This is a genomic window from Streptomyces sp. NPDC059567, from assembly GCF_042735655.1.
In the GTDB taxonomy this organism is placed as follows: domain Bacteria; phylum Actinomycetota; class Actinomycetes; order Streptomycetales; family Streptomycetaceae; genus Streptomyces.
In genome coordinates, this window is the sequence record NZ_JBHWBS010000008.1 from 58,229 (window position 1) to 115,581 (window position 57,353).

At 68.8% G+C, this 57,353-nt stretch carries 49 protein-coding genes and 4 pseudogenes (1 of these 53 cut by a window edge); 33 read left to right on the plus strand and 20 right to left on the minus strand.

Annotated features, from left to right (window positions below; all coding sequences use genetic code 11):
- Positions 1-422: 422 nt before the first annotated feature.
- Positions 423-992 (plus strand): HutD family protein, encoded by a 570-nt coding sequence (locus ACFVZW_RS06520; RefSeq protein ID WP_384517597.1) that lies wholly within the window; start codon positions 423-425, stop codon positions 990-992.
- A 64-nt stretch (positions 993-1,056) separates the two neighbouring features.
- Here the strand turns inward: ACFVZW_RS06520 and ACFVZW_RS06525 are convergent, their stop codons facing one another.
- Together ACFVZW_RS06525 and ACFVZW_RS06530 are read right to left on the minus strand one after the other, a co-directional pair.
- The gene (locus ACFVZW_RS06525) at positions 1,057-1,521 is read right to left on the minus strand and encodes a carboxymuconolactone decarboxylase family protein (protein ID WP_384517761.1); all 465 of its coding nucleotides are present in this window, start codon (positions 1,519-1,521) and stop codon (positions 1,057-1,059) included.
- A 385-nt stretch (positions 1,522-1,906) separates the two neighbouring features.
- A complete protein-coding gene (locus ACFVZW_RS06530) occupies positions 1,907-2,566 on the minus strand; it encodes a DUF4097 family beta strand repeat-containing protein (protein ID WP_384517600.1) in 660 nt (219 codons plus the stop codon).
- A gap of 190 nt (positions 2,567-2,756) precedes the next feature.
- Here ACFVZW_RS06530 and ACFVZW_RS06535 point away from each other — a divergent pair, with 190 nt between their 5' ends.
- The 6 genes from ACFVZW_RS06535 (at position 2,757) to ACFVZW_RS06560 (ending at position 10,473) form a co-directional block, all read left to right on the plus strand.
- The gene (locus ACFVZW_RS06535) at positions 2,757-3,842 is read left to right on the plus strand and encodes a helix-turn-helix domain-containing protein (RefSeq protein ID WP_384517602.1); all 1,086 of its coding nucleotides are present in this window, start codon (positions 2,757-2,759) and stop codon (positions 3,840-3,842) included.
- Positions 3,843-5,176: 1,334 nt separating this feature from the next.
- On the plus strand, positions 5,177-6,583 hold the full coding sequence (locus ACFVZW_RS06540) for a serine hydrolase domain-containing protein (protein ID WP_384517605.1): 1,407 nt from the start codon (positions 5,177-5,179) through the stop codon (positions 6,581-6,583).
- A gap of 338 nt (positions 6,584-6,921) precedes the next feature.
- Entirely contained in the window at positions 6,922-8,100 is a 1,179-nt protein-coding gene (locus tag ACFVZW_RS06545) for a hypothetical protein (RefSeq protein ID WP_384517608.1), read from the plus strand.
- A 430-nt stretch (positions 8,101-8,530) separates the two neighbouring features.
- Entirely contained in the window at positions 8,531-8,851 is a 321-nt protein-coding gene (locus ACFVZW_RS06550) for a hypothetical protein (RefSeq protein ID WP_384517611.1), read from the plus strand.
- A gap of 255 nt (positions 8,852-9,106) precedes the next feature.
- On the plus strand, positions 9,107-9,493 hold the full coding sequence (locus ACFVZW_RS06555; protein ID WP_384517614.1) for a hypothetical protein: 387 nt from the start codon (positions 9,107-9,109) through the stop codon (positions 9,491-9,493).
- A gap of 95 nt (positions 9,494-9,588) precedes the next feature.
- Entirely contained in the window at positions 9,589-10,473 is an 885-nt protein-coding gene (locus ACFVZW_RS06560; RefSeq protein ID WP_384517617.1) for a hypothetical protein, read from the plus strand.
- A gap of 97 nt (positions 10,474-10,570) precedes the next feature.
- Here ACFVZW_RS06560 and ACFVZW_RS06565 read toward each other — a convergent pair whose 3' ends face one another.
- Positions 10,571-10,933, minus strand: coding sequence for a hypothetical protein (locus ACFVZW_RS06565; protein WP_384517620.1), 363 nt, complete (start codon positions 10,931-10,933; stop codon positions 10,571-10,573).
- A gap of 246 nt (positions 10,934-11,179) precedes the next feature.
- On the opposite strand from ACFVZW_RS06565, the gene ACFVZW_RS06570 reads away from it, so the two are divergent.
- The 4 genes from ACFVZW_RS06570 to ACFVZW_RS06585 all read left to right on the plus strand — a co-directional run bounded on the left by ACFVZW_RS06570 (position 11,180) and on the right by ACFVZW_RS06585 (position 14,630).
- Positions 11,180-11,518, plus strand: a complete 339-nt coding sequence (locus tag ACFVZW_RS06570) for a thioredoxin family protein (protein ID WP_384517622.1) — start codon at positions 11,180-11,182, stop codon at positions 11,516-11,518.
- A gap of 366 nt (positions 11,519-11,884) precedes the next feature.
- Entirely contained in the window at positions 11,885-12,334 is a 450-nt protein-coding gene (locus tag ACFVZW_RS06575; RefSeq protein WP_384517624.1) for a hypothetical protein, read from the plus strand.
- Positions 12,335-12,686: 352 nt separating this feature from the next.
- On the plus strand, positions 12,687-13,007 hold the full coding sequence (locus ACFVZW_RS06580; protein WP_384517626.1) for a hypothetical protein: 321 nt from the start codon (positions 12,687-12,689) through the stop codon (positions 13,005-13,007).
- A 183-nt stretch (positions 13,008-13,190) separates the two neighbouring features.
- On the plus strand, positions 13,191-14,630 hold the full coding sequence (locus ACFVZW_RS06585) for an NF041680 family putative transposase (RefSeq protein ID WP_384517629.1): 1,440 nt from the start codon (positions 13,191-13,193) through the stop codon (positions 14,628-14,630).
- Here the strand turns inward: ACFVZW_RS06585 and ACFVZW_RS06590 are convergent.
- Positions 14,622-14,885, minus strand: a complete 264-nt coding sequence (locus ACFVZW_RS06590; protein WP_384517632.1) for a hypothetical protein — start codon at positions 14,883-14,885, stop codon at positions 14,622-14,624. The genes ACFVZW_RS06585 and ACFVZW_RS06590 overlap by 9 nt on opposite strands.
- A 316-nt stretch (positions 14,886-15,201) precedes the next feature.
- On the opposite strand from ACFVZW_RS06590, the gene ACFVZW_RS06595 reads away from it, so the two are divergent.
- Positions 15,202-15,672, plus strand: a complete 471-nt coding sequence (locus tag ACFVZW_RS06595; RefSeq protein WP_384517635.1) for a hemerythrin domain-containing protein — start codon at positions 15,202-15,204, stop codon at positions 15,670-15,672.
- On the opposite strand, the gene merB is transcribed toward ACFVZW_RS06595, so the two are convergent.
- Complete coding sequence (gene merB, locus ACFVZW_RS06600) at positions 15,591-16,391, minus strand: organomercurial lyase (protein ID WP_384517638.1); 801 nt, start codon at positions 16,389-16,391, stop codon at positions 15,591-15,593. The two genes, ACFVZW_RS06595 and merB, sit on opposite strands and share 82 nt — an antisense overlap.
- A 163-nt stretch (positions 16,392-16,554) precedes the next feature.
- Here merB and ACFVZW_RS06605 point away from each other — a divergent pair, with 163 nt between their 5' ends.
- Positions 16,555-17,424, plus strand: coding sequence for an alpha/beta fold hydrolase (locus tag ACFVZW_RS06605; RefSeq protein ID WP_384517641.1), 870 nt, complete (start codon positions 16,555-16,557; stop codon positions 17,422-17,424).
- Positions 17,425-17,579: 155 nt separating this feature from the next.
- Here ACFVZW_RS06605 and ACFVZW_RS06610 read toward each other — a convergent pair whose 3' ends face one another.
- A complete protein-coding gene (locus tag ACFVZW_RS06610; protein WP_384517643.1) occupies positions 17,580-18,575 on the minus strand; it encodes a DUF5937 family protein in 996 nt (331 codons plus the stop codon).
- A gap of 67 nt (positions 18,576-18,642) precedes the next feature.
- Between ACFVZW_RS06610 and ACFVZW_RS06615 the strand changes: the two are divergent.
- The 3 genes and pseudogenes from ACFVZW_RS06615 to ACFVZW_RS06625 form a co-directional block, all read left to right on the plus strand.
- Positions 18,643-18,816: pseudogene (locus tag ACFVZW_RS06615) on the plus strand (aldo/keto reductase); the annotation flags it as partial.
- A gap of 297 nt (positions 18,817-19,113) precedes the next feature.
- Positions 19,114-19,308: pseudogene (locus ACFVZW_RS06620) on the plus strand (helix-turn-helix domain-containing protein); the annotation flags it as partial.
- Positions 19,309-19,379: 71 nt separating this feature from the next.
- The gene (locus ACFVZW_RS06625; RefSeq protein ID WP_384517646.1) at positions 19,380-20,141 is read left to right on the plus strand and encodes a transposase; all 762 of its coding nucleotides are present in this window, start codon (positions 19,380-19,382) and stop codon (positions 20,139-20,141) included.
- Positions 20,142-20,369: 228 nt separating this feature from the next.
- On the opposite strand, the gene ACFVZW_RS06630 is transcribed toward ACFVZW_RS06625, so the two are convergent.
- Positions 20,370-20,654: a hypothetical protein gene (locus ACFVZW_RS06630; protein WP_384517648.1), complete on the minus strand. Its 285-nt coding sequence runs from the start codon at positions 20,652-20,654 to the stop codon at positions 20,370-20,372.
- A gap of 334 nt (positions 20,655-20,988) precedes the next feature.
- Here ACFVZW_RS06630 and ACFVZW_RS06635 point away from each other — a divergent pair, with 334 nt between their 5' ends.
- Positions 20,989-21,561 carry a barstar family protein gene (locus ACFVZW_RS06635; protein WP_384517651.1) on the plus strand — a complete coding sequence of 191 codons (573 nt, stop codon included), beginning with the start codon at positions 20,989-20,991 and terminating at the stop codon, positions 21,559-21,561.
- 253 nt (positions 21,562-21,814) lie between these two features.
- Here the strand turns inward: ACFVZW_RS06635 and ACFVZW_RS06640 are convergent, their stop codons facing one another.
- On the minus strand, positions 21,815-22,813 hold the full coding sequence (locus tag ACFVZW_RS06640; protein WP_384517654.1) for a helix-turn-helix domain-containing protein: 999 nt from the start codon (positions 22,811-22,813) through the stop codon (positions 21,815-21,817).
- Between the two features lie 137 nt (positions 22,814-22,950).
- Positions 22,951-26,685, minus strand: a complete 3,735-nt coding sequence (locus ACFVZW_RS06645) for a S8 family serine peptidase (RefSeq protein ID WP_384517657.1) — start codon at positions 26,683-26,685, stop codon at positions 22,951-22,953.
- Positions 26,686-27,004: 319 nt separating this feature from the next.
- Between ACFVZW_RS06645 and ACFVZW_RS06650 the strand changes: the two genes are divergently transcribed.
- The 8 genes from ACFVZW_RS06650 (at position 27,005) to ACFVZW_RS06685 (ending at position 37,083) form a co-directional block, all read left to right on the plus strand.
- Positions 27,005-27,418 (plus strand): hypothetical protein, encoded by a 414-nt coding sequence (locus ACFVZW_RS06650; protein ID WP_384517660.1) that lies wholly within the window; start codon positions 27,005-27,007, stop codon positions 27,416-27,418.
- An 18-nt stretch (positions 27,419-27,436) separates the two neighbouring features.
- Positions 27,437-28,966, plus strand: coding sequence for a gluconokinase, GntK/IdnK-type (locus tag ACFVZW_RS06655; protein WP_384517663.1), 1,530 nt, complete (start codon positions 27,437-27,439; stop codon positions 28,964-28,966).
- A 38-nt stretch (positions 28,967-29,004) separates the two neighbouring features.
- A complete protein-coding gene (locus tag ACFVZW_RS06660) occupies positions 29,005-29,922 on the plus strand; it encodes a cyclase family protein (protein ID WP_384517764.1) in 918 nt (305 codons plus the stop codon).
- 144 nt (positions 29,923-30,066) lie between these two features.
- Positions 30,067-31,647 carry a GMC oxidoreductase gene (locus ACFVZW_RS06665; protein ID WP_384517666.1) on the plus strand — a complete coding sequence of 527 codons (1,581 nt, stop codon included), beginning with the start codon at positions 30,067-30,069 and terminating at the stop codon, positions 31,645-31,647.
- 210 nt (positions 31,648-31,857) lie between these two features.
- Positions 31,858-32,652, plus strand: a complete 795-nt coding sequence (locus ACFVZW_RS06670) for an SDR family oxidoreductase (protein ID WP_384517766.1) — start codon at positions 31,858-31,860, stop codon at positions 32,650-32,652.
- Positions 32,653-32,688: 36 nt separating this feature from the next.
- Complete coding sequence (locus ACFVZW_RS06675) at positions 32,689-34,167, plus strand: cytochrome ubiquinol oxidase subunit I (protein WP_384517668.1); 1,479 nt, start codon at positions 32,689-32,691, stop codon at positions 34,165-34,167.
- Complete coding sequence (locus ACFVZW_RS06680; protein ID WP_384517671.1) at positions 34,164-35,222, plus strand: cytochrome d ubiquinol oxidase subunit II; 1,059 nt, start codon at positions 34,164-34,166, stop codon at positions 35,220-35,222. The genes ACFVZW_RS06675 and ACFVZW_RS06680 overlap by 4 nt, the downstream gene beginning before the upstream one ends.
- A gap of 85 nt (positions 35,223-35,307) precedes the next feature.
- Entirely contained in the window at positions 35,308-37,083 is a 1,776-nt protein-coding gene (locus ACFVZW_RS06685; RefSeq protein WP_384517674.1) for a cation:proton antiporter, read from the plus strand.
- Between the two features lie 26 nt (positions 37,084-37,109).
- On the opposite strand, the gene ACFVZW_RS06690 is transcribed toward ACFVZW_RS06685, so the two are convergent.
- Positions 37,110-38,957 carry a glycoside hydrolase family 15 protein gene (locus tag ACFVZW_RS06690; protein ID WP_384517677.1) on the minus strand — a complete coding sequence of 616 codons (1,848 nt, stop codon included), beginning with the start codon at positions 38,955-38,957 and terminating at the stop codon, positions 37,110-37,112.
- 262 nt (positions 38,958-39,219) lie between these two features.
- Here ACFVZW_RS06690 and ACFVZW_RS06695 point away from each other — a divergent pair, with 262 nt between their 5' ends.
- On the plus strand, positions 39,220-40,506 hold the full coding sequence (locus ACFVZW_RS06695) for a DUF2254 domain-containing protein (RefSeq protein ID WP_384517680.1): 1,287 nt from the start codon (positions 39,220-39,222) through the stop codon (positions 40,504-40,506).
- 184 nt (positions 40,507-40,690) lie between these two features.
- Here ACFVZW_RS06695 and ACFVZW_RS06700 read toward each other — a convergent pair whose 3' ends face one another.
- Complete coding sequence (locus tag ACFVZW_RS06700) at positions 40,691-41,434, minus strand: DUF1963 domain-containing protein (protein ID WP_384517683.1); 744 nt, start codon at positions 41,432-41,434, stop codon at positions 40,691-40,693.
- A 454-nt stretch (positions 41,435-41,888) separates the two neighbouring features.
- Entirely contained in the window at positions 41,889-42,272 is a 384-nt protein-coding gene (locus tag ACFVZW_RS06705; RefSeq protein ID WP_384517686.1) for a hypothetical protein, read from the minus strand.
- A gap of 537 nt (positions 42,273-42,809) precedes the next feature.
- Between ACFVZW_RS06705 and ACFVZW_RS06710 the strand changes: the two genes are divergently transcribed.
- Both ACFVZW_RS06710 and ACFVZW_RS06715 read left to right on the plus strand, forming a co-directional pair.
- The gene (locus ACFVZW_RS06710) at positions 42,810-43,427 is read left to right on the plus strand and encodes a hypothetical protein (RefSeq protein ID WP_384517689.1); all 618 of its coding nucleotides are present in this window, start codon (positions 42,810-42,812) and stop codon (positions 43,425-43,427) included.
- A gap of 113 nt (positions 43,428-43,540) precedes the next feature.
- Complete coding sequence (locus tag ACFVZW_RS06715; protein WP_384517692.1) at positions 43,541-44,209, plus strand: hypothetical protein; 669 nt, start codon at positions 43,541-43,543, stop codon at positions 44,207-44,209.
- A gap of 495 nt (positions 44,210-44,704) precedes the next feature.
- Here ACFVZW_RS06715 and ACFVZW_RS06720 read toward each other — a convergent pair whose 3' ends face one another.
- The 4 genes and pseudogenes from ACFVZW_RS06720 to ACFVZW_RS06735 all read right to left on the minus strand — a co-directional run bounded on the left by ACFVZW_RS06720 (position 44,705) and on the right by ACFVZW_RS06735 (position 48,288).
- Entirely contained in the window at positions 44,705-45,058 is a 354-nt protein-coding gene (locus ACFVZW_RS06720; RefSeq protein WP_384517694.1) for a hypothetical protein, read from the minus strand.
- 866 nt (positions 45,059-45,924) lie between these two features.
- A pseudogene (locus ACFVZW_RS06725) lies at positions 45,925-46,011 on the minus strand (IS5/IS1182 family transposase); the annotation flags it as partial.
- Between the two features lie 642 nt (positions 46,012-46,653).
- Entirely contained in the window at positions 46,654-47,559 is a 906-nt protein-coding gene (locus ACFVZW_RS06730; protein WP_384517697.1) for a hypothetical protein, read from the minus strand.
- A 312-nt stretch (positions 47,560-47,871) separates the two neighbouring features.
- Positions 47,872-48,288, minus strand: a complete 417-nt coding sequence (locus ACFVZW_RS06735; RefSeq protein WP_384517700.1) for a hypothetical protein — start codon at positions 48,286-48,288, stop codon at positions 47,872-47,874.
- A gap of 580 nt (positions 48,289-48,868) precedes the next feature.
- On the opposite strand from ACFVZW_RS06735, the pseudogene ACFVZW_RS06740 reads away from it, so the two are divergent.
- Positions 48,869-49,216 (plus strand): annotated as a pseudogene (locus tag ACFVZW_RS06740) (IS5 family transposase); the annotation flags it as partial.
- A gap of 116 nt (positions 49,217-49,332) precedes the next feature.
- Here ACFVZW_RS06740 and ACFVZW_RS06745 read toward each other — a convergent pair.
- Positions 49,333-49,767, minus strand: coding sequence for a hypothetical protein (locus ACFVZW_RS06745; RefSeq protein WP_384517703.1), 435 nt, complete (start codon positions 49,765-49,767; stop codon positions 49,333-49,335).
- 715 nt (positions 49,768-50,482) lie between these two features.
- Between ACFVZW_RS06745 and ACFVZW_RS06750 the strand changes: the two genes are divergently transcribed.
- From ACFVZW_RS06750 to ACFVZW_RS06760, 3 genes are all read left to right on the plus strand, one after another.
- Entirely contained in the window at positions 50,483-50,890 is a 408-nt protein-coding gene (locus ACFVZW_RS06750; protein ID WP_384517706.1) for a hypothetical protein, read from the plus strand.
- Between the two features lie 417 nt (positions 50,891-51,307).
- Positions 51,308-51,712: a hypothetical protein gene (locus ACFVZW_RS06755; protein WP_384517708.1), complete on the plus strand. Its 405-nt coding sequence runs from the start codon at positions 51,308-51,310 to the stop codon at positions 51,710-51,712.
- 323 nt (positions 51,713-52,035) lie between these two features.
- Positions 52,036-53,838, plus strand: coding sequence for a glycoside hydrolase family 15 protein (locus tag ACFVZW_RS06760; protein ID WP_384517711.1), 1,803 nt, complete (start codon positions 52,036-52,038; stop codon positions 53,836-53,838).
- A 429-nt stretch (positions 53,839-54,267) separates the two neighbouring features.
- On the opposite strand, the gene ACFVZW_RS06765 is transcribed toward ACFVZW_RS06760, so the two are convergent.
- Together ACFVZW_RS06765 and ACFVZW_RS06770 are read right to left on the minus strand one after the other, a co-directional pair.
- Positions 54,268-54,840, minus strand: a complete 573-nt coding sequence (locus ACFVZW_RS06765; RefSeq protein WP_384517714.1) for a dihydrofolate reductase family protein — start codon at positions 54,838-54,840, stop codon at positions 54,268-54,270.
- A 462-nt stretch (positions 54,841-55,302) separates the two neighbouring features.
- Entirely contained in the window at positions 55,303-55,965 is a 663-nt protein-coding gene (locus ACFVZW_RS06770) for a DUF4097 family beta strand repeat-containing protein (protein WP_384517769.1), read from the minus strand.
- Positions 55,966-56,403: 438 nt separating this feature from the next.
- Between ACFVZW_RS06770 and ACFVZW_RS06775 the strand changes: the two genes are divergently transcribed.
- Entirely contained in the window at positions 56,404-56,700 is a 297-nt protein-coding gene (locus ACFVZW_RS06775; RefSeq protein ID WP_384517716.1) for a DUF2188 domain-containing protein, read from the plus strand.
- Between the two features lie 56 nt (positions 56,701-56,756).
- Here the strand turns inward: ACFVZW_RS06775 and ACFVZW_RS06780 are convergent, their stop codons facing one another.
- Positions 56,757-57,353, minus strand: partial view of a transposase gene (locus ACFVZW_RS06780; RefSeq protein ID WP_384517719.1) — the 3' portion only. The gene runs 174 nt beyond the window's last position; 597 of the gene's 771 nt are visible here — the last part of the coding sequence; the start codon falls outside the window, past its right edge; its stop codon occupies positions 56,757-56,759.

Consider the following 57,353-nt stretch of genomic DNA (forward strand, 5'->3'; position numbering starts at 1 on the left):
GGGCGTTGGGGGGGGGGGGTTCCTTGGGTTGGGTGTGTTTTTTGATTTGGGGGTGGCCGGGCGCTTTTTGTGGGGGGGGGCCCCCCCCCCCCACGCCGGACTCGCCTTCGACGAGCACGACGCCCGACACGAACACGCACCATGGCGGCCACCCGTGACGGCCGACCCGACGGTGGCCCGGTGACGACTCCCGCAGCTTGCGCGGAGGGCGGGGCCCTGTTGATGTGGCGGTCGGGCGAAGCACAGCAAGGGACGTACCCCACCCCTGGCGTGCAGAGCGCGTACACTCCGTCGCCCGAGCACACCGAGGTCGGCGACTCGGCCCCTTTACGCGGTCGTCACCGATGGCAGAGGCGCCGCAGCCGGGGTCGCCGTGCAGGTGTGATCCGTACCCGTACCGCATGCAAGTCAGGAGCCCGCCCATGCACCGCTTCGATGTCGAGACGCTGACGGCGGGCCAGTGGCGCAACGGCGGAGGCGCGACCAGGGAGATCGCTTCATGGCCGGCGGGCAGCGAGGAGTTCGGATGGCGCGCGAGCGTCGCCGATATCGACCGGGACGGGCCGTTCTCTGCGTTCCCGGGCGTCGACCGGACGCTCACCCTGCTGGCCGGCGACGGCGTGCGGCTGACCTGCCCCGGGGTGTTCAACCGGCTGCTGACCCGCGCGGGCGAACCGTTCGCCTTCTCCGGCGACCACCCGCTGGCCGCCGAACTGCCCGGCGGCGCCTGCCGGGTGCTCAACATCATGGTGCGGCGCGACCGCTGGTCCGCCCAGGTGGACCAGGTCACCGGCCCGCTGGTGCTGCCCCTCGGCCACGCCGGCGTGCTCTACGTGCTGCGCGGCCGGTGGCAGGCGAGCACGGACAGTCGTGTCCTGGCATCCGGCCAGGGCGTGTGGTGGGAAGAGGACGGCAACGCGTCGGGCCAGGCGGTCACACCGCTCTCACCCGACGCCACCGCCCTTTGGGCAGACATCGCCCCGACAAGCTGAAGCTGCAACCCACGTCACCTGGCCCGTCGTCGACGGGCCCCGGCCGGCGGGTGGGTGGGTCAGGTCAGTCCCACTGCTGGTCCGCGAGGGAGGCGACGGGCTGGGGCTTGCCGATGACGGCCAGGGCGATGAAGAAGTTGATCTGACCGATCGCGATCGTCAGCGTGGCCAGCGCCTTCTCGTCGTAATGCTTAGCCACCTCGGCATACAACTCATCCGACACACGCTCCCGGCCGTGCTGGGCCGGCTGAAGCGTGGCCTCCACCAGGGCGAGCGCGGCACGCTCGGCGCCCGTGAAGTACGGGGCGTCCTGCCAGGAGGAGACGGCGGTGATGCGCTCCTCGGACTCCCCGGCCTTGCGCAGGAAGCCGGTGTTCAGGATCGTCAGGTAGGTGTTGTGGACGATCTGCCCGGCACGCAGATGGACCAGGCTCATCGTGGTACGCGGCACCGACTGATTGCCCGTGGCCCGGAACAGGGCGGCACTGATGTCGCGCAGTTCGGGAACGAACTCGCCAGGGTTGGGCATCCGGGAGATCGAGGTCTTGTCCGTCACGGCATTTCTCCTTCATATCGGCTTGGTTGGCGTCTTCACAGCACTGACGGAAGCACGCACGAAGATGTGACAGCTTCCCGGGAGATTTCTTCCGGCCTCCTCCGGGCCTTGCGGCAACCGTGTCCTCGCTCGGGCGGCGCGGGAGGACGGAGTGCCGCTGGCTTTGTGTGCGACTCCAGCAGCTGGCCAGTGCTCGTAGCCATCGGATGGCTCCCTCGGACGAGCGGCCTCATCCTGCGGAATCCGGTCGGTAAGGATCTCGGCAGACGGCGATCGCCGACTTCGTCGGACTTGTGTAGCAGGCCCTGCTCTCGTTGAGCTACGGCGAACGGCCATGGAGCGCTGTCGGGCTCGGGGTTCACAGGCTGCTGGCGGTGATGTCGCCGTGGGAGGTGGTGGCGCGGATGTGGAGTTCGGCGCTGCCGTCGTTCTTGAGGGCGTTGCTGACACGGCCGTGGTCGGTACGGGCATCCAGGGTAGCCGAGACGCCGGCGGCGACGGTGACCGAGATGTCGCCCTGCTGGGTGCTCAGGGTGACCGTGCCGCGCACGGCCTCGGCGATCCGGATGTCGCCCCTCTGGGTGCTGATCTCCGCGGCACCGCCGAGGCGGCCGACCGAGACGTCACCGTCGAGGACGCTGAGGCGTGCACTCGCGGCCTCGTCGAGCTTGACCGGGCCCTGCGCGGCCTCGAAGGCGACGTCGCCGAGGCGTCCCACGCCCTGGAGTTCGACCGCGGCCGCCTTCCCCTCGATGCGGGAGCCGGCGGGCAGCTGGACCGTCACCTCGATGGAGCCGGAGGGCTTGAGGTTGTTCCCCTCCGGGGCCTCGATCCGCAGGATGCCGTCGGCGTAGGTGACCGTGGTCTGCTCCGCCGCCTTCACGTCGCGGCTCTTCGAGGCGTCCTCCGGCAGGACCTCGACCGTGGTGTCGGTCCGGTCGGCGGCGACGAACCGGATGCGTCCGGCGGGGATGTCGAGGACGGCAGTGACCCTGGCGGGGGTGTCGAACTTCTTCATCATGATCTCCCATATCTCATTGTTGTGTGGCGCTCCACTCGCCCGGAAAATGGCTCTGGGCAAGACAGAGACCCGGTGACACAGCCTTCAGGGCGCCCAACTGTCCACACGAACCGACCCGCCCAGCGCTGACGAAGCGTCGCACTCCGGCGGTGACCTGGTGTTTCGTGCTGCCCTATGCTCAGCCCCTGTGGTTTCGTATACGCACCAGGGGACAACTTCCTCCGCTCTTACCCGTCTTAGCGTCAACGCCGCACGCCTCGTCGGCATACCCCCCGAGGGATACGCGCACTTGCTGGGCCTGGCGCCCGAGCATCTCCACGACGACCTGTGCCGGCCCCCCTCGGCCACGAGCCTCCGCATCGCGGAACTGACGACTTCTCACATCTCCTGGGCCGAGCTGTCCATGGTCCTGGCACAGCAGTCGGACATCGGGGCCCTCGGTGTCTGGGACTACCTGATCACCTCCGCACCCACTCCGCTCGAAGGCATCCGGGACGCCGCCGCCCACCTCGCCACCTTCGCCGACACCGCCACGGACACCCTCCGGATCACCGAGGACGGAGGCCAGATCACCATCAGCCACATCAATCAGGCCGATCTGGCCCACGAGGCGGCCTGCGCCGTCCGCGCCTACGTCCTCAGCCTCTGCCTGCGGCGTCTCAGCGAAGCCGCGCAACGCCCCCTCGTCCCCGTCCGCGTCACCCTGGCCTCCAAAGCCCCACGCCGGCGCCATCCCCTGACCGAGCAGTACGGCACCCGCACCATCGACTTCGAAGCCCCCGGCAGCTCGATCACCTTCCTCACCGCCGACCTGAACGCGCCGAACCCACACGCCCAGCCCGGCCTGTCGGCCGTGCTCCGAAGACACGCCGACCAGAGCCTCGCCACAGCCATGCCGCTGCACAACTGGCTCGACCTGTTCCGCACCGCTCTGGCCTCCGTCCACGACGACACCACACCGAGCCTGACCGCCGTGGCCCGACGCATGGCCGTCAGCACCCGAACCCTCCAACGCCGCCTCGACGACCACGGCACCAACTGGAAGAACGAAGTCGAGACCCTGCGCCGCACTCACATCACACAGCTGCTCCGCACCACCGACCTCAGCATCAACGCGGTAGCCACCCGCAGCGGCTACGCCGACGCCCGCACCCTGCGCCGAGCCATCCAACGCTGGTACGGCACCACACCCGCCGCCCTCCGCCGCACCAACCACCCGCACAGCGAAACGACAACCCCCGGGACCACCAACCAAGCCATCACCACTGAGTAGGCGTCCCGGAACCGCTTCGCATGCCCAAGGGAGGCCGCTGAGCGGCCGTCAGGCCAGAACACTGAATCTCACCCTCAACGCGCTCCCCCTTTGTGTTCCTTCAAGACCAGTCGCACCGACATCGTCTTGTCCGCACGGCAGCTCGGTACGACCGGCCGTGGGCCGTCCGCATTCACGAGAACGATCACCACGCTACGGCCACACCGATCACTCGCCCCAGGGGCAGGACACGCCAACGAAGGGACCGAGCACGCCATAGACGAATCCCCACCCGCAATGGCGACACCAGACGCCGGTCCACGAGGTCCAGGACCACATTGACGGCCGCGGCACCAAGCCCCGCCTGCAGGGAGCCAACCCAACCGAGCTGGGCAGGTACTGACTTCCTACTGCTCACGACTCACCTGCTGTCGGCGCTCTCCGGCTCCCGATGTCCCACACGGGCCGCAGAACGGCGTGACCGGAGGGCCGGTGCGCACGGCACGACTGCGGTCGCATCGGTCGCCCGGGGCCCGGAGCCAGTCGGTCGAAGGGCAGCATGGCGCGGAAGGTCCCCTTGCTGTCGTGAGCTGCCCTGGCCAGGTCATCTTCCCGGCCATAGCGTGGTGATCGTTCCCGCATGGTGCGGCCGCGAGGCGTTCACCGGGGCCAGACCATGCTGGTTCATGCCACAACCGATCGTGCTGTACTGAGAAGGACCCGTCGTGAGAATCAATGCTGTTCGCTGGGCTGCTGGCGTAGCGATAGCGGGTGTGCTCGTGTCCCCGTGCCTTCCGGCACCGTCTGCGTCTGCGATGTCCTGGGGGCTCGTTACCGACGCCCACAGCGGCAAGTGCCTGGAGATCGCGGACTGGCGTAAGGCCTACGGTGCGCCCGCCCGCCAGTGGGACTGCACGTACGGAAGCAATCAGCTGTGGCTCTAGCCCCCGGGAACTTCCGGCGCTCAGCCGGCCAAAGGCCGGCATCCGACGCACCGTAGCGGCTTCCCGCGAAGCGGGCTTGCGGTCCTGGAGGAAAGCCAAAGGACCAGGGTGCGGGAGCCGCCCAACGGGCCGTAGGCCTGGACCCCATGAGGCGGTCTCACCTCCCGTGCGAAATGCCGGGGCTTGGCTTCATTCATGAGGCACTGAAAGACGCTCTTGAGCTTCAGCCGCCGTGCCCCTGCGCTGAAGGAACTACTCCGCGGCCTGCCTGTGGTCTCACGTCGAACGCTCGCCCGGCCCCAGACCAACACCTGTGCAAGGGATACGTCGGCGACCGCCGGCTCACCCGCACTCTGGGGACCCCCCGTCTTGGTCATCAAGAACGACAACACCCAATCAGGAGAAACACCCATGAGCGCCAACAGCACCCAGAAGTCCCAGACCAAGCTCACCGAGTTCGTCGCGCAAGCCGCCACCAAGTTCGATGTCCCCGGCGCAACAGTCGGCGTGTGGGCGGACGGCCGCGAGACGTATGCGGGCCACGGCGTGACCAGCCTCGACAACCCGCTCCCCGTCGACAAGGACACGCTGTTCCAGCTGGGCTCCATCACGAAGACCTTCACGGCGACCGCGCTGATGCGGCTGGTCGCCGACGGCCGGATCGAGCTGGACGCGCCGGTGCGCCGCTACGTCCCCGAGCTCGTGCTGGCCGACGAGAAGGCGGCGGCCGAGATCACCGTCCTGAACCTGCTCAACCACACCTCGGGTCTGTCCTGGAACGTGATCGTCGACACCGGGGACGGCGACGACGCCCTGGCCGGATTCGTGGCGAAGATGGCCGAGCTGCAGTTCGTCGGTGAGCCCGGTGCCCGCGCCTCGTACAGTCAGGCCGGGTACAACCTGCTCGGGCGCGTCCTCGAGAACGTCACGGGTCTGACGTACGAGCAAGCCATCGCCTCGCTCCTGTTCGAGCCGCTGGGACTTTCGCACAGCTTCTTCGGCACCGCCGAGGTCATGACCAGGCGGTTCGCCGTGGGCCACAACCCCGACGAGGGCGGCAACCTGGCAGTCGCGAAGGAGTGGCACCTCACCCGGGGCAACAACCCCGGCGGGGGCCTCGCGGCCTCGGCAGCGGACGTCCTCCGCTGGGCCCGTTTCCAGCTCGGCGACGGTCTTACCGAGAAGGGCGAGCGGCTTCTGCCGACCGAGGTACTGCACCGGATGCGGGAGCAGACGGTCGAGCTGCGCGGCAGCAATCTCGGTGACGGCTTCGGCATCTGCTGGTTCCTGCGCGAGGTGGACGGCGTGCGGACGATCGAGCACGGTGGCTCGACAAACGGCCAGTTCGTCGAGCTGCTGCTCGTGCCCGAGCGCGGCTTCGCCGTGGTCGCCATGTCGAACTCCGGTACGGACGGCATCCCCTTCAACCGGACCGCCGTCCGCTGGGCCCTGGAGCACTACCTCGGCGTCGTGGACAAGGACCCGGAGGCGCTCCCCTACGACGAGGCGCGGGCCCAGGAAGTCGTCGGGGCCTACGCCAACGACGCCATGACGCTCACCGTCGGCGCCAACGGGGTGGAGCTGACCATCGGGGCCGTGATCAAGCCGGAGATCCGAGAGTCGGCCGACTTCGAGATGCCCGCGGACCACGAGCCGGCCGCCATGGGCCTGCTGCCCGGCGACGGCGACGAGTTCATCGTCACCGCGGGTGGACTGGCGGGGCAGCGGGGCTTCTTCTCCCGCGACGCGAGCGGCGCCATCGCCGGCATCGACCTCGGCGGCCGCATGTTCAGCCGGGTGCCCACCGCCTCCGAGTGACGAACCCGCTCCCGATGTCCTCGTCGCCACGGGGGAGCGACGAGGACATCGTCACGCGCGGAACATTCCTAGGAATGGCGTGGGCTGGCCACCCATTACGTACGGCAGGACACCCGCGAGCTACCTCGCCGGGCTCCCTCTGCGTGGGGGTGATCTGGCCTCCGCAGCCTCCAACCCACCTTGCGAGCCAGAGGGATCGCACCACCTGTCCCGTATGCAGACCACCGAGCCGTTCCCCTCCCCCGCGCGGGGGAGAGGGACGGTCCGTGGGGCTGATGCGACCGGAAACGACCCCGGCAGAGCATGAGTTGTGAGGATCACGAAGGCTGGAGGTCACGGTGTCCATCCCCGCAACGACACAGACGCACGAGGGGGCACCGCGCCTCGCCCCGGCACCCCGCTGGACCGGGTGGCCGCGGCGGTGGCCTGAGTGGGCGCCTGCCGCCGCCGCGACCTGTGGCGCGGTGTACGCCATCGTCGAGGCCACCTGGGCCGTGACGCGAACCACGGTGCCCTTCACCCCGCACACCCCCTACTCGCCGGTTGTCCAGCTGATCCTGGCCGGCCTGGCCATCGCTGCCGGTATCGCCAGCCGGGCAACCAGGCGACAGCTGGACCGGCCTGGCCGAATGGCGGTGGCGGGTGCGCTCATTCTGACCATCCCCGTGTTCGCGATGGGCGCGACCAGCCTGCCCGCCTACTTCGTCACTCTGGCGGCCGGTTCCGGGCTGGAGAGCGCCACCGGCCTGGCCCATGTGCTGATGAGCACGGCCCTCACCGCTGTCCTCGTCCTCGTCGCTCTGTCGTACCGCCGACGGCTGGCCGGCACATGCCCCCGCTGCGGGCAGAAGCACACCGGCGGCCACGACGCCCCACTCGTCCATCCTGGCGCCACGACTGCCTCCCGGGGCACCCGGAGACTGGCCTACCTGCTGATGTGCGGGATGCTGCCGTGGGCCGGAGCAAAGACCATCTGGACGCTGGGCGGTGACGCGCTCGGCATCACGGCCGAGAAGTGGAAGGAGTCGAACTCCGGCGGATCGGAGGTGGCACAGGCGCTCGCCGAGGCAGGTATCGATGTCACTGTGCTGGCTGCGGGGCTCGGGTTCTTTCTCCTGACCGGGCTGATGTACCCGTGGGGGCAGGTGTTTCCCCGCTGGACGCTGATCCTCTCCGGGCGCCGTGTACCGCGTCTGCTGCCCTTGATCCCGGCCTGGCTGACCGCGCTCGGACTGTCGGTGTACGGGGTCTTCCTGGTGATCTACGCTCCTCTCGCCGCCCTCGGAGTGTTGCCGGCACCCAGACTCGACACGGATCTCGGCGCCACCCTCTCCGGGACTCTCTGGCTGGCCGCCTTCGGTGGACTGGCTTTCGGCGGCCTGGGCTTCGCCCTCCTCGCGGCCGCACGCTCCTACTCCGCCCGGACCCGCCCCGCCTGCGCCACCGCGACCCCGGAGGCCTCACCGACCAAGACGGCCCACGCAGAGGCAGGGGCCTCAACGCCCCCCGCCTACTAGCGAATGCCGGCCGAACACTCCCTCGGCGTAGCCCGAAACGGTCCCGGATACGTTGCCGTCCATCCGAGCCATCCCTACTTCTGCGCTGAACCACTCCAGCGACTGCGTTCTCGGCGACGCACGCGAGAGCCACATCGAACACTGCGACCAGTGGGACTCCCGATCCGATAGGCAGGCCCGCCCACCCATGACGTTCCCCGATCACCTCCAGCACCTCGCTGAGAGCGCCCTCGCAACCATCCCGGCCGCCGATGCCGGCGAAATCTAGGCTGTCTCCTTCCTCATCGACAACGAGGACGACGACCATCGCCGGCCGACCCTGACGATCGGCTACAACACCGAGACTCAGGCACGGCACAGCATTCAGGATGCCTCTGACCAGGCAGAAGCCCGCTGGAACCACGCCTTCTGGATCCAGAACCAGCTGACTGTGGTCGGCGACCTGACCAGCGACCGCGGCGGCGCCACAGCTCGCCGGGAGTGGATCACCGAACTCGGACTTTGGTACGAGGAGCCGACCGACCACGCGGCCTGGGTGCCGGTCATCGGGCCGCTCGCCGCACAGATCGAGTCCCATTTCAACCAGACCTGCTGCCGGCTCGCCCGAACCCTCCATACGACCGGCGTCATCGAAAGATCTGTCGGCCGAAGCGTGCCGGTGATCGTCCACGAGGTGGAGTACTACGAGGAGATCGCCCGGCGGACCGAGCCCGCCAACCCACCTGGCCTCGCGCACGACTTCACCTCATGAGTCCGCAATGGCTGAGGCATTCGGGGACTGTTCCCCCACCCGACTCCACCATCAGCGACCCTCCCCCGAAGCAGTCGAAGCACTCTGCTCCAAGTCCTGTGGTGTCCACGGAAGCACAGCGACCATCGTTGGGTGGTGCCTCACATCCAATGGCGCAAGGCCGACGCGGTCCGAGAAGTGCTGGCGACTCCGCCAAGTCCCGCTGAGAGGTGGGAAAACTACGTTCCGCGTCCATGCGTCGTACATCCCGAGCTGGTGACGGAGTACCCCTACTGGGACCTCCAAGAGCAGATGTGGGACGAGTTGGAGTTCCGCTTCTTGGCATTGGACGAGGAGACGGGCTGGGACTACCAGTCACACCTCTCCACTGCCCCCGGCACCAAACTGTGCGGGTACCCGGGCTGGTGTCAGGAGCCGCAGTGGCCGAACTGCATCCAGTGCGGGAATCGCATGGAACATCTGCTGACGGTCGAGAGCACCGAGGCCGATTCCCTGTCCCGGCGCGCTTGGACCCCGGTCGAGGACCTGGATCGGGAGTACGTCGGCCCTGGTTTGGTTCTCGGTGATCTGGGCGGCGTGTATCTCTTTGAGTGCCTCGACTGCCCCCACCGCCCGCACACGCACCGATACGACTGTTCGTAGCGAACGAGGTCCGTCGCTGCAGCGTACGGACATACAGTGACCGATATTGAACCTGTTCAACAATAGTGGCAGGATGCGGTGCGGGGGTGGTGGTCGTGGCAGAGGTGCGACACGATTGGCCCGACAGTCGGATGCTGTTGGTCTCGATGCTGGTGCTGTTCCAGGAGGCGGTGCTGGCCACCATCGTCGTGGTGCTGTACGGGCAGACCCAGGAGTCACCCAACGCTGTGGGCAACCAGGGCCTCGGGCTGGTGCTCGTTCTGCCAGTTCTGCTCGTGGTGGGTTCCGCCGTCCTAGGCGCGGTGGCGCTGTTCCTCGTACTCCCCGCGGTGTCACTGAGTCATCAGTTGGGGCGTCGGTTCGGCGGCCGCGAGACCTGGTGGTGGGCACTGCCGGTCGCGGCGGTGTTCGCCTTCTTCCTGCTCGCCGCCGCCGTCCAGGCCGACGTCATGGGACCGCTCACCGCGCTCAAGGCGTGGCTGCCGGTCGCCGTGGTGCTCGTCGTGCCCACGTTGCTCGCCCGGCTGCAACGGCAGGGACTCCTGAGGTCGGTGGCGCTGTGGGGTTCGGGGGTGGTGGTGGCGGTCGGCGTCTTCGGTGGTATCGCGGTTTCCACCGGCCTGATCGAGGAGTACCGGCCCCCGCAGCTCACCCGGGCGGTGCTGGACGGCACCTGGTCCGACGGGCGGGGCGGCACACTGACGTTCACGACAGTCGGCAAGGTGACGGCCTCCGGAATCGACCACCGGCTCGGAAGCGGCGACCTCGACGAAGCGGTCGAGTGCACAGGCCAGGGCACGTGGACGTTGCAGACCATCGAGGACACCGGGATCCAAGAAGTCGACCTCACCATCCCGGGCTGCTCATACGCACCCTGGAACGTCGGGGGCACGCCGGCGCGGATCACGCTCTACCAGTACATCGGAGACCCGGACTCCTGGAACCTGTACGAGGTGAACAAGACTCCCACCAGCCCCTGATCAGCAACCGCGCCCCGTCCAGGATGGCACGGAGGGTGTTCGCGCAGACGGCGCGGACGGAGTGACGATGATGCGGAAGACGCTGCTGCCGCCGTGATCACGGACTCAGCAGCCGGCCTGCGGCGACCGCCGAGGCCACCGTCCCTCCGGCCACCACCGCCGAGGCCGCGCACAGCGGAACCCTCGACGTCCACGTGCGCAGCGTACGGGAGCGGGAGACGCGGTCCAGCAGAGCGTCCCGTCCACGGAGCACTACCAGGCCGACGCCGGCGAGCGTCAACGCCATGCCGGATCCGAAAGCGGCGACCATCGCGAGTGCGATGCCGACCTTGCCGGTCAACAGTCTGGTGAGCAGGACGAGGAAGGCCGACGGCGAGGGCAGCAGGCCGCCCGACGCCCCGAGGAGGAGGAGTCCGCGCCAAGTGAGGTGTGGTGACCCGTCCGGAGAGTCGGACGGCACCGAGAAGGCAGGAGTGACCCGGGCGTTGCATTCGTGGCAGCCGGGTATCGGGGCGACGAACTCCAGCCCGCCGTCTGCGGCCGGGGTGCCGGTGCGGTCGAGGCCGGCTGGGCGGTGGTGGAGATGTGCAGTCCCAGTCCGTTCCCGTCCGTTCCAGTCGCCCGGTCCGCTGGCTGCGGGTCGGCCTGCCGCACCGGGCGGGGGATGATGGGGTTGGAATGACGGAACGCGAGGTCAGGAGCTTCCATGGCGAAGCGGGTTCACCAACCCCGTGAGGACGCGGAGTTCGATTTCATCCTCGGGATGAGCCGAGTCCCGGTCCTCGCATACTTCATCGGGACATGGCCCAAGGCAATCGAGCCCTGCCGGGCGATGGACCTCGTCGTGGGTGGCATCGCCGACGAGTACACGGGCCGCCTGACGGTCGTCCGCACCGACATTACGCGCTGTCCGGCCGCAACCGAGCGATACGGGATCACCGGAGCCCCGTCCTACGTCCTGCTGAAGGAGGGAGAGGCGGTGGCGCACGGCACGGGGCCTATGACCAGCGCCGAGGTACGGGAATTCCTGGACGGCCACCTCTGAGCGGCCGCGACCCCCGTCACACAGCGCCGCCCGTGTTGGAGCCGAGGCAGCACGTCCACGGCTTTCACGCGCTCGCAGACGGGACGTTTACACTGCCCCGACTGCAGACTGACGATCGACCGGTGCGCCTTGGGCTCGCTCACCAGAAGTCCGACGGGTTTGGGCTTCGGATCTCTCCCCACGGTTGCTCATCCAGAGGCCGCGGAAGGGACGGCGTTGGTCCTGGCCCGGGGGCTCGCGCCGTTGGTGTCGGGGATGCGGCCCGCTCCTTGTGCGAGCTGTTGCTGTCGGGGGGGGGCGGCCTCAGGATGCGCGCCATGATGGGGGCTTGGCGTCGCAGGCAGGCCATGAGAACTGGAGTGCGCGGTGGGGACGATACTCAAGGGCATGAGCCGCGTTAGGTGGCACGAACTGACGCATGCGTACGGATCAGCGGAAGAGGTCCCGGGCCGTCTGTCGCGGGTGGCGTGGGGCGATGCATTGACCAGCGCTTCAGCGTTGAGTGATCTTGGACTCTGGCTCGGTGAGCTGTCTGTCTTCGACGCGACTGCCGAGGCGGTTCCGTTTCTGTGGGATCTCGCAGTGTGTGACTCTGTCGCCAGCCGCTCCGGTGTGATCCAGCTGCTCCGGACGATCCTCGAACAGGCCAATCCCCCACGGCTCGACATTCAATGCGCAGCTCACCGAGCTGTGCTCGACGGCAGGAGCCTGGCAGACAGGCTGGCCGGTGACGGGGATGTCGCCGTGCAGACACTGGCTCAGGACTTGGTGGCCGCGATCGACAACCACGTCTGCGAGGCCTGCCGTCCCTCCTGAACACAGGCCCCTTGTGGCTGTCCTGGCGACAGCCCACCGCAACGAGGCAGTCGCCGGGTCGTGTCGTCAGCTGACTCCCTGCTGTTCGGCGCGCGCCCGGATGATGGCGAGGCGGTAGCAATCGGTGCCGGTGCGACGGCAGAGACGTCCGACCCTGAACTGTGGCGGACGGCGTCCAGGAACGCATTCCAGGAAGTGCGGCCGGTCTCCAGCGCAGCAGCGAACGAGGACGGCCACAACAGGCGAGGCATACAGCCGGCCCGCACATCACAGAGCAGGCGCCAAACGCGCCGGGGCAGTTGAGCCGCCACCCGACCTCATGGCCACGAAACCGACGATGTTGGATAGCGGCATGGTGAGACGCAAGAAGGAGAAGCGGCCCACCTTCGGCATTCCGAAGGGGATCATCCTGCTGGCGACGCCGGACGGCTGGCGCCACAGCGTCCTCACCGTGGAAGGCGGAATGCTCTGCGGGCGCCTGGACGTGCCCCTCCACACCGACCCACAAGACGCTCGGGCCGCGGCGGCGGCAATGGTGACGGGACTCGCCCGCGACTTCCACGGCACCGACGTCGAGGTGAACTGGGATCCGCCCCAGAAGCCTTGGTCGTGGACCGCGCAAGTAACCATCGCCGTCGGAAATGAACCCGCCTCACCGGACGCCGGGGGTTAGACGGCAAGTTCAGCTTGTCGTTTATCCACCGGCGTCGAACTGGACTCGAACTGGTTCGGAGTTTCCCCAGTTCACCGGATGTTCGAGGGGCCGGGCCCCGATCCTGTACTCAGGGTTGATTCAGCACGGAGGCCGGGATCGTGGGACTGGTCGAGCACAGCGTCCAACGAGACGCGTTGTCGGTTGTCGGAGTTCCGGTCGGAACCGTACGGGTGCCTGACGTCGCGGGCGGATGCCTTGTTCGACTTGTGTGACGCGCTGCTGTGCACCGACGGACCGGTCCGCACCCTCGTAGACCTGGCCCTCGCGCCGGAACACCGACGCGGGCACGGCGCCCTGTACTCAGGGATCAACCGGGGCCGGATCGATGTCGCCCGGCTTCGTCGCGCGCTTGCGGGTGTGCCGCTGCCCAGGGCGAGCGACGGCCGGCTGGTGCTGGCCGTGGACGTCTCCCCGTGGCTTCGGCCAGATGCCGATACCTGCTCGGACCGCTCCTTCTGCCACACCTTCGGCCGCGGCCTGGGCAAGCACCAGATGGTGCCCGGCTGGCCCTACTCGATCGTCGCCGCTCTGGAGACCGGCCGGACTTCATGGACGGCCCTGCTGGACGCGATCCGGCTGGAGCCCGGCGCCGACTTGGCCGCGGTCACCGCCGACCAGGTCCGTGCCGTCATCGAACGTCTCGTGGAAGCCAGCCAGTGGCAGGAGAGCGACCCGGATGTCCTGGTCGTACTCGACGCCGGATACGACGCACCCCGTATCGCTCATCTCCTCGACGACCTGCCTGTCGAGGTGCTGGGCCGGCTCCGCTCGGACCGGGTGATGCGCAGGCCCGTTCCGGTGCCGTGGATCTGTCCGCCGCAGGGTGGCCGCCCGCCCAAGCACGGCGGCGAGTTCGTCTTCGGCCGCCGCGAGACCTGGGGCGAGCCGGACGCGGTCACCGTCACGAACACCGACCGATACGGGACCGCGGCCGCGCTGGCCTGGGGCCGGCTGCATCCCCGGCTGACCCGCCGGGCGGCATGGGGTGACCACGAGGGCCCGCTGCCGATCATCGAGGGCACCGTGATCCGCCTGTCGGTCGAGAAGCTGCCCAGCGGCGGGGTGAACAAGCCCGTCTGGCTGTGGTGGTCGGGCACCGGCGCCGCCACGAATGACGTTGACCGGTGCTGGCGGTCCTTTCTCCGCCGCTTCGACGTGGAACACACCTTCCGGCTCCTCAAGCAGACCCTCGGCTGGACCCGGCCGAAGCTGCGGGACTCGGCAGCAGCTGACCGCTGGACCTGGCTCGTCCTGGCCGCACACGCTCAGCTCCGCCTGGCTCGCCCTCTCGCACGGGATCTCCGCCGGCCGTGGGAGCGGCCCGCAGAACCGAACAGACTCACCCCTGCCAGGGTCCGCCGCGGGTTCAGGAACCTGCGGGCTAAGACGGGCACACCAGCCAGTGCACCGAAACCCAGCCGGCCCGGCCCCGGTCGCCCGCCCGGCTCGAAGAACCGGCGACCGGCTCCCCGTTACGACGTCGGGCGGGTCCTCGCCACCGGCGAGTCCTACACCCGACCCGCACACCACAAGGTCGGCACGAAGCCTCGACGCATTGGAGGGTCGGCAAGCTCAGACTGATAGGAGGAATCCACCGATCTGGTATTCCAGTCCCTCACGGAACTCCAGGTGCGGGATGGCACTCCGCATCGCCGAGTACAGCGCGGGCGGCACCTCGTAGACCGCGGTCTCAAGGAAGTCGTCGTCCCGGCCGGGGAACAGGTCCCGGATCCTCAAGACCTCAACGCGGTTGAGGCCAGTGACATGTGCGGCTTGCTCGTCGCTGTCCCAGCCGATGAGGTCCCACCCAAGGGTTTCGGTGTTGATGTCGTTCACGCGCCTACGATAAGCGCGAACAGGCCATGAGGTTAAACGGCAAGTTCAGTGCCTGTTTCTGAACCGGGCGGATGGACATGGCTGAGCAGGTCGTGGCTGCCGGCAGCAGGAATGGTGCGGCTCCCGCGGCTCGCTGTGGCGCTTGTCCAAGTGCTATGCGGGTCATGCTCGGTGTGCGGGGCGGCGGTGGTGGCGACGGGACAACGGGCGCGGTAGTGTGCGGGAAGCGTCGCGTGCCGGTGGCAGACCGTGTCAGGCATGGAGGCGCCGAATCGAAGGAAGCCGACGATGCATCTGTCGCACCCTTCGCTCTCGCGTGACTGAGCGCGAGACGACCAGGCTCGTCGCCTGGAGCCAAGAACTCCGCCGAGTGCACGGCCGACTCAGGGAAGCGCTGTCCGTGACCCGCGCGTCCCTCGCCGACGGCACCCCCGGTGAGGCGGCCACCCGTGAACTGCTGCTGTACTGCCATGGCTTCTGCACGGCTCTCGACCGCCACCATCAGGGCGAAGACCGCACCCTGTTTCCGGCCATCGCAGCTGCGTATCCGGAGCTTCGACCGGTGCTTCGCTTGCTCGAACAGGATCACTCGATGATCGCCCACCTGCTCGGCAGCCTCCGCGCTGCGGTCGACCGGGCCGCGCCGCCTGAGGAGCTCGACCACCACCTCGAAGGCATCGCCGCGATCATGGAGAGCCACTTCCGCTACGAGGAGCGGCAACTGCTCACTGTGCTCGAAACCCTTGAGCTTGCAGCCGTACCACAAGAGGTGCTGGGACCCATTTGATCCCACGCTCCCTGCGAGGCTGACCTGTTGAGGCCGACCTCGGCGAAGTAGGCACTGGCTGCGGCGGGGTCGCGGCGTGCGTAGCCCAGGTCCAGGCGTCCGGTGTACCGGTCGCTGGCAAGGCGCCACAGGGTGCCGAGGTCCATGACGTAGCCACGCTCCTGGCCTGTCTGCTGCAGCCAGATGTCGACGCAGTCGGTGGAGCAGAAGAGGCGCTGGTTGGCACAGGTGTGGACGACGTCGTCCCAGGCCCGCTGCATGGGGGTGAGTAAATGGGCCACCTGGTCGCCCTTCGGGGGTGCGTCCCGGCCGACCACCCAGGCGTGCGGGGTGTCGCAGGCCGGGCAGCCGGTGGCGACCAGGACGTCGGGCTCGTCCTTGAGCAGGTGTGGCAGGGCGAACGAGTCCCAGGCGCATCCGCCCCACCACAGGGTGTGCGCGCCCATGACGGAGAAGCCGAGGGGCACGGACGCAAAGGGGTGGGCCATCACGACCTGGTCGTGGTTCTGCGCGTCCAGGACCAGATCATGGCTTTCGTGGAGAGTGCGCAGTTCCTGGCGGACTAGGTCGGGGGCGAGTCCGGTGAGTGCGGCGAGTTCCGGGACGCTCGGAGCCTGTCCGGTGCGCGCGAAGCCGTGATAGACGGCCAGGACAGCCGGGGCGTCTGTGCACGGGTAGTGCGGATGATCTTCTGCTGGGTAATGTTGATCTTCGGACATCAAACGTATGTCCCCACCATGCCCGAAGGGTACGAAGACGTCCCCGCAGCGGGGACGGTGTGCCGCAGACGTGGGCCCGTTCCTTGGCGGTGCGTCGGGCTCGCGGTGCCGGGCCGGCCATGGTCGCCGCTGAGACCGCGGCGGCCGGAAAGTGAGTAGACAGATGCAACCGACGTTCGTCCTCGTTCACGGAGCCTTCGCGAACTCCTTCTCCTTCGCGCCCCTTCAGGCCGAACTCGGCCTCCTCGGACACCGTTCGGTCGCCGTCGACCTGCCCGGCCACGGCTTCCAGGCGACCTTCACCCGCGCCTATCAGACGCCGCAGGACCCCGAAGGGCTCGCCACTGCGCCCGGCTCGATCAAGGGCGTGACGCTCGCCGACAACGCCGCGCACTTGATCGGGATCCTGGAACGGGCGAAGCGGAACGGCCCCGTGATCCTCGTCTCCCACAGCCGCGGCGGCATCACGGCCACGGCCGCGGCCAACGCGCGCCCGGACCTGATCGACCGCATCGTCTACGTCTCGGCTTGGTGCCCCGTCCGGCTCGACGTCGGTGGTTACTACGCCGAGCCGGAGATGGCCGGAGTCGACCCTGCCACGTTCGCTTCGGCGCTGGCCGGGAACCCTGCCGACCTCGGCCTGCTCCGCGTCAACTTCCGCACCGCGAACCCGGACTCGCTCGCGGCGTTCAAGGCCGCCTTCTTCGCCGACGGCACGGACGAGCAGTTCCTCACCTTCCTGAACACCTTCCAGCCCGACGAGAACCTGGACGCCGGCGACTCCGCCGACCGGGCGCAGGCCGCCACCTGGGGCCGCATCCCGAAGACCTACATCCGCCTGGCCGACGACGCGAGCCTGCCCCTGGCCATACAGGACCGGCTGATCCGCGAGGGCAACGAGCTGACGCCGGACAACCCGTACGACGTCCGCACCCTGGACGGCAGCCACCTGAAGTGGCTGGTCGACCCGGCGCCCGCGGCCCGCGCCCTGGGCGAACTCGCCACGCTCCCGGACCCGTCCGTTCAGGCGTGATCGAAATCGCGTGAGGGCGGTGGTGGTGGGAGGGCAGCCGCTCGTGTGCGGCTCCGGCTGCCTTCCCACACGCCGGCAACGTAACGCCGGAAGCAGGGCTCGTCCGGGACGGCTTGGTGGTCGGCTCCTGAAGTCCTTCGGGGGTTGACGTGAGGTCAGGCGGATGCGGCTTGGAGGAGGGTTACGGCTGCGGTGGTGCGGGCGTAGAGGACGGAGCGGCCGGCGCGGTGGGCGCTGACCAGGCCCGCTTTGCGGAGCGCGGTGAGGTATTGGGATACCCCTGCTGGGGAGAGCCCGGTGCGGTGGGCCAGCTGTGTGGTGGAGGCCGGGGTCTCCAGTTCGGTCAGCAGCAGGGCCCGTGAGCGGCCGAGTACGGCGGCGAGGGTGTCGGCCCGGGTGACGGGCCGCGCCGTCCAGAGTGAGCCGACACCGCGTGCCGGATAGACGAGTTGCGGTGGGTCCGGCAGTGTCGTTCGGGTGCGAAGTCTCGGTCCGGTGAAGGCCGAGGGGATCAGCAGCAGTCCTGTCCCTGCCGTCGTGCGGGTCAGCGGCTGCTTTCGGCTGGTCATCCGTAGCGCGTTGGCGTCCCAGCTCACTGACGTGTGCAGGTCGTTGAGGAGGTGGCCGGCACCGTGCTCGGCGGCCAGGCGGGCCCGGTAGAGGATGTCTGCGTCCAGGACTGCCCGGATTCGTGCCCAATAGGGGGCGAGTGCCAGCTCCCAGTACGTTTCGAGCTCTTCGGTGACCTTGGCCAAGCGGCCTGGCGGGTCGGCGTGCAAAGTGCGCAGCCGGGGGCCGAGGCTCCCCTGGTGGCGGGCCAGGTGGTCGAGGTCCTGGCGGACCCGGTCGGCGGGCGAGGCCCGGATCGCCTCCCACTCTTCCGCCGGGGTGGGAGCAGATCCGGCGGGGGCGGGGTTGAGGAAGTCGGGGACGTAGCCGGTGGGCGGGATCAACTCGGCCAGCCAGCCCCGGTCCAGCCCGGCGGTCGCCAGGCGCGGCCGTACCTGTTCGGCCCAGGGCCGGTGGATTGGATGTGCGGCGGCGGACCTCAGCAGCCGGAGGCTGGGCGCGACCTCCCACATTGGTGAGACGGCGAACCGCACCTGCGCCAGATCGCTCGCCGAGAACGCCAGCTCCGCCAGGACGACCACTCCTCAATGGATTCGTACATGTCTTAATCAACGGCAGGTCAGCCTATCGTGCGGACATCATCGCGCCATGACCTCACAGACGATCCCCGCGGCGGCAGCGGGCACCTGGACGCTCGGCGACCGCTCGGTCAATCGGATCGGTTTCGGCGCGATGCGCCTGCCTCAGCCCGGCGAGGCGTTCGCGGCCGATGCCGTCCCACGCGACCGCGACCAGGCGATCAGCGTGCTGCGCCGCGCGGTCGGCGACCCCGACAACCTTACCCAGAACGTCGCCTCCGGCTCCCTGCACCTGTCGCAGGACGAACTCACCGCCTTGGACCCCGTCCACCACAAGACGGCATGAGCCAGACCCCCAAAGCGCTGTGATCCACTTCTGCTGATCGGCCAGTCTGCCGTGGCTGTTGCTGGTGCCCGCCCCATAGTCCTGACTGCCGCCGAGCCGCAACGGTTGAAGAAGGCGGCCTACGGTCACAAGACTCCGCACCAGGCCAGGGTCCGATCACAGATCGTGCTCCTGGCGAGCCGGGGCAGGTCCAACGTGCGGATCGCTCTCGAGGTGGGCGTACACGTGGACAGCGTGCGCACCTGGCGGGGCCGGTTCGCCGACGGAGGCCTGCCGGCCCTGGCCGACCGCAGGCGCAGCGGGCGCCCGGCCTGCTTCACCCCCGTGCAGGTCGCCGAGGCCAAGGCCCTGGCCTGCCAGCTCCCCGCCGAGACCGGGGTGCCGCTGGCGCGCTGGTCGTGCCCGGAGCCGGCCGCCGAGCTGACCGCGCGTGGCGTCACCACACCGTCTCGGCCTCCACCGTGCGCCGCTGGCTGCGTCAGGACGCGCTCAAGCCCTGGCAGCACCGGTCCTGGATCTTCATCCGGGACCCGGACTTCCGCGCCAAGGCCCAGCGCATCCTTGACCTGTACGCCCGAACCTACGAAGGCGAACTCCTCGGCACCGACGAATACGTGGTCTCCAGTGACGAGAAGACCTCGATCCAGGCCCGCTGCCGCTGCCACCCGACCCTGGCCCCGGGCCAGGCGGCCAGAGCGATGCGCGTCAACCACGAGTACGGCCGCAGCGGCGCCGTGGCCTACCGGGCCGCCTACGACGTCCACCGGGCACGAGTCTTCGGCCGCTGCGAGGCCACCACCGGCATCGCGCCGTTCATGGCCCTGGTCGAACAGGTCATGGCCACCGAGCCCTACGCCAGCGCCAGCCGAGTCTTCTGGATCGTCGACAACGGCTCCTCTCACCGTGGGAAGAAGGCCATTGACCGTCTGACCAAGGCGATTCCGAACGCGGTCATGGTCCACACACCCGTCCACGCCTCCCGGACAAACCAGATCGAGATCTTCTTCTCGATCGTCCAGCGCAAGGTCGTCTCACCCAACGACTTCACAGACCTGACCCAGGTCCGGGACCGGCTCCGAGCATTCGAAGACCGCTACGACTCCGCGGCACAACCGTTCCAGTGGAGGTTCACCACCTCCGACCTGGACGACCTGCTGGCCCGGCTCGACCGACGCACAACCGCCGACCGACACCAAGAATCCTCCATCGCCCTGGCAGCCTGAACAACCCGCGAAGGACTTCCGGAGCCGACCACTTAGACGCTAGCTCCGCCTGAAGGAAGCCCTACTCGGCAGGTCCCAGGGCGGGTTGACGAGCAAGGTTCACCTCGCCGCGACCACAGGTACCGTCCGCTCGGGGGCGAGCTCGTCGCCTTCGGGTAGTGCTTGGTACGTGACGAGGACACCACGCTGGTACCCGACCTCAGCCGGCCAGGGCCGCCGTGCGTCCGTCTAAGCTCCTTCGAGCTGTGCCAGGACGAGGGCCAGCGGCAGTGTGACGACGGCGAGCGCGAGTCCCGCTGCGGCCAGCCCGCCGCGGATCTCCCGCTTGCCACGAATCCCCAGGTAGGCGGCGATCAACGGAAGCAGGAAGCCTAGAAGCAGGCTGAAGCGCCAGCCTTCCTCCTTGAGGAGGAAGACCATCGCGCCCGCACAGGCCGGGACCGACACGACGCTCATCACTCGGCTGCGCGAAAGGAAGAGTTCGAGGTCATCGACTCCACTGAAGAAACTCATGTCCTGTCCCTGTCCTCTTCGCCGCCTGTCATCAGATGATCGTAGCGACCGGTCCCGCTCGGATCGTTCCGTCCACCGGCGGGTACCAGCGGGGCGCTCCGCCGCGCGGCGGAGCCTTTCGAGCCCATGGGGCGACGATTCCCCGGCCCAGGCAGGCCGTGGACGGTGCGGCACGGGCCGAGCGCACACCATGACTGTCAGGGGCGTCCGCTGCGGAGACCTTTCGGCGGTTGCCTTCTCGATGCGGTCGCATCCGGGAACGCCAGGACCAGGAACTCAGCCGGGTCCTCCTCCTCGTTCACGTCCGGCCGAACCTCACCATGAAGGGAAAGATGTGACCTCGTTCGATCTGGCCAAGCCCGAGACGCCTTGGGTCATCTTCGGGCCTCGCGAGGCGGTGGAGTTCAAAGAGCAGACGGCGGCTCTGCGTGCTGCGGGTGGTCGGGTGTACGAGGTGCATGCTCGCGATCTGACGGATGAGGCGGGCGTGCTTGACACCTTTGCCCGGGCGGTCGGAATCCCCGGCTATTTCGGCTGGAATTGGGATGCTCTGGTCGACTGCCTCGACGATCTCCACGATCCCGTCACGGGCGGGGTGGGGATAGTCATGGTCGTCCACGGGGCCGATGCGCTACTCGGGGCGGATCACCTCAAGGTGTTCATGATGGTGCTCTGCCTCGCGGCGGACCGCGCGAACACCGCGGTGGATCCGGACGGCGACCTCAGGGATCAGCCCGTGGTGATCGAGCACTTCGTCTTCCTGCTCGACGACGTCCGCGCCCAGGAATTCGCCGCGGGGATCAAGGATCCCGACGTCGTCGTTCGTGTGGAGGGTGACTTCCTCACGGTGGCCCTGGACCTCGACGTCTGGCGACCCAAGGCGGCCGGGCGCCCGAAGACCTCCTGACTCCGGGCCGTACCGGAACCCGCCTTGACTCCTCGGACCGGCCCAGCACCTGGGCAGCCGGCATGTCGGTGTCCGTCATGGAGCTACTGCGGCACGGACGGCAGCGATCAGCCATCCTGGCATGCGGACCGCGCCAGTACGTCCGCGGCGCCCCTCCCCCCCGGCCCGAAGCCAGACTGTCACTCACCCAGCACGATCCGGCTTTTGCCCGTCAGGCGCCTCTCGACGCCGCGGCCACGCCGTCGCTTGCCGGTCACGTTTGAAGGGACTCCGCCCAGCCGTTTCGCACCGCGTAGGCACCGAGCTGCATCCGGCTGCGGACTCCGGCCATGTCCATGAGATGACGCAGGCGTCGGTGCAGCGTGCGCGGTGACAGACCGAGTTGTGTCGCGGCCGTCAGGTCCGTCAGGCCGGCCAGGAGCAGCGCGAGGATCCTGCGGTCGAGCTCGGTCAGGCCTTGCGGACCGACCTCGACGGTGGATTCGGTTTCTCCGACCGTGGCCGAAAGCGCGAGCGGGTGGGCGGTCTGCCATACCGTCTCGAACAGAGCGTCCAGCGCGTCCAGCAGGCCGCTGCGGTGCAGCAGCACGGCGCCGGGCTCCCCGTCCGGTGTGACCGCGAGCGGGACGAGGCCGAGGTCGGCGTCGGCCAGCACGAGTTTCATCGGCAGCTGGTCGGCGACACGGAGTTGCACGCCCTTGCGCAGTGAATCGATCGCGTCGTCGATGATGCCCGGCTCTGCCAGCACGGCCCGGTCCAGTACCGCCCGGAACTGCACGCCACGGCCGATGGCCACGGGTTCGGCCGTGTTCTCGTCGGGCGGCAGGGCGACGAACGGTGCGGTGATGAAGGATCGGACCTGCGTACGCGCCGCCTGCTGCACCTGGAGGAAGCGATGGCGGATGGCGTCGACACCCGTGACGACCTCGATCAGATCGTTGATGCTGCTCCCGGTCATCGCCGCTCGGTGTTCCTCGGCGAAGGTCACCAGGGCGTGCTCGGCCATGCGCAGCCCGTCCCGGCGCTGGCTGATGAGAGCGCCGAGCGCCATGGCCGGCGGCGCGGCGGTGAACCGGTCGTCCGCCGACCTCGTCACCAGTCCCCACCCGGCCAGGCGGGACAAGGCCTTGTCGACACGGGCATGCGGGAGGGCGACCTGGTCGGAGAGCAGGCTCGCGGTGGAGTTCGGCCGTCCGAGCAGCGCCCGGTAGACACGCTCGTCATCGGGTTCGAGGCCCAGAACATCCAACATCGGCGACCGACTCTCTTCCGCTTGCCGCAGCGGGGAGAGTATGCGCCATGGCGGCAGACCCTGAATAGTCCCTGGTGGGAGTGGGTCCGGGGGGAAGGGCCCCGGGGAGTGACCTCCCCGGGGCCCGACAGTGCGGTTCATCGCAGGCCGTACGCCCGGATGATCTCGTTCTTTACGCTGAAGCCGGTGTTCGTCTCGGCGCTCGCGCGGACCGAGATGAAGCCGCCGGGCTTCTTGGCCGTCCTGAACGAACCCGTCCAACGGCCGTCGGCGCCCTTGGTCACCGTCACCTTCTGCCAGGTCGCGCCATCGTCGTACGAGACGTCCAGCTTCACCTTGGTGGCGGGGCCCGGATTGGTGCCGAGGCCCATCGACACCGGCTTGAGCGCGATCTTCTGAATCGCGTCGGCCTTGACGTCGCCGTGCAGGTCCGACTCCAGCGTGTAGTCCAGGTTCAGCACCGAGAACGGCTCGAAGAAGTCCGAGTCGACGGTGTCGGACATGAACGTCCACTCCGTGTGGGTGCGCGTCGACAATCGGAAGAGGTCACCGGGCCGCTCGGCGTCGAGGACGGCGCGGTAGGGCAGGTTGCCCGCCGGTACCTCCACCCACTGCATGTCCGTGCTGTGCGGGTTGTCGTGGATCAGCGTGTCGCCCTGGAAGACCTGCAGGTGGGTCGGCGTCTCACCCCACTGCAGGAAGCCGCCGAGCCGCATGTTGTCGCTGGCCGACGCCCACGCCTGCACGTTCCAGGTCATGTAGTTCTGCCATCGGGAGTTGTACACGCCGAAGGATTCGCTCTGGCCGGGCCGGGTCGCCGGAGCGAACCAGTCCAGCCGGCTGGTGCTGCCCTTGGCGTACGTGTTGTCGCCCGACACCATCACCCACGGCAGGGTTCCGTCGACGCCCTGCGCGTGGAACTCCCTCCAGACCTGGCCGGGCGTCACCCACTCGGTGCGGGTGCCCGGGTGCCACTCGCGCTCCGGGAGGTTGAACGACGGGCTGAGGGTGAAGTCGGACCGGTATCCCTCCGCCGGCCCGCCGTCCGTCGCCGAGTAGTAGCGGGCATCGATCCGGGCGAGGTCACCCTTGCTCGGCTTGTAGACCAGGGCCCGGTCCGGAACCTGGCCGGGGTACTCCCGGGTGAGGTCGTAGACGAACGGCGTGTGCTCGGTCTGCTGTACGGTCAGCTTGAGGATGCCTGCCTTGGCCGTCGCGACAAGGGCCTTGCCCGCGTCGCGGTGCACGGTGGCGACCGGGATGGCCGACTCGCCGACGTACTCCATCAGGCCACCGGCACCGTCGTTGACCACGATCAGCGCCTTCGCACCGGCCGCGACCGCGGCCTCGGTGCGCTCCTGGGGCGAGACCTCGTCGCTGCGCTCGATGACGACGACCTTGCCCTTGGCCTTGATCTTGTCGTATGCGGCCGTCGCACCGTTGCCCGCGTAGACGGTGTCCAGCCGGTCCGTGGCGGTGCCCAGGGCACTGCCCGGCTGCACCAGTGCGTCGAACCGGAGGCGATCGCCCAGTGTGCTCAGGCCGAGCTGCGGCTCGCCCTTGCGCCAGCGGGTGGTCAGCATGAACTCGCCCTGCTTCATGCGCTCCGTCGGGGCGACGTAGACGTCGTCGTACGTCGGCGGCAGCACGTACGCGCTGCGGTAGTCCATGAACGGGTCGAGGCCCTTGTAGTGGACGTTGAAATCGACCTTGCGCTGGCGGTCCTCGGTGCGCTGTGGCGCCTCGGTCTGCAGCAGGCGTGCCTTGCTCGCGTCGAGAACCACGTCCGCGGCGCCGTCCTTGAGCACGGTCTCCGGGTCGACCAGCACGGCCAGGCCCGAGCGGTCCGCCTTCTCGCCGGCCACGTCGAGGTACGCCGCGACGGTGTAGTGGCCGGGTGCCATGCGCATGGTGGTCAAGCCCTGGACGTAGACCTGCCACGGCCAGAAGTCGCCGGCCAGGTTGATCGTGACCCAGCCGGTGGCGGGCTTGCCGTTCCGGTCGACCAGCTTGATGTTCAGGTCGTACCGCTCCTCCTCCTTGAGCAGCGCCACGGATGTGCGGGTCACCGGCTGCCCGGTGGCAGCGTCGGCGGCTGTCACATGGCCGGTGTGCCGGCCGGCCGAGGCGGCTTTCGGGTCGCCGGTCACCGGGACGGCGGCGGTGCCGCCCGCCGGGACGGTGACCGTAGTGGCTCCCAGCGTGAACGGGCCGTCGTCGTCGGTCAGCGCCAGGTCGAGCGTGACGGCGGTGGGACCGGTGTTCGTGAAGGTCAGGTCCTTGGTGACGGCGCCGTCGCTCGGCTCGTGCGGCCATGTGTGGTTGCCGAAGAAGAGCGATCCGGTGGCGCGGACCGTGCTGCGCACGGCGGCGGCCACGTCGAGGCGGCCAGTGCCGACCTCGTACGGCGAGTTTCCGCCGTCCAGGCCCTTCGCGGTGCTCATCAAGTGTTCCTTGAGCTGCGCGCCGGTCCAGTCCGGGTGCCGCTGGGCCAGGATCGCCGCCGCGCCGACCACATGCGGGGTGGCCATCGAGGTGCCGCTGATGGTGCGGTAGAGGCCCTCACCACCGCCGGTCATCTCCTGCGAGCGGGCCGCGGTGATGTCCACGCCCGGCGCCGCGATGTCCGGCTTCATTCCGCCGGAGTGGGCCAGCGGGCCGGTGCTGGAGAAGGACGCGAGCCGGTCCTGCTTGTCCGTGGCGGCCACGGTCAGCGCTGCGGCGGCCGCACCGGGGGCGGAGATGCTCTCCGGGCCGGAGTTGCCGGCGGCTATGACGAACAGCGTGCCGTATTGGGCGGAGAGCGCGTCGACCATCTGCGACATCGGGTCGCTGCCGTCCGTGGGGTAGGAATCGCCGAGGCTCATGTTGACGACGTCCGCACCGGACTCGGCGGCCCACTGCATGCCGGCCATGACCCAGGAGTCCTGGCCGGAGCCCTCCGCGCCGCCGAGCACCTTGCCGACGTACAGGTCGGCGCCGGGTGCGACCCCCTTGTCGTCCCCTCCGGAGGCGGCGCCCGAGCCGACGATCGTGCCGGCGACATGCGTGCCGTGCCCGTTGACGTCGGTGATGGCCTCACCCGGCACGAAGCTCGCCGTGCCGTCGATCAGGCCGGCGAAGTCGGGGTGGTTGACGTCGATGCCGGTGTCGAGCACCGCGACCTTGACGCCCTTGCCGTCGTACCCGGCCGCCCAAGCCTCTGGCGCGCCGATCAACGGCACGCTCTCCTTCAGACTGGCCTTCACGCGACCGTCGAGCCACAGCTTGTCGACACCCGCGCCCAACGTGGCGCTGCCGTGCGACGCGACGGAGGTCCAGAAGGTGCGGGCCTGCCGCTTCTCCGTGCTGAGCACCGCGCCTCGGATGCCCTTGAGCTTGCGGGTCAGCTTGCTGCCGCGGGGAGCCGTCGGCTCGGCGGCCGCGCGGGACTTCGGCTCGGCGTACGTCGCGATCAGCGGTACCGCGGCGGACTTCGCGTCGTCGTACCCCATCTCGATCAGGTCGGTGACGTTGAACAGCCGCCGGTCCAGCCTGTCCGTCCCCAGCAGCGGCGCGGCCTCGTCCGGGATGACGAACAAGTCACCTTTGACCTCCTGGAACTTCACGCCGCCGACGGCGCTGTCCGGCCGGTCGACGTCGGCGATCTGCTTGCCGTCGGCCGTCGTGGTGACCGTGACGACATCGCCGGTGACCAGGGTGACCTTGTGGGTCGCCGAGGACTTGGCGGGAACGGTGGGCTTGCTCGGAGCGGCCTGTGCGGGTGCCTGCAGAACCGCGAGGCCCGACGCCAGCAGAGGCACTGCGGTGGCAGCCGAGATCAGCCGCCAGCGCCTGCCCCGGAAGGCGGAAGCATGAGAGGGGAAGTCCATGCCATGGGTCTATCGACCGGTGAACGACGTCGTGAAGGCTTCACGACGGCAAGTCCTCGCCATGGCAAAGGCTTGTCAGCGGTGAATCGTGGGATTCCGGACGGAACACGACGCCCCCCCCGGTGGGCGTGTCGCGGTGCCACCCCCGTGCCGCTGACATGCGGAGGTGGCCTTCCAGCCACGCTGGAGGGCGCGGCGACACCGGCCTTCTCGCCTTGCCGACGTGCGCCCGGAGGGCGACAGGGGTCAGATTGGAGTATGTGGTCCACCGGACTGAGACGTCTCGGCGGACCAGCCGGACGACATGGAGGAGCCTGGCATGACGACCCACGCGAGCTCACCCGGTCGGCGAGAGGACACGCACAGCAGCGGTTGGCTGGTGTTCGCCGCCGTCATCATGATCTTCAGCGGGATCATGACGCTGCTCGGAGGCATTTCAGCCATCGCCAAGGACGACGTGTTCCTGGCCACGCGTAACTACGTCTACGAGCTCGACCTCACCGGCTGGGGCTGGATCCACCTCATCCTGGGGATTCTGATCGTGCTCACCGGCATCGCCGTGTTCACGGGCGCCACGTGGGCCAGGGTCGTCGGCGTGGGCCTGGCCGGTCTCAGCATGATCGCCAACTTCATGTGGCTCCCCTACACGCCGTGGTGGGCGCTGCTGATCATCGCCATCGACGCCCTCGTCATCTGGGGGTTGTGCGTAGCCCCACGGCCGATCAAGGACTGACGGCCGGGACCGGCGCCCGTGGCACACGAAACAGCGACAGGAGAGCTACCGCGGCTGCTGCTCGTCGTCGGCGTCGCCGGGTCGGGCAAGTCGACAGTGGGGCGCCTCCTCGCCGATCGGCTGGGCTGGGCGTACCGGGACGCGGACGACTTCCACTCCGAGGCCAACCGCGCCAAGATGGCGGCCGGTCATGCCCTCACGGACAGCGACCGGGGGCCGTGGCTCGAAGCGATCGGGGAGTGGATGGACGCGGCGATCGCGGCGCGTCGGCGCTGCGTCGTGGCATGCTCCGCGCTCAAGCGTGACTACCGGGACGCGCTGCTGGCAGGGCGCCCCGAGGTTCTTCTGGTGTACCTGCACGGCTCGCCCGACGTGCTGCGTTCCCGGCTTGCCGGGCGGCACGGTCACTTCTTTCCGCCGGAATTGCTGGGGACCCAGCTCGCGGATCTGCAGGAGCCGGAGCCCGACGAGCACCCATTGGTCGTGGAGATCGATCAGCCTCCGGAGGCTGTCGTCACAGCGGTGCTTTCGCTGATGCGCCGGGAAGCCGACTCCGGCAGGCCACGGGCCGGATCCGTCACGGAGCGGGCCGCCCACACGGTCGTGCGCGACGGCCCTTCCGCGTCGTCCAGCCCGACAGGCGCGCTGTGGCGGCTGGTGCATGAAGAGCAGAGTGCGGTCGTGGTCCAGCTGGGCGGCGCCCTGCGCGATTACGTCGTGAACGGCCGACCGCTACTCGACGGGTTCTCCGCAGGGTCCGCCGTCACGGGCGGACGGGGGCAGGTGCTCGCGCCCTGGCCGAACCGGGTGGGCGGCGGACGCTACCGCTTCGGCGACCAGGACCTGCAACTCGCTCTGACGGAACCGGAGAAGGGCAACGCGATCCACGGGCTGCTTCGCTGGTCCCTGTGGCGGCTGCTGGCCCGTACCGACGACGCGGTCCGGGTCGGCACGACGCTCTGCCCTCAGCCCGGATACCCCTTCCTCCTCGACGTCTGCGTCGAGTACCGGCTCGGCCCCGACGGGCTCGAGACCGCCGTCTTCGCCACCAACGCCGGTACGGGGCCTGCACCTTACGGAGTGGGTCAGCACCCCTATCTGACAGTCGGCACCGACCTCGTCGACAGCGCGCTGCTGACCGTTCCCGCCCGGTACCTGCTCCGTGCCGACGACCGGGGGCTGCCAATCGGCCAGGAGTCGGTCGACGGGACCGCGTACGACTTCCGCACCGCCCGTCCCATCGGCGATCTGCGGCTGGACACGGCCTTCACCGGACTCGACCGCGGCCCCGACGGCCGGGCGGTCGTGCGCCTGGCAGACCCTTCCGGGCTGCGGGGTGTCGATCTGTGGCTCGGCGAAGGCACCCGGTATGTACAGGTGTACACGGGCGACACCCTGGCGGAACCCGAGAGACGGCGGCGTGGTGTAGCCGTGGAGGCCATGTCCTGTCCCCCGGACGCCTTTCGCAGCGGCACGGATCTCACCGTGCTGGAGCCGGGCGCCACGCATGTGCTCCGGTGGGGCCTCAGCCCCTGGGGGCGGCCATGACCCCGACCGCACCGCCTTCGGCCGTGCCCGATCCCGATATGTCCGCGCACGAGTTCAGGGCGCTCTACGAGCGGCTGCGACGCGGAGCGGCGCGATCGACGGAGGACGGTCGGACCGGCGCGCTCCGCCATGTGACGCCCGAGCGGGTCGTGGCCGCCGTCGCGGAGGTCCGCCTCGGACGCACGGTGTCGTTGGCCGCTCCGATCGAGACCGTGCCGGGCCCCGACGACGCCGAGCCCGCGGTGCACCGGATGACCGGCCCCGCCCCGGATGACCTCGGTGCCGAGGGTGTCCACTTCGCCACCGACCGCTTCGCCATGAACGTGCACGGGGACGCGGACAGCCACCTCGACGCCCTCTGCCACGTAGTGTTCGACGGGGAGCTGTACGGCGGGGTACCCGCAAGCCGTGTGACGGCCCAGGGGGCCCGTGCGCTCTCCGTGGGGCTGGTCGCTGACGGCATCGTCGGCCGGGGCGTACTGCTGGACATCCCCCGGCTGCGCGGCGTGCCGTGGCTGGAGCCGGGCGATCATGTGACGCCGGACGATCTGACGGCCGCCGAGGCCGCGCAAGGGGTCCGGGTAGGTCCGGGTGACCTGCTCTTCGTCCGGGTGGGCCATCGCCTCCGCCGTACGGAACTCGGGCCGTGGAACGCGGCGACGGCTCGGGCCGGCCTCCACGCGACCGCTATGGAGTTCCTGGCCGAGCGGCAGGTCGCGGTCCTGGGCGGAGACGGCAACAACGACACCGCGCCCAGCGCGGTGGAGGGCATCCCCTTCCCCGTCCATGTACTGGCCATGCAGGCCATGGGCATCCATCTGATGGACTACCTGCAGTTCGAGGACCTGGCCCCGCTGTGCATGCAGGCGGGGCGCTGGAGTTTCCTGTGCGTGGTCGCCCCGCTACGGCTGCCCGGAGGCACGGGCTCTCCCGTGAACCCGATCGCGGTGCTGTGAACGTCGTACAGGCGGGGCGTCCTCCGGTCGCCGATCGCGGGGAGGGCGGATACGTTCGAACGGGTGGGACCTTTCGGCCCCCGCGCCGTGGGGGACAGGGCCTGGCATCGGATCAGGGCCACGATCACAAGGACGGTGGTCGTCGTGGGCGACGCCCCTCACTACGACGTCATCATCATCGGTACCGGCGCCGGCGGAGGCACCCTCGCCCACCGGCTCGCCCCGTCCGGCAAACGCGTCCTCCTCGTCGAACGCGGCGGCTACCTGCCGCGCGAGCGGGACAACTGGGACTCGACGGCCGTGTTCGTGAAGGGCAAGTACCGGGCACCGGAGTTCTGGCTGGACAAGAACGACAGCGAGTTCCCGCCCGAGGTCAACTACTACGTCGGCGGGAACACCAAGTTCTACGGCGCCGCCCTCTTCCGGCTGCGGCCCGAGGACTTCGGTGAGCTCCGGCACCATGGTGGTCTGTCTCCCGCGTGGCCGATCCGGTACGAGGATCTGGAGCCGTACTACACGCAGGCCGAGCACCTCTACCTCGTGCACGGACGGCACGGCGAGGACCCGACCGAGGGCGCGGTGAGCGCCCAGTACGCCCATCCGCCCGTGGAGCACGAGCCGCGCATCCAGCAGTTGAGCGACGACCTCGAGAAGCGCGGTCTGCACCCCTTCCACCTGCCGATCGGTGTCAATCTCAGTCAGGAGAACGGCGGGCGGGCCAGCCACTCCAGTGTGTGCATCCGGTGCAACCGGGTGGACGGCTTTCCGTGTCTGGTGCGTGGCAAGTCCGACGCGGAGGTGATCTGCGTCGAGCCGGCCCTGGAGCACCCCGACGTCGAGATGGTCACGAACACGCAGGTGGTCCGCTTGGAGACCGATGCGCGGGGACGCAGTGTCAGCGCGGTCGTCGGCCGGCTCCCCGACGGCTCGGAGGTCCGGTTCACTGCCGACGTGGTGGTCGTCTCCTGCGGCGCGGTCAACTCCGCGGCGCTCCTGCTGGCCTCGGCGAACGAGCACCATCCCCGCGGTCTCGCGAACAGTTCCGACGTGGTCGGCCGGTACTACATGCGGCACAACAACCTGGCTCTGATGGCGGTGTCGAAGGAGCCCAACGACACCCAGTTCCAAAAGACGCTTGCGCTGCACGACTGGTACCTCGGTGCGGACGACTGGGAGTTCCCGCTGGGCGGCATCCAGATGCTCGGCAAGTCGGACGCCGAGCAGATCCACGGCGAGGCCCCGCGATGGGCCGGCGCGGTCGCGCCGGACATGCCCTTCGAGGTGCTGGCGCATCATGCCGTCGACTTCTGGCTGTGCGGTGAGGACCTGCCGCTCTCCGAGAACCGGGTCACCCTCGACGGCGACGGCCGCATCCATCTCGCTCTCGACGAGAAGAACAACATCGAGGGCCTCAAGCGGCTCAGGCACAAGCTGCAGGGAATGCTCGGCCACCTGGGCATGCACGAGCACCACCTGCTGTCCCACAGCATCTACCTGCACAAGGGCATGCCGATCGGCGCGACGGCGCACCAGGCGGGCACCGTGCGCTTCGGCACCGATCCCGCCGCCTCCGCGCTGGACGTCCACTGCAAGGCCCACGACCTCGACAACCTCTACGTCGTCGACACGAGCTTCTTCCCGAGCATCGGCGCGGTCAATCCGTCCTTGACGGCCATGGCCAATGCCCTGCGGGTCGGCGACCACATCCTGGAGCGGCTGGGCTGAGGCCGGGTTCCGGCCGCAGTGATCCGATCGGACGAAGATGCTCGGCCCAACGGCCCAACGGCGGTGCTCAGGGAAGGCCGACGGCCGCAGCCGGTGATTGCGTGGCCCTCGTGTCTGCCCGGCCGGAGCCGGGTGGAGCGCGGCCGGGCGAGGAGGCAGAGCATCGTGGAATCCACTGTGGGAGCGCCGCAGGGTGTGATCCCCGCACGTCTGTTGCAGGGCCAGAAGGCGCTGGTCACCGGAGCTAATTCGGGCATCGGCAAGGCCACGGCGATCGGTCTGGGCCGAGCCGGGGCCGACGTGGTCGTCAACTACGTGGCGGGCCGTGAGGCCGCCGCGGAAGTGGTCGAGGAGATCGCTTCGTTCGGGGTGCGTGCGGCTGCCTACGAGGCGGACGTGTCCCAGGAGGACCAGGTCACGGCCATGATGGACCGGATGGTCGAGGAGTTCGGGACCATCGACGTCCTGGTCGCCAACGCGGGGCTGCAGCGGGACGCCCGGCTCACCGACATGACCCTCGCCCAGTGGCAGAAGGTCATCGACGTCAATCTCACCGGTCAGTTCCTGTGCGCCCGGGAAGCGGCCAAGGAGTTCCGGCGCCGTGGCGTGGTCCCGGAGGTGTCCCGCGCCGCCGGGAAGATCGTCTGCATGAGTTCGGTGCACCAGATCATCCCCTGGGCCGGACACGTCAACTACGCGTCCTCCAAGGGCGGCGTGCAGATGATGATGCAGACCCTGGCCCAGGAGCTCGCACCGGAGAAGATCCGGGTGAACGCGGTCGCCCCGGGGGCGATCAAGACGCCGATCAACCGCGACGCCTGGGAGACGCCCGAGGCCCGGGAGGACCTCCTGAGGCTCATCCCGTACGACCGGATCGGCGACCCCGAGGACATCGCCCACGCCGTCGTCGCACTCGCCTCCGACCTCATGGACTACGTGGTGGGCACCACCCTGTACGTCGACGGCGGCATGACCCTCTTCCCGGGCTTCGCCACCGGCGGCTGACCCTCTCCCGGACTGTCACCAACAGCGAAGGCGTCTATGCCCACCTCGTTCCACCTGCTGGCGGATGCCCCGGCCCAACTCCTGCCCGCCCGGGAACTCATGGCCTTCACCCTGGCGTCCCACATCATCCTGGTTCCCCTGGGCGTGGCCTTCCCTTTCATCACGTTGGTCATGCACTACCGCGGACTGCGCCGCAAGGACGCCACGGCGCTCCTCCTGGCGCGACGCTGGTCGGCCGTCATGGCGGTGCAGTTCGCGCTCGGCATCGTCACCGGCACGGTGCTCTCCTTCGAGTTCGGCCTGCTCTGGCCCGGTCTGATGGGCAGGTGGGGTGATGTCTTCGGCATCGGATTCGGCGTCGAGGCCTGGGCGTTCTTCCTGGAAGCCGTCCTCATCGCCATCTATCTGTACGGGTGGCGGCGGCTGAAGCCCCGTACGCACTTCCTGCTCGGGCTGCCCCTCCCGGCCGCAGCGCTGCTCGGGGCGTTCGGCATTCTGGCCGCCAATTCCTGGATGAACACACCACAGGGCTTCTCCCTCGACTCCGAGGGCAACCCGGTCGACGTGAACGTCTGGAAGGCGATCTTCACCCCGATGTTCGGGCCGCAGTACTGGCACTTCGTCGTGGCGATGATCGTCACCGCGGGTTTCGTGGTGGCGGGCGTCTACGCCGTGGGCTGGCTGCGCGGCCGCAGGGACCACTACCACCGGCTCGGTTTCGCCGTTCCGTTCACCATCGCCGCGGTGGCCACTCCGGTGCAGTTCGTCCTGGGCGACTCCATCGCCCGGTCGGTCTTCCACAAGCAGCCGGTGAAGTTCGCCGCGCTGGAGATCGTCTGGGAGACCGACACCCGGGTGCCGGAGTACCTCTTCGGACGCCTGCAGGAGGACGGGACCGTCAAGGGTGGCATCAAGATCCCGCTGCTCGACTCCATCCTGGCCGGATTCAGTCCGGACACCAAGGTGGTGGGACTGACCTCCGTCCCGGCGGACCAGCGCCCCACGGCCACTCAGGCGACCATCGCCCACTGGGCCTTCGACCTCATGGTCGTGATCGGCTCCGTACTGGTACTGCTCGCCCTCTGGTACGGACTGGTCTGGCTGCGGCACCGCCGGCTTCCCGCCTCGAAGTGGTTCTACCGCTCGGCGGCCTGCGCGGGCGTCGCCTCCGTCGTGGCCGTCGAGTGCGGCTGGATCGCCACCGAGGTGGGACGCCAGCCCTGGATCGTCTACCAGAACATGCGGGTCGCCGAGGCCGTGACCTCGACCCGCTCCACCACCCTGTGGATCATGCTCGCCGTGGTGATGGTGGTGTACGTGTTCCTCTTCGGCTCGTTCCTCGTCATCCTGCTCAAGATGCGCACGCGCTGGCGGCTCGCCGACGAGCAACGGGCCGCGGGAGGTGCGGTCCACGCGCCGGAGGCGGACACCCCCTACGGGCCGCGAGAGCCCCTCCCCGCGGGCGACGCCCCCGTCGGCGGCGGAGCAGCCCGGGCCGAGGACGGCCGCCCATGACCGCCGACCTCATCGCCGTGGTGCTGCTCCTCGCCGTGGCCGCGTACGCCTGCGGGGGCGGCACGGACTACGGGGCCGGCTTCTGGGATCTGACCGCCGGGGGCGCGGAACGCGGCAAGCGGCCGCGATGGCTCATCGACCACGCCATGGCCCCCGTATGGGAGGTCAACAACGTCTGGCTGATCTTCGTCCTCGTCATCATGTGGACCGGCTTCCCCACCCTGTTCCAGACCGTGTTCTCCGCGATGTGGCTCCCGCTGGCACTGGCCGCCATGGGCCTGGTCCTGCGAGGCGCCGGCTTCGCGTTCCGCAAGCCGTCCCGGCGGCTCGCCGGCCGGCGGCTGTACGGTGCCATGTTCGCCGTGGCCTCGGTCGTCACGCCGTTCTTCCTCGGTGCCGCCGTCGGCGGCGTCGCTTCGGGACGGGTGGCGCCCGGCACCGACGCCTCGGCGGACGCCTGGACCAACCCCACCTCTCTGATGTTCGGGCTGGTCGCCATCGCGACCACGGCCTTCCTCGGCGCGGTGTTCCTCACGGCGGACGCCCGCCGGTTCGACGCTCCCGATCTGGTCGGCTACTTCCGGCGCCGTGCGCTGAGTGCTCTCGCCGTGCTCACCGTCCTGGCCGTGATCACCGGGTTCGTCACCCATGAGGACTCCCCGCACGTGTGGCACGGGCTCACGCACGGCCTCGGGCTGCTCTTCGTCGTCCTGGCCGGGGTGGCCGCACTCACGACAGCCTGGCTGCTCCTGCGGACGCCGAGCGCGTGGCTGCGCGTCACCGCGGTGGGGGTCGTCGCCTCCGCCGTCATCGCCTGGGGCATGGCCCAGCGCCCCTACCTCATCCCCACCTCTCTGACCGTGTCCGACGCGGCGGGCGCACCCGCCACGCTGACGTGGCTGGCGATCGTCACCCTGGTGGCCCTGGTGCTCGTCATGCCGGCCGTCGCCCTCCTCTACTGGCTGGACACCCACGGTGAGCTGGAAGAGCTCACCGAGGCCCAGCTACGCAGAGGGAGTGGCGGGGACGGTGAGGGTGCGCCACCCGGCGGCTGACCGTCCGGACCCCGCTCGACATCACCCTCGCGCCCGGACCCGCTCGACATCCCCTCGCTCCCGGACGCCGACGAAGGAAGGCGCTGTGACCGACGACGAGATCCTTCTCGGCCTCGCCCTGACGGTGGTGCTCGCCACCGGCTCGCAGATCCTGGCGAGCAAGCTACGCCTCCCGGCCCTGATCATCCTGCTGCCCGTCGGGTTCGCCGCCGGCGCGATCACGGACGTCATCCATCCGGACAGGTTGATGGGGCCGACCTTCTCCGCCCTGGTGTCGCTGTCCGTCGCGGTGATCCTCTACGACGCGGGGCTGGGGCTCGACCTGCGCAAGCTCAAGGGCCACACCCGGGGCATCGTGGGACGACTCCTGGTGTACGGCGTGCTGTTGACGTTCCTGGTCACGGCGTCGGTGTCACCTGCGATGTTCGACATGCCCCTCCGGGTGGCCTCGATGCTCGGCGTGATCCTCGTCGTCTCGGGCCCCACCGTCGTGGGTCCGCTGCTCGACTTCGTGCGGCCGACCGACAAGGTGCGACGCATCCTGATCTGGGAGGGGACACTGACCGACCCGATCGGCGGCATCCTCGGCGCGCTGACCTTCCACGCCATCGCCACGACGCACCAGATCGACATCGGCCGGGGATACCAGCTCGGCCAGTTCGCCATCAGCATGGCCGTCGGGCTGATCGGCGGGGCCGTGGGAACAGCACTGCTCTGGTTCACCCTGCGGACCCTCCGGCTCGGCGAGACCCTCGGCACGCTCGCCCAACTCGCCACCGTGATCGCCGTGTCTGCGGGCTGCGACATCGTACGGGACGACACGGGGCTCATCGCCGCGATCGTCGTGGGACTGGCCGTCGCCAACATCCGCGGGTTCGACATGCCCGCTCGGCGTCCCTTCTTCGAGACCCTGGTGCAGCTGATCATCGGGTTGCTGTTCGTCTCCATCTCCTCCACCGTCACCCCGGCGTCCTTGGTGCCGGTGCTCCTTCCCGCGCTCGCCCTCATCGCGATCCTCGTCCTGGTGGTGCGGCCGCTCGTGGCCTACGCCGCGACGGCGCGCTCGGGGCTGTCCCGAGGGGAGCGGGCCTTCATCGGGTGGATGGACCCGCGCGGCATCGTCGCGGCGGCCACAGCGTCGGCCTTCTCCGCCAACCTGGTCGACCGGGGGGTGAGCGGGGCCGCGAGGATCCTTCCCGTCACGTTTCTGGTGATCGTGGGAACGGTTCTGCTCTACTCGCTGACAGCGGCGCCCATGGCCAGACGGCTGGGCGTCGTCAAGTCGGCGGGCACGCGCATTCTCCTGGTGGGCGGGGAGCCGTGGGTGGTCGATCTGGGGCGTGCCCTGCGGTCCGCGGGACTGGACGTGCTGATGTGGGCGGGACTCGACGAGGAGCGGGAACGGATCAAGGGGGCGGGGATCGACCTCGCCAAGGGTGATCTGCTGGCCACGGCCATCAACCCCGGAGCGCGGCTGGAGGGAGTGACGGCCGTCTTCCTGGCCACCGACGACGACGACTTCAACGCGCTCGCCTCGGTCGTGATGCAGGACAACGTCGAGGGGCCCGTCTATCGGGTCGGCCCGCCGCACGACAGCCATGGCGTGGTCGCCCCCTACACCGGCGGCGACATCCTCTTCGGCCGTTCCCTCGTCCGTCACGTCCTCGCGGAGCGCTACGAGCGGGGTGCGCGATTCGTGGTACAGCCCGCCTCCGCCCCGGTGCCGCCGGAGTACGACACCCTCTTCGTGGTGCGGGCCGATCAACGGCTGGACCCGGTCACCGAGAGGCAGGAGACCGTCCCTCAGGAGGGTGACACCGTGGTTCTCCTGGGTTCCGCCCCGGCGGCCGCCGGACAGTGAACCCCGCACGCGGGCCTTCGTGCGGACTACGTCCCGCCCCTGGATGCCCCCTTGAGCTTCGCGTCCAGGGTGATCGCCGCGTCGATCAGGGCCAAGTGCGTGAAAGCCTGTGGGAAGTTGCCCAACTGCCGCCCCGTCAGACCGATCTCCTCGGAGAACAGCCCCAGGTGGTTGGCGTAGGTGAGCATCTTCTCCAGCACCAGCCTGGCCATGTCGGTGCGTCCGGCCCGCGCCAGGGCGTCGACGTACATGAACGTACACAGGGAGAAGGTGCCCTCGGAGCCGCGCAGGCCGTCGGGTGACGCCTCGGGGTTGTAGCGGTAGACCAGGCTGTCGCTGACCAGCTCACGGTCCATCGCGTCCAGGGTGGACTTCCACATCGGATCGTCCGGCGTGATGAAGCCGACCGTCGGCATCCGCAGCAAAGACGAGTCGAGCACGTCGTCGCCGTAATGCTGCACGAAGGCCTGCTTGTTCGGATCCCATCCCTTGCTGAGCACCTGTGCGTAGATCTCGTCACGCGCGTCCACCCAGCGGCCACCGGCCGCGGGACGGCCGTCGTCGTAGGCGATCCGCAGCGCGCGGTCGAAGGCCACCCAGGACATCACACGGCCGTACGTGAAGTCCTTCCGGCCGCCACGCGTCTCCCACAGGCCTTCCCCGGCCGCGTCCCAGTGGTCGACCAGCCAGTCGAGGAGCGTGTGCAGCGCGGCCCAGCCCCCGTTGTCGAGATGCATGCCGTGCTGGTGGGCGAAGTAGATGCTGTCGAGCGCCTCACCGTAGATGTCCAGTTGCAGCTGGCTCGCGGCCCCGTTGCCGATGCGGACCGGGGCGGAGCCGCAGTACCCCTCCCAATGCTCCAGAGTCTCCTCGACCAGGTCGGAGGAGCCGTCGACGCGATACATGATGTTCAGTGGCCCGGTGCCGTCTCCTTCGCCGGCCTTCTCCTTGACGCGGTCGTGCAGCCAGCTGATGAACGCCTTCGCCTCCTCCCTGAACCCCAGGCCAAGCAAGGCGTACACCGAGAACGAGGCGTCACGGATCCAGGTGAACCGATAGTCCCAGTTGCGCTCGCCGCCCAACTGCTCGGGCAGACCTGTCGTGGGGGCGGCCACCAGGGCGCCGGTCGGGGCGTAGGTCATGAGCTTCAGCGCCACCGCCGAGCGTTCCACCGCCTCCCGCCAACGGCCCGAGTAGGTGGACTGGCCCAGCCACGAGCGCCAGAAACGGACCGTCTCGTGGAAGAGCCGCTCGAACTCCGTCACCCGGACCACGTGCGGCGGCCCGCCGGGGGACGACTCCAAGACCATGCCGCGCTGCTGCCCCGCCTGCAGGGTCAGACGGAAACGGAGGTCCTTGTCACCCGAGAGGATGTTCAGCAGCCGGTCGTCCTGCGGCTCACGGACGGCGTGGACGGCGAGGTCCATCTCCTCCGACGTGAACAGGGCCCCGTGCTCCGTGATGTGCAGCTCATGCGGCTTGCGGCCGTAGTCGAAACGCGGAGCGATCTCCCCTTCGAACGTCATGCTGCCGCGGACACAGCGCAGCATGCGGACCAGACGGTGCCGGTCCGTCGCCGTGGTGCCGGTCACCGGCATGAAGTCGACCACCTCGCCCGCCCCTGCCTCGGTCATGAAGCGCGTCACCAGAACGGCGGTGTCCGGGTGGTAGAGCTGCTTGGTGGTGTAGCTCTCGGCGGTCGGTCTGATGGTGAAGTGGCCGCCTTTGCGCCGGTCGAGCAGGGCGCCGAAGACGCTCGGCGAATCGAAGCGCGGACAGCAGAACCAGTCGATCGTCGCATCGGTGGTCACGAGAGCCGCGGTCTGCAGATCACCGATCAGGCCATGGTCCTCGATCAGGGGGTAGTCGTCCATCTTGAGCCCCTTTCGGCCCCGGTAGACAACGATCGCGCACCGCTACGCGGCGCCCGAGGTGGTCCGGCCGCCATCTGGCCAGCTTAGGCCGATGGTGTCGTCACGTCCTGGCGAGCGAGTCGCACCGGGCGTCGACAGGAGCTCTGCCGCTGCGCCGCTCCGAGAACGGCTCTACCGTGAGGTGACAGCGCTCCCACTGAGGGAGCCCGCGGTCTCGTGTGCCTCATGCGCACCGGACTCCTCCGGGTGAAGGGGACGTGACGTGGGTGTCCTGACGTCCTGGGCGGCCAGATTCAGGCTGCGGCAATACGTCAAGGCAAGTCTGTGGATCGTGCCGATGGTCGGTCTCGTCCTCGGCGTCCTTCTCGCTGAGCTCGCGCTCACCGCCGACAGCGCGGACTGGCCGCCGAGCGGCTGGCACTACTCCGCGACGACGGCCAGCGGTGTGCTCACCGCCATCGTCGGGGCGATGGTGGCGTTGCTCGGGTTCGTCGTCACCATCGGCGTACTCGTCGTACAGCAGGCGACGGGCACCCTCTCCCCCCGCTACATGCGCCTGTGGTACCGGGACCGGCTGCAGAAAGCGGTGCTGGCGACCTTCACCGGGACGTTCGCGTTCGCGTTCTCCTTGCTGCGCAGCATCGAGAACGACTCCGTCCCCGATCTCGGGGTCACCCTGGCCGGCGCGGCGGTGGCCGTCAGCCTCGTGCTGCTGCTCATCTACCTCAACCGGTTCACCCACAGTCTGAGACCGGTGGCCATCGCCGAGCTGGTCGCGCGCATGGGAGAGACCGTCTTCACGAACGCAGCCGCAGCGATCCGGGCCGCAGTGCCGCGCGGCGACGGAACCGTGCCGTCCGACGCTCCGGTGATGCGCATCCGTACGGGACGCAGTGGAGCCATCCAGGCGTTCAACGTGGCCGGACTGGTCGCGGAGGCGGCGCGCCACGACTGCGTCTTCGTGGTGACCCGGCTGATCGGCGACTTCGTACCGCCCGGCACCGTCCTCGTCGAGGTCCACGGGGGCACGTCGAAACCGGACCCGGACCGGGTGACCGGGCTCGTCGCCCTGGGGCCCGAACGCACCATCGAACAGGACCCCGCCTTCGCCCTGAGGATCCTCGTCGACATCGCCATCAGGGCCCTCTCCCCCGCCGTGAACGACCCGACGACCGCGGTACAGGTGGTCAACTACATCGAGTCCTTCCTGCACACGCTCGGCGGCACACGCCTCCCCGGCCACTACGTTCTGGCCGATGGCCAGGAGCATGCCCGGCTCGTGCTGCCGGGGCGTGACTGGGAGAACTTCCTTCAGCTCGCCGTATGCGAGATCCGTGACTACGGATCGTCGTCCGTGCAGGTCTGCCGACGGCTACGCGCCATGCTCGAGGGCCTGCTCGACACCCTGCCGCCGTCTCAGCACGCGGCTGTGCGAGCGGAGATCAGCCTGCTGCAGGAGGCGATCGAGCGAGAGTTCACCGACCCGGCCCGCCGGGCCATCGCACAACGGCCCGACCGCCAAGGCATCGGCGGACAGTACGCCTCGTAGCGGTTCCGAGGCGGTGCCGGGCCAGCCCGGCGTGTATCGCGCGCCGAGCTCAGGAAGGCCGCACCGCCCTGGTGGCGCTCCGCGACCACTCCCCTGAACCGAGTTTCGCGAGCGGTGTGTTGCTCTGCTTCGAGGCGTGGTTGGTGGGTTGAGAAGTGGGCGCCGGGCGTCATGGGTCTGCCGGTCATCGGTCCGACCAGTGTCCGATGGGGCGGTGGGGACAGGTGCGGCACTCGAAGACGTAGACGTTGATGCCGCAGGTGTCCAGGAGGGTGGGGTTGAACGCCTCGGATTCCCATAGCCGGCGCGTCTCGGTCTGCTCGGTGGTCCGGTCTCCCTCAGGAAGCCACGTGCGCCAGGACTCGATGTCGAATTCCCCCTCGGTCACGGTCAGGAGGTGCTCCATCCGGCCGCCGCACGATTCGCAGTCCGGCCAGCAGGGCTCCTGGCACCAGCCCGGAAAGCCGCCCAGCTTGATCCCTGGCGCGTCGGCGAGGTGGGACGTGTATCGCAGTCCGGTGTCGGCCAGCAGCGCCTCGAAGCGGCCCTCAAGCGCGTCCCTGAGATCCCGGGACAGGTCATTCCTTGGGTACTCGGTCACCTGCTCGGGGTGAACGACACAGGGTGCCAGGAACCAGCCGTCGGGAAGCCCGGCCGCCGCCGGCGCAGGTGTCGGCGCTACCTCACTGATCGCGAGGGAGTCCCGCCAGCGCACCAAGGGCAACGGGTAGCAGTAGGTGCCGTGCGCGTAGGGACACCACAGGACCTGAAGCAGATCAGTGCCCTCGGGGAACGGCAAGCTGGGTACGTCAACGCGGCGGACCTGCACGATGGGGACCATGGGTGCGGCGGGTTCAAGGCAGCTCGTGGTGTCCGGGTCGTAGTGCTCCGCGGCGCACACCGGCCATGGCTCGTCGGCCGGCCACATCAGCGGACCCCCGACGGAGCTGTCCCGGTACGTCGGAGACCCGGGGCGCGGGTGCAAGCGGACGGACTCTCGGCGAAAGGGCAGCAGCTCGGGGAAGAGGCTTCTCACGTCGACCGGGCGATCAGGGGTGTGACGGGACATGTGCCGAACTCTAGAACCGAGGTACGACAGCCGGCCCCACGGGCCTTGTCGCGTTCTGGACCCGGCCGATGCATCCTCTCAAGAGGATCGGGAGCCGGCTTTACGGTCGGGCCGGGACGTTGTGGTTCCACTCATGCAACAACCGGCCTGAACTGGCGCCGAGTTGAGTGATCTACGTTGGCGGGCAGGCCCGAGATCCCCTGGATCCGGATGACCAGCCGTCGTCGACGATCACTGACCCGACACACCTCCGCCAACCATGCACGAGCTCGTAAGCGGCGCTGTCCCGTAAGTGGGCTCCGTGGCTCGGACCTCACAGGAACTCCAGCGTGACGCCCTTCTCGATGCAGAGCCGCAGGACACCTGCCAGTTGGCGCGCATCCTCGGTGTGCTGCCGGAGAAGATGGTCGCCTTGCTCCCGTGCCCACTCATCGGTGATCGCCTCCAGTCGGGGCAGGATCGCTGCGCACTCAACAGGCGAGAGGTCGTCACCGCCGTCATCCGGGTGATCGAGGAGTGGCTCCAAGGCGGTGGACACCTCGCTCCACGCGCGCTCGCCTCCGAAGCCCCACATCTCAGAGAGTGCGAACCCCTCGGCCTCGGCCAGACGCCGACGGAACGCAGCAAAGCCGCTGCAGGACCAGGAGACATCCGGACTGCTGTTGTCTCCGTCGCCCGGGAAAAGCACCAGCCCCATACGCACTCCCTGCTTGCCGAGCACACAGGATCGAGTACACGGGGCAACGTCGGCAACCGGGATGATCCTGTCGTGGCCGGTGTGATCACGGCGTCGGAGCCGTCAGGAGCACGGTGGCTTTGTCTGGGAGGGGTGGGAGCTGCACAGCCACGCCGATCTCGTCGAGAGACTTGAGGAGCTTGCTCCCCACCGGCCGGTCCTGGCGACCTTCGGCATACCAGTGCTGGCGGCCAAGGGCATCGCCGCAGTCGTCGCCTGGCGCATGGGCACGCTGCTGGTGCGCCTTCCCGAACCGCCGCCCGAGCCACTGGAGCGCGCAGCGCCCTGCCGAAACAAGCGACCATGGCTTTGGCCTCCCGCGCGGCCGTCACCGGTCGGGAGATCGTACGGAGCTGCTTTGTCGGGGCGGCCGATCTCGTCATGAGCGGCGCGCTTGTGGTGGGGTCCACGCGTCTGCATCGGCTTTGGGCGATGCAGAGACCTTGGCCACCTCCCTGGGTATGTCCGGTGGAAAGGTTGTCGCGTAGGGGAGCAACAGTGCTGGCACTCATAGTTTCGATCCTGGCCGTGCTTGTCTCGCTGGGATCGTTGGCCGTTTCATACGCCTCCAGCCGCCGGTCTCACATGCCCGTCCTTCAGTTCATGTGGGAAAGCGGGCAAGGTGGTATTGGGGAGCCGAAGTGGTGGCTGGTCAATGTCGGGACCGGCCCCGCTACCAACATCGTTGTTGCCCAGGCTGAACGAACCTCGCTCACGCGGGGCTTGAACGGGGAACAGTGGTTCAATCCAGTGCTGATCCCATCGATCCCGGTCGGCGGCAAGCTGGCTCTGACGTGGCTCGGTGGAACCATGGGCCTGGAGTGTGGCCTGGGCGCCAGCTACACGGATGCCGAGAAGTACTTCTACACGACCAAGTGCGGCGATGACGTATCGATGTTCTTTGTCGGACTGCATCTGCCGCGTTGGCCGTTGTTGAAGCTCAATGGCAGCAAGGCGGTAAAGACTTGGTGGGGGGTGGAAGACCTCTCAGGTCCCCGATGGTCAGCCGTAAGCGAGCGACACATCCGAAGGCGTCGGTGGCTCCCGGCACGCTTCGGGATCAGCCGTCGGCTGGGCGGTTGGGCTGATCCAGTCCTTTCCTACCGACCGCAGTGACCGAGCCCGTCGCGGGATTGACGTCTCGGCGGACGACCTTGGCCCGTGCTGCTGAGTATCGGGGCTGAACCCCAGGCACCGTCTCCCCACGCCTACTGGGTAGCGTCCCTCTGGTGAACCTTTACCTCATCAACGATGTGCCCGACGGTCTGACCCGACGAGCTCGATCCTTTGTCAGCGCGCATGGCGTCACGGTCGACGTTCGGCCGGTAGAGGGTCACAGGCAGTGGTGGCTTGAGCGAGACATCCCTGCAAGGGTGATCGACCGAATGGCGGCGTACCAGGAGCGATGGGGCGGCCTGCTCCTGCCACCCGCATCGCAGTACGACGGGGGCCCCAAATACCTCGATCCGGACTCGCCCGAATCAGACTCCGCAGGTTGGTGGTTCGAAGCCGGTATGCAGCGGACCGCGGTTCCCTACGCATTCATGATCAGCCCCTCCGGTGAGTTCGGCATTCATGCAGATGGATGGGCACCTCTCCACGCGACCGTCGAGGGCTGGGTGGAATCGCTCGCACTGGCCCACCACGCATCCATGTGGGCACAACAGGTCACCAAGCTCGTCGGCGATGACGTCGAAGGCCTCGAGCTGGACGGCTACGAGCCGGTACGCGAGGTGATGGGCCTGGCGGACACCTGGTGGAGAGGATCCGACTCGCTGGTGGCTCTCTACTCAGGCGAGGCGGAGGCCCTCGCTTCTCCCGGAGACCGTATCGCGCTGATCTACTCCGGCCTTGATGAGTGGGGTCTGCGAGGAGGCGTCGAGGATGGCGATGGCTGAGATGGCTGGGGGCACGATGGGTAGTTCCGAGAGCTGCCCTGTGTCAGGTTCGCCGAGCGATCTCTGCCGCGCAGTAGGACCGACCTCGCATACTCGGGCGGCGCGACTCGCGTACGGAAACTCAGTGAATGCGGTGCACAGCTCCCGATCGGGAGCAGCTGATCGGTGGTCAGCCGGAGGGCTGTGCCCCTATCCGAACGGCGCCACTTCGGCGGGGTGATGACGTTCGGGGGCCGGGGAACGAGGGGCTCGGGGGCCGGGCGGCCGCCCTGTATCCACCAGCAGTTCCCGGGCCCTCAAGCGGAAGCCCCCGCCGCCGGCCCTTGCGGACCCCGTCCGCACCCTCGCCGCTGAACAGTCACCAGCTTCCCCGACGGCGCGCGGGACTCAGTGCTGCGAACGGGCCAGTCCAGTACGGCGCCGACGCCGTGACCACACCAGCCACCGCAAGGTGATTGCCCGTGACCAGCAGGTCCGTCGGCAAGCCTCCCCACCTCAGCGGAACTCGTGGACCACCCGGATCTCACCGACGATGTGGGCGTTGAAGTCGTCCAGCTCCTCGGCCGGAACCCAGAGTTCGAGGATCGTCTGCCCGCCGGCCTGTTGAACGGGATAGCGGCTCAAGAACTCCGACTCGACCTCAAAACGAGTGACGAAGCCGGCGCCATCGTGCTTCACGTTCCAGTCCCGCGCGATCCTTACCGCGTAGTCCTCATTGAGGACCGGGTAGAAGATCGGCTGCTCAGGCAGCCGAGGCGGCCAGGCACGCCAGTTCAGCTCGCGGACCAGATCCAGCTCCTTGGGGCCGGTGGGGCGCCACAGGGTCGTCGTTGGTGGCTGGCTGGTCATCTGCATCGCTCTCTGAACGTAGGCCGCCGGTACGGCGGGCCGGGAGACCGGACGCTACCGGCACCGCGGACCCACCAGCTACGCAATTTCCGCGCCGCGGCCCGGCAGCGGGCCGCTCCCAGACACCGCATGGGGGCGACACCCTGCACCTCCTCGTCAGCCAACGTGGTCTCAAGACTGCTCAACTTCTGTGATGAACACCGACGCTTGGCGCATCGGGCCAGCACTTGCGGGGGGGGGGAACCGGCACGACAGCTCGCGCGTCGGCAATGCCCCCGGCGCCTGGCAACGGCCGCCCGGAACCCCCAAGCACCGTCACCGCCGTCGGTGACGGTGCTTGGCTTCCGTGAGCCTCATCCATGGGGCCGGTCTCCTCGAAGCCTGTGGTGCCACCATCCGCCGCCTCTCCGCCAGGAATCACGGAACGCGAAGGGGTCGGGGAGAGTCCGGCGCAACAGTTCCGCATCGAGCACCGCCAGGACCACCCTGAACTCCCGGCGCGCCGGGGCGGGAAGCAGTACCACCACCTGCTCCAGCATGTCCCTGGCCTCGGCCACGTCCTCCAGGCTGTCAGAAGGGCACGGGCACGTGGCGAAAGGGATCTCGAGATACCGGCCTGGCCGGCCCAGGAACCGCCGGCACCAGAAGAAGGCCGTCTCAGTAGCGCCAGGCCACACGTCCTCGGTGCCTGATTCCCGCTCTGCCCGGTACACCGCAGCAGATGTCCGCGGCGACAGCCGGTCGATCCGGTATCGCCGGCTCAATGCGAAGAGCTTGGGGTGAGGGGCGCGCAACGCGCCCGGCCGCTTACGCGGCATGACCCTTTCGGGCAGTGATCGTCATACCGGCATCCTGACACGAGGGCTGCCGCGCTGTCGAAATGCTGCCGGACTGACGAGTCCGGTGCCGGGACAGCCGCCGTCGGCGATCGTGAGGGTCTGGCCGATGGCAGCAAGCCCACTCAGGTGATCGGCGGTCAGGGCGGTTGCGGCGAAGGCTTCCAGGGCGTCGCGGGCACCCCTCGGATCGGCGTCTTGTTCGGCGGACCGCAGGTGACGGCCTCGGCAACGGCACTGCGGTCCAGCAAGACGGGTTCGGTGGCCGCTGTGAGGGCCAGCACCGTGGCCGGGGCCTGTGCCGGGTCGTCGAGGGCGGTTCCGAGCGCGCGGTGACCGGCCGTCTCCCGGGGCCGAGGAGGGCCGTCGTGAGGTCGGCCCGCACCACCAAACACTCGGCGTGGCGTGCAGGTTGGGCACGCAATGCGTACGGTGCCCGGCCGTCGAGTGGCGGGCGGGCTTCGTAAGGAGAAGCACCGCCGCATGGTGATCCGCCCGCAGGCCGAACGGCTGAAGGTGAGGCGTGAGCTCCGGTCGCTGAGCCGGGCGACACGGGCACGGCGATGGGTGGCGGAACGCCGAGGGGCCGGCGGACTCCAACAATGTGTCGGATTCCGCAGACAGGGAGGTTGGGGAGCGGGACGACTGTCCGTGGCAGGACGCCGTCGCTGGCCGCCTGGACGGTCGGGCTGGACAGACCCATCCCGACCGCAACACAGGCGAGCGCCTAGAGGGACATGCGCGCGCCTCGGGCGGAGGTCAGCCGGTCGGCAGGCCCAACCCGTAGTAGGTGACGTGGTAGTCGTCCACGTACCCCGCCTCCCCGCCGACGATCAGGTCGGTGGGATCGCTCGCTCCCACCGCCCTGGCCGTCGCCACGAGCATCTCCGCGAGTGCGCGGCCCTCCGGCTCGCCGGGGCCGCCCCCGTCGACGCGCCATATCGGATCGTCGTCGCTGAAGACCGACGCCGTGTGCGGGTGCTCGGCGACCGTGCCCCAGCCGAGAGCGGCCAGATCGACGTCGTCCGGGGCGAAGCAGCCGATCGAGAGCCGGTCGCCGCACGCCACATCGAAGAGGAGGGGCGCGCTGTGGCCGTTGCGCCCGTAGAGCGGCATCCCGATCCGCACGCCCAGGGCTGTGGTCTCGGCGGGCAACGCTCCCAGGAAGTCCCCCAGCGACCGAGTGACGGTCTCCCAGCTACGGGCGGTCCAACCGCCGGGGAAGCCGAGACCGACGTTGGCGTCGTCGCGGTTGCTGCCGAAGAAGCCGCTGATCGAGTGCTCCTCGCCGACGCCTTGACGCCAGAACCAGTTCTCCGCCGGGTCAGTGGGCTGCAGGACCAGCTCCGGCCCCGACTTCCCGGCGCGCAGTTCGAGGGTGTTCGGCCTGCCACGCCAGCGAAGAAACGGTGCGCCCCAGTGCGGTTCGCTGTCGTAGAAGGGCCCCATGTCGCCGTGCGAGCCCATGATGGACGGCTTGCCCAGTGCCGCGGTCACTTCCTCCTTCGCGGCACGGAAGGCGAGTGCCTGCGCTGCGTCGTCCGGCGCGGGAGCCGCAACCGGGACCGCGATCTCCACGTACGACTCGCCGTCTGCATAGCGCTTCTCGTACTCGCCGACTGGGCGCAGGCGAGCATCACCCGAGGACCGACCCGTGATCAACACAGGGGCGTCCGACGTGCCGCCCCAAGTCCACCCGAGCGCGGCCGCCACAGCCCTCACACCCTCCGGCGTCCAGCCATCGGCGTCTGCCGCGACGAGTCGCCGGGCAAGCTCCCCGATGGATTCCTCTGCCGTACTTCCCCGTTGTGCGTTCATCCGGCCATCGTGCCGCATCCCAAACAGGCCCCATGCCAGGGGGTGCAGACCGGCAGCCAGCGCACGACCTCGCCGACGGCGTAGGGGACCAGTGGTCATGACGTCGTAGCCCCTCGAAGAGGCGCCGCAACGGGTCCGCGACACAACGGCGGGCTGAGGTCAGGGCGCGAAGTACCAGCAGTACAGGCGCAGGTCACTGTCGGCACGACTGATGGCTAGGGCTGACAGACGCTCAAGGAGGTCGACGGCACTGTCCGGTGAAATTTCGTCGCCCATCTCGGAGACGGTCTCGGCCCATGTGAGAGCGGTGGCTCTGAGCTGATCCGTTCCTGCACTGGCCAAGGCCGTCGAGAGCGCCTGTGGAACACCGAAGACGGTGAAGCCACTACAGGTCATGGGCACCACGTCTCTGAGCGGACTTTCTGCCCCTGTCAGCAGGGTCTCCCACCTCGGCACCGCGTCATCCGGGTAGATGCCGTCACACGGCACGGCAGGAAAGTCGTGGCTCTTGCGCGGTCCCACCCGCACTGCGGACTCGTCGTCTCCAGCGAGGAAGAACTCTCCTACAAGCACCATCCGCCGATCCTGGCACGCCTCGGTACCTGGGAGCCCGGCCACGTGACGGGCCCGGCGACGTGACTGCGCCGCCCCGGGCGTCAGGTCCTGTCCGGCCGATCTTGGGCTGTGGGAGGATGTCGTCTATGACTTGCATCCGAAGGGGCCGTGCCTCGTAGAACACCAGCCTCGCTTCGGTCGCGGGCACGCGGCTGGGGAAGCCCCTGGGTGCGGTATCGCGATATCCCAGGTCTGTCGGGAGCGGCGAATGCTGCCGTCCGTGTGCTCGAACGGGAACGATTGTCTCCGGGCATCGTGGCGGTGGCGCTGAGCGTGTGGTCCGTGCGTGTTCACGACACGAAGCGCCGGTGGAGGCAGTGGGAGGCTGAATTCACCTGCCCGTGCTGCGGTGAGGGTTGGGCCCGGGACAAGCTGCAAGAGGCTCTGTTCATGCTTCCACCGAGGGCAGCCGGCGAACTCCGGGTGCAGGTCGAGCGCCTGGACGCGACGCTCCTCGGGCGAACGCATCACGAGCCAACGGCAGAGCCGGGGTTGGCTTGGTGGCATCGCAGGTGCTGACCGCACCCATGTCGCCCACTGGATCCTCGGCTCTTGCGCGACTGGTCGGGGGGATCTGACAGAGGCGGAGTGGCGACGTCTGGAGCCGCTTCCGCCGACGGACAATAACCGCTGCGGGCGGTGGCGCGATCACCGCCAGGTGGTCAACGGCATCCTGCACAGAGTGCGGACCGGAATGCAGTGGCGCGACGTGCCTGAACGCTACGGGCCGTGGAAGACCATCTACCAGCGCCATCGACGCTGGTCGGAGGACGGAACCAGGGAACAGTTGCTCCAGCAGGTGCAGGCCCAGGCCGATGCCGCGGGTGAGATCGACTGGGACGTCTCGATTGATTCCACCTGTGCCCGCCCCTGCCGGTCAGAAACGGGCGTTGTGGCCGGCGGCGAGATCACCGCCAGGTGATCGACGGGATGACAAGCGCGGCTACGTCCTCCTCGGCACTGCCACAGCAGCGGCCCTCACCATCTGGCTCCGAACGTGAACTCCTACGCGACCCAGCAGTAGACGCCCTTGCCCTGGCGAAAGGCGCTGGTGACGAGAGCGGCCAGGTCGCTGACGATCGCCTCGGCGATCTCTGCGTCGATGATCTCGCCCTCCTCCGCACGGAGTTGAACCCACGAGGCAGCGACGGTACGCAACCTGGGGCGCTCAGCCTCCGCGAGTGCAGTAGTCAGGCCAGGCGAGATCGCGAAGACGACACATCCGCCGTTGTCCTCGCCAGCGACGGTACGCGGCTCGCCGGCTTCGACGAGTTCCTCGAAGCAACCGCCGGCAAGAAGGCATTCCCACTCGACCACCGCCTCCTGGGGATCGAAGTTGCCGAAGGAGAGCGACTCGAATGCCCGATCTGGTCCGGTCTGGAGGGTCAGAGCCGCTGACGTGTCGTCCGGTGCCACGAAGAACTTGACGATGATGCTCATCCGGGAATTGTCCCCTGACTGCCCACACCCATGATCGGCCGGGCGAGTCCCCGGACTCGTCCGGCCGATCTTGTGAATCGCGGCCCGGGAATCACCACGGCCGTGCGGCCTGCGCCCAGGCAATCGTTACGCAGACGAGGAAGGTCACCTGGATTCCCGCCCCTGTCGCGCTTCCCGTCGGACTCGCGATGACCGGGGCCGCCCGGGCCTTCGCGGGGAACAGCAGCCCGCCGAGAATCTCGCTGCGGGGTGGTGGTCCTCGGCGGCATGGGACGGTCGGTTGTGCGCACCAGCCGCATGCTCGTTCGGTCGCGTGGAACGACGAACGCATTTGGTTTCGACTGCCGTTCGGGGTCGAATGACGGGCCCAGCTGGTATCGCCAAGGCGTTCGCGCAGACCGATCAGCAGCCCTTGCTCGCGTGTCTGGCGTGTCCCGTCTCCATCGGCTGCTAACGCCACCACGGCTGTCGTCTACGAACGTGACCGGTTGCGGTCGGGCGATGGGCACCTGGGAGCGTCTGCCCGAGCAGATCCGGGCCAATGAGCGGACTTCCCCTGAGGCACAGCCGGTCCGGTCCGCGCACTCGGCGCCCTCGCCCCGGTCCACGGCGGACCGGTACTGGGCTACGCGGTCGACGTCGAGCCCAACGCGTGAGGCCGCTACCGGCTGGGGTATCTTGAACGCGTTCAAGATACCGGATCCTGGGGGCAGCCATGTGGGCCATGCGGGTCACCGCGCGCGAGAATGTTCATCCGTGGCAGTTCGGCCTGGCCGTGAGCGCCGCGGTCACCCCGCTGCCGCCGGTCGTCGCCTCCGGAGACGACTTCTTCGTACTCCCCCTCGTGGTAGCGACCACCGCCGTACTCGCCGTACCGCTGTTCCTCCACACCCGGCCCTCCGCCTTCAAGTGGGCCGCCGGGACCATCTCGGCGGTGCTGCTGCCCTGGTCGCTGATCGGCGCCTGGTTCGGGATGTTCGTCTTCTTCCCGTCGATCCCCCTCCTGCTCCTCGCGGCCTTCGCGGACCCGCGCCGGCGCCCCACGGCCGCCAGGGTCCTGGCAGGGGCCGGCCTCCTGCTGGCTGCCGCGGTGACGCTGCTCTGGTGGGGCCGCGGGTACTAGTGTTGCCGCGGGTGGATGGGCGTGGTCGTTGGGCCTCCGTCGTGGCAGCGGAGTGTCCCGCACACCCGGCCGCGCCACTGTGCGACGTCCTGGTCCGGCACCAGGTCGAGAGCCGTTCGAGCCGCTGGTGGCCACCCGCAGTGGCACAGGCGGACTCGGCGCCCTGCTTGATCCGGCCGCCATCCCGCCTGCGCGGGAACCGCTCCCCCGGATCCTGCGTGACCTCTTGACGTGTTGTCGGCTGGTGGCGAGGGGATCCGAATGAGAGCGCGGACGATGGTGAGCGTGGCGGTATCGGCCTGTGTGGCGCTGATGGCTTGCGCCTGCGGTCCGGACAAAGCGAAGGAGGACCCCGAGGCGAAGCCTTCGCAGCCGTCCGCGTCCACGCGGTCCGATGAGCCGTCGGCCATGCCGTCCGTGTCCGCTCGGACCGACAGGCCGTCGGCCGAGCCGACCGGCGACCAGCCCGCGCCCAGGACCAAGGAAGGCGCGATCCAGCGGTACGAGCAGTACCTCCATGCCCTGGGCCGTGAGGACATCGACACGGTCTGCGAAGTGGCCGGGCCCGCCGCGAAGAAGGCACAGGACCAGGGGCTCGGTCCGTGCACGTCGACGTACGCCGCCGTGTTCCAGATGATCTCGCCCGCGCAGAAGAAGGCCCTGAAGACCGCGACGGTCGACCCCCGGCGCGTCGCCGTGCGTACACCCGACAAGATCGAGATGCCGGTCGAAGCGGTCAGATCCTCCGCCACCTTCTCCGAGAGCGACCTCGGCAACTACACCCTGGAGTACCTCGCGAACGATTGGTACATCACCGACTGAACCCGACGCGCAGCACTCGGAGCCAGCCGACGGACGGCCCCGCGCGCATGCCACCCGCCGACGGCTAACGACGCTGCCGACGGCTTCAGCCCGCACCGTACCGTCGGCCGTCTCCGCCCCCCAAGCGCCCCGGGGCGGCCGCCGCCGACCGCGAGGCTGGTGGTCCCCAGAGCGGAGGGATCACCCACGGCTCGTCGTGGCTTCGGACTCCTCGGGCCACCCAATGACGGCTCTCGGCATTCGACGTCTTCGGCCACTCCCCGGCTGCCTGGTCGAGGAAATCGCGCGAGGATGAGGAAGAGGCGATGAGTAGGTGGTCCTGAATGAGCGACCGTCCGATCGGGGACTACGCGCTTCTCTCGGACTGCCAGACCGCTGCCCTGGTCAGTCGGGACGGCTCCGTGGACTGGCTGTGCCTCCCCCACTTCGACAGCCGGGCAACGTTCGCGCGGCTGCTCGGCCCAGAGGCCGGCCACTGGTCGATCAAGCCTGCCGCCCCGTACGACACCCAGCGACGATATCTGGACCGCGCTCTCGTGCTGCGCACGGACTTCCACACGCAATCGGGATCGGTCAGCGTCACGGACGCCCTCGCATCCGGCCTCAACGAGCGGGGCCACGACCTGGGGATGGAGGCACCACATCTGCTGCTGCGTGTGGTGGAGTGCACGGAAGGCCGGGCCGACATGGAGGTCGAGTTCGCCCCCCGGCCCGAATACGGACTGGTCAAGCCTTTGCTCATCCCGACGCAAGGTGGCGTCTGGTGCCATGGAGGACCCGACACCCTGGGGCTCTGCAGCCCGGTCCCACTTGAGCTCTCCGCCACCGCCCACTGCCGAATCGAGCTGAGCGCCGGCGAGACGGCCGCCTTCGCCCTTCAGCAGGTTCCCGCAGGGCGGAGCCCTGTCCTGCTGTCTCAGGACGCCATCCTGACGCAACTGGAGGACACCGTCCGAGGGTGGCGCTCGTGGTCGGATCTCCACCAGTCGTACGAGGGGCCATGGGCCGATCTCGTGCAACACAGCGGCCGCGTGCTCCAGGGGCTCACCTTCCAGCCGACAGGAGCCATCGTGGCCGCCCCGACCACCTCCTTGCCGGAGTCCGTCGGAGGCGTCCGTAACTGGGACTACCGTTTCACTTGGGTGCGGGATGCCTCCTTCACGCTTGATGCGCTCTGGGTGGCGGCATGCCCCGATGAGGCAGAGGCGTTCTTTCAGTGGATGGCCCACGCAGCGGCGTCCGACCCCAGCCAGGGCTCGTCCATGCAGATCATGTTCGGCATCCGCGGCGAACGGGACCTGACCGAACGCGTACTCCCCCACCTTCCGGGCTGGCGCGACAGCGGCCCCGTGCGGCTGGGCAACGGCGCCTGGGCGCAGAAGCAGCTCGACGTGTACGGGGAACTGCTGTCAGCCGCCCATCGCCTGCGCGACTACCTCCGCGGCCTGGACGCGCCCACGAAAGCATTCCTTTCCGGCTGCGCTGATTCCGCCGCTCTGAGATGGCGCGAACCGGACCAGGGCATATGGGAAGTGCGCAGCGGACCTCAGCATTTCCTCTATTCGAAGCTCATGTGCTGGGTCGCCGTCGACCGCGCGTTGAAACTGGCGGTCGATCTCGACGCGTCCGATCGCCTGCCGGAGTGGACTTCGGCCAGGGATGAGATCGCGGCCGCGATCGAGGAGAACGGGTGGAACGAGGAGGCCGGAGCGTACACCCAGGCGTTCGGATCAGCCGTCCTCGATGCCTCCGCGCTCATGATGCCCATCGTCGGCTTCATCCCGGCCGATGCCCCGCGAATGCGGGCCACCATCGATGCCGTGCGCACTCGACTCACCGGCGAGAACGGTCTGGTCTACCGGTACGTGGGGTCCGACGACGGGCTTCCTGGCGAGGAGGGAACCTTCCTTCTCTGCACCTTCTGGCTGGCCCAGGCCCTGGCCTTGGCCGGGGACAAGGACGCCGCACACGAGGTCTTCGAGCGGGCCGTTGGATGCGCGAACGACGTCGGGCTGCTCTCGGAGGAGGTCGACCCGGCCGGCGGCCAGCTTCTCGGCAACTTCCCGCAGGCCTTCAGTCACATCGGGTTGATCAACGCCGCTTGGGCGATCCACCAGGCCGCCTGAGGATGTCGACGGAGGGAGATGCTCGGCCGGTTGCCGGTTGCCGGTTGCCGGTTGCCCCGGCTGAGCGCCAGTTCGCCTGCTGACAGCTTGTGACTTCGCGCGGCTGCTCCACCCCGGCAGTCGCGAGCACTCCGCGCCCGGTGCGAGCCGACGCTCGCGCTGGAACAGCGATGCCACAGCCCCGGAGCGAGGCCCCCGAAGCCTTCCGATGACACGGCCCCACACGTGGTGGCAGTCCGGCACGGCGAGGGTGCGCCGCCGGCCGCAGTACTCCACCCTCTGGGGGCCGACAGGTCGCCGGGGAACTGGCGCCGGGGCATGGGCGGCCGGGAGACGAGCGCGGGGCATCCCCCGAGACCCCCGGTGGCGGGCATGCCACCGGCCCGCCACTCGCCGGACGGATAGTCAGGCAAGTGGCGGGCGGCTTCATCAGCGGACGACGTCGAAGACCTGCTTCTGCAGGCCGTTGGCGTACGCCTCCTGCTCGACCAGCTTCAGCTTCTGCGTGTCCTTGTCCGAGCCGCTGAACAGTCGCTTGCCCGCGCCGAGCAGGAGCGGGAAGACGAGCAGGTGGTAGCGGTCGATGAGTCCGGCGTCCGAGAGGTTCCGGTTGAGGGTCGCGCTGCCGTGCATGATGATCGGGCCGCCCTCGGTCTCCTTCAGCGCGGCGACCTCGTCGAGCGAGCGGAGGATCGTGGTCCCGCCCCAGTTCGTGACGAGGTCGTCCTCGGTGAGGGTGGTGGAGACGACGTACTTCGGCATGAGTTTGTAGTCGGCGAAGTCCTCCATGTCCGGCCACACCGGGCTGAACGCCTCGTAGCTGGTCCGGCCCAGCAGGATCGCGGACGCTTCCTTCTGCTCCCGGCTCTTGATCTCGAACGCCTCGGGAAGGAACTCCACATCCTTGAAGGTCCATCCGGAGTTCCGGTAGCCCGGCTCGCCCCCCGGGGCCTCCACGACGCCGTCCAGGGAGATGAAGGCGGAGCTGATCAGAGTACGCATGTGATTCCTCAGTGACTCGTATGGATTTCTTGTCGTTCGGCCGCCGTGCTCTCCGGTCGAACACCACGTCTGACAGAAGATCGCTCAGAAACTCATCGGCCTCCAGTGGAAAAGTTCTCGGCCCCGCGACGTCAGTGGCCTGCCTTGTGGTCCCGCCATTGCCGACTTCGTACGCGTCGCGGGCATGGCTCGGGGTGTGGAAGTGGCACGACGTCGCCGGGGAACGGCCGGCGGCCAGCTGGCACAGTGCGCGCCCGCTGGCGCTGTCCGGCTTGACGGCGAAGCGGGGCATGCCAGCCGGGCAACAGACGCACATGGGCTGCATCGTGGCGGGGTCGGCCACCTCGGCTCCCGCAATGTGCTCCTCGTCGACCTCGGCCACGCGGCATTCGGCCACGCGGCATCCCGGTCGGCTAGGGCGTGTCCGACGGATCAGGGCCGGACAGGCTGCGGAGCGGTGCTTCAGACGCTGCGGGCGGTGATGTCGCCGTAGGCGGTGGTCGCGTGGATGTCGAGTTCGGCGGTGCCATCGTTCTTGAGGGCGTTGCTGACGCGGCCGTAGCTGGTGCCGGCGTCCAGGGCGGCGGAGACGCCGCGTGCGGCGCCGACCGAGATGTCGCCCTGCTGGGTGGACAGGCTGACCGTGCCGCGCACGGCCTCGGTGATCCGGACGTCGCCCCTCTGCGTGCTGATCTCCGCGGGGCCGCCCAGGCGGCCGACCGAGACGTCACCGTCGAGGACGCTGAGGCGGGCGCTCGCGGCCTCGTCGAGCTTGACCGGGCCCTGCGCGGCCTCGAAGGCGACGTCGCCGAGCCGTCCGACGCCCCTCAGTTCCGCGCCGGCCGCCTTCGCCTCGATGCGGGAGCCGGCGGGCAGCCGGACGGTCACCTCGATGGCTCCGGAAGCGCCCAAGTACTGGTTCTTCACCGGGGTCTCGATCCGCAGGACGCCGTCGGCGTACGCGACCGTGGTCTGCTTCGCCGCCTTCACATCACGACCCTTCGAGGCGTCCACGGGCAGCACCTCGACCGTGGTGTCGGTGCGGTCGGCGGCGATGAACTGGATGCGCCCCGCGGGGATGTCGAGGACGGCGGAGACGGGGGCGGGGGTGTCGAACTTCTGCATCATGCTCTCCTGGGACTCGTCGTTTCCGATGACAGAAACGCTACGTTGCATTCGCCATATCCGCAACACACACATCGCACGATAGCGCCATTAGTGCTGGTCAGCGCCTTGGAATCGTTGCAACGATCTACAGCTCAACGCAACGATGACCCAACCCGGGCGTTGCAATGGATCGAGAGTGAACGCTAAAGGTGGTAGCTGCACCCAGTCCCCGCGATCACTTGCGTCAGGTGCTCTGCCCGAGGGTGTGCGATCACAGCCCGAGTCTGCATAGCCTGAGGCCAGGACCCCAAGGGCTGCTGGAGTTACCGATGCCCGGTCGCCTGCCGCGGTCAAGTCGAAGGCCGGCCGTGAAGACGGTCGCCAAGAAGGCCACGGTGAAAAGGCCACACCCTCCCGGCGCCGGGAAGTCCGCCTGAACGGCGAGGAGAAGGAATCATGTCAGCGAAGCAGACCGTCTACCACGTCACACCATCCGGCGAACGAGCGGCCGCTGCGGGCGTGAAGTGGCAGGTCGAAGGCAGAGAAGGCCGCCGGGTACTCCACGAGCCGCACCGAACGCAGAAGGACGCGATCGACTCCGCACGCGACCGCGCCAAGGGACACACCCCGGCCCAGGTCGTCGTCCACGCCCGCGACGGACACATCCGTACCGCCTACACCTACGGCGACACCCCTGCAGCATCCTCTAATGAACGTGGCCGCAGAGCAGGGGAACGCGGAGGAATCTTCTAAAGGGTGTTGCAGAAGGTCCGGCTTCGGCAGGTCGAAGTGGTATCTGACCTGCTGTTTCACCGTGCCATGGCGAGGTTGTGCATGGTGGCGACGGCCTGGACCGCGTGGTGGAGGCCGTCTCCTTTCTGGCGGCAGTCGCGCAGGATCTTCCAGTTCTTCATCCGGGCGAACGTGTGCTCGACGCGGGCTCGCACCCTTCGGTGCTCGGCGTTGTCCTCTTCCTGCCCGCGCAGGAGGGGGCGGCCGGCTCTCTTTCGGTGCGGGACGATCAGGCCGGTGCCGAGATAGGCGCCGTCCGCGATCACTGTCGCTCCCGCCGCTGTGGCGGGCAGGTCCGACTCGCGCCAGACATGAGCATCGGCCTTGTTGCCTGGCGCCGGCCGGGCCGCCGCGATGACCAGACGGGTGTCTGCGTCGATGATGACCTGCACGTTCGCCGAGAATCGGTAGTTGCGGGAGGAGGCCCCGACGGTGCGGTCGCGGACCGGGATCAACGTTCCGTCCACGATCCACAGCCGGTCCACGTCGGCAACGGGCCGCGGGGCCGGCCCCAGGGCCAGCAACGGACGCAGGCGCTGGATGACCCGGCAGACAGTGGCCGGAGAGATCCCGAAGAGCGGGGCGAGCTGCCGCATGGTGAGGTTGGTGCGGTA

What these genes read in the sequence shown, in the direction of transcription:
- ACFVZW_RS06745 (WP_384517703.1), bottom strand. Translation starts at nt 49,767, where the DNA reads ATGAGCATCATCGTCAAGTTCTTCGTGGCACCGGACGACACGTCAGCG.
- ACFVZW_RS06640 (WP_384517654.1), bottom strand. Translation starts at nt 22,813, where the DNA reads ATGTTGGATGTTCTGGGCCTCGAACCCGATGACGAGCGTGTCTACCGG.
- ACFVZW_RS06580 (WP_384517626.1), top strand. Translation starts at nt 12,687, where the DNA reads ATGGTGAGACGCAAGAAGGAGAAGCGGCCCACCTTCGGCATTCCGAAG.
- ACFVZW_RS06660 (WP_384517764.1), top strand. Translation starts at nt 29,005, where the DNA reads ATGTCCGCGCACGAGTTCAGGGCGCTCTACGAGCGGCTGCGACGCGGA.
- ACFVZW_RS06525 (WP_384517761.1), bottom strand. Translation starts at nt 1,521, where the DNA reads ATGCCCAACCCTGGCGAGTTCGTTCCCGAACTGCGCGACATCAGTGCC.
- ACFVZW_RS06700 (WP_384517683.1), bottom strand. Translation starts at nt 41,434, where the DNA reads ATGTGGCCGGCCGACGAGCCATGGCCGGTGTGCGCCGCGGAGCACTAC.
- ACFVZW_RS06540 (WP_384517605.1), top strand. Translation starts at nt 5,177, where the DNA reads ATGAGCGCCAACAGCACCCAGAAGTCCCAGACCAAGCTCACCGAGTTC.
- ACFVZW_RS06720 (WP_384517694.1), bottom strand. Translation starts at nt 45,058, where the DNA reads ATGACCAGCCAGCCACCAACGACGACCCTGTGGCGCCCCACCGGCCCC.
- ACFVZW_RS06690 (WP_384517677.1), bottom strand. Translation starts at nt 38,957, where the DNA reads ATGGACGACTACCCCCTGATCGAGGACCATGGCCTGATCGGTGATCTG.
- ACFVZW_RS06650 (WP_384517660.1), top strand. Translation starts at nt 27,005, where the DNA reads ATGACGACCCACGCGAGCTCACCCGGTCGGCGAGAGGACACGCACAGC.
- ACFVZW_RS06760 (WP_384517711.1), top strand. Translation starts at nt 52,036, where the DNA reads ATGAGCGACCGTCCGATCGGGGACTACGCGCTTCTCTCGGACTGCCAG.
- ACFVZW_RS06750 (WP_384517706.1), top strand. Translation starts at nt 50,483, where the DNA reads ATGTGGGCCATGCGGGTCACCGCGCGCGAGAATGTTCATCCGTGGCAG.
- ACFVZW_RS06630 (WP_384517648.1), bottom strand. Translation starts at nt 20,654, where the DNA reads ATGAGTTTCTTCAGTGGAGTCGATGACCTCGAACTCTTCCTTTCGCGC.
- ACFVZW_RS06520 (WP_384517597.1), top strand. Translation starts at nt 423, where the DNA reads ATGCACCGCTTCGATGTCGAGACGCTGACGGCGGGCCAGTGGCGCAAC.
- ACFVZW_RS06770 (WP_384517769.1), bottom strand. Translation starts at nt 55,965, where the DNA reads ATGCAGAAGTTCGACACCCCCGCCCCCGTCTCCGCCGTCCTCGACATC.
- ACFVZW_RS06765 (WP_384517714.1), bottom strand. Translation starts at nt 54,840, where the DNA reads ATGCGTACTCTGATCAGCTCCGCCTTCATCTCCCTGGACGGCGTCGTG.
- ACFVZW_RS06570 (WP_384517622.1), top strand. Translation starts at nt 11,180, where the DNA reads ATGGCGAAGCGGGTTCACCAACCCCGTGAGGACGCGGAGTTCGATTTC.
- merB (WP_384517638.1), bottom strand. Translation starts at nt 16,391, where the DNA reads ATGTCCGAAGATCAACATTACCCAGCAGAAGATCATCCGCACTACCCG.
- ACFVZW_RS06645 (WP_384517657.1), bottom strand. Translation starts at nt 26,685, where the DNA reads ATGGACTTCCCCTCTCATGCTTCCGCCTTCCGGGGCAGGCGCTGGCGG.
- ACFVZW_RS06775 (WP_384517716.1), top strand. Translation starts at nt 56,404, where the DNA reads ATGTCAGCGAAGCAGACCGTCTACCACGTCACACCATCCGGCGAACGA.
- ACFVZW_RS06705 (WP_384517686.1), bottom strand. Translation starts at nt 42,272, where the DNA reads ATGGGGCTGGTGCTTTTCCCGGGCGACGGAGACAACAGCAGTCCGGAT.
- ACFVZW_RS06605 (WP_384517641.1), top strand. Translation starts at nt 16,555, where the DNA reads ATGCAACCGACGTTCGTCCTCGTTCACGGAGCCTTCGCGAACTCCTTC.
- ACFVZW_RS06680 (WP_384517671.1), top strand. Translation starts at nt 34,164, where the DNA reads ATGACCGCCGACCTCATCGCCGTGGTGCTGCTCCTCGCCGTGGCCGCG.
- ACFVZW_RS06675 (WP_384517668.1), top strand. Translation starts at nt 32,689, where the DNA reads ATGCCCACCTCGTTCCACCTGCTGGCGGATGCCCCGGCCCAACTCCTG.
- ACFVZW_RS06530 (WP_384517600.1), bottom strand. Translation starts at nt 2,566, where the DNA reads ATGAAGAAGTTCGACACCCCCGCCAGGGTCACTGCCGTCCTCGACATC.
- ACFVZW_RS06735 (WP_384517700.1), bottom strand. Translation starts at nt 48,288, where the DNA reads ATGGTGCTTGTAGGAGAGTTCTTCCTCGCTGGAGACGACGAGTCCGCA.